At 69.7% G+C, this 55,929-nt stretch carries 64 protein-coding genes (2 of these 64 cut by a window edge); 10 read left to right on the top strand and 54 right to left on the bottom strand.

Annotated elements, in window-relative coordinates:
* A protein-coding gene (locus tag IE294_RS06115) for a hypothetical protein (RefSeq protein ID WP_189883030.1) crosses the window boundary here: on the bottom strand, positions 1-534 show its 5' portion. 249 nt of this gene lie to the left of the window's left edge; only the first 534 of its 783 coding nucleotides appear in the window; it begins with the start codon at positions 532-534; its stop codon lies beyond the left edge, outside the window.
* A gap of 770 nt (positions 535-1,304) precedes the next feature.
* Here IE294_RS06115 and IE294_RS06110 point away from each other — a divergent pair.
* On the top strand, positions 1,305-1,520 hold the full coding sequence (locus IE294_RS06110) for a type II toxin-antitoxin system VapB family antitoxin (RefSeq protein WP_189883028.1): 216 nt from the start codon (positions 1,305-1,307) through the stop codon (positions 1,518-1,520).
* The gene (locus IE294_RS06105) at positions 1,517-1,930 is read left to right on the top strand and encodes a PIN domain nuclease (RefSeq protein ID WP_189883027.1); all 414 of its coding nucleotides are present in this window, start codon (positions 1,517-1,519) and stop codon (positions 1,928-1,930) included. The genes IE294_RS06110 and IE294_RS06105 overlap by 4 nt, the downstream gene beginning before the upstream one ends.
* Before the next feature lie 1,120 nt (positions 1,931-3,050).
* Here IE294_RS06105 and IE294_RS06100 read toward each other — a convergent pair.
* Positions 3,051-4,676 (bottom strand): site-specific integrase, encoded by a 1,626-nt coding sequence (locus tag IE294_RS06100; RefSeq protein ID WP_189883025.1) that lies wholly within the window; start codon positions 4,674-4,676, stop codon positions 3,051-3,053.
* A 211-nt stretch (positions 4,677-4,887) separates the two neighbouring features.
* Between IE294_RS06100 and IE294_RS06095 the strand changes: the two genes are divergently transcribed.
* Complete coding sequence (locus IE294_RS06095; RefSeq protein WP_229917030.1) at positions 4,888-5,142, top strand: helix-turn-helix domain-containing protein; 255 nt, start codon at positions 4,888-4,890, stop codon at positions 5,140-5,142.
* A gap of 145 nt (positions 5,143-5,287) precedes the next feature.
* On the opposite strand, the gene IE294_RS06090 is transcribed toward IE294_RS06095, so the two are convergent.
* The 12 genes from IE294_RS06090 to IE294_RS06035 form a co-directional block, all read right to left on the bottom strand.
* A complete protein-coding gene (locus IE294_RS06090) occupies positions 5,288-5,731 on the bottom strand; it encodes an NUDIX hydrolase (protein ID WP_189883023.1) in 444 nt (147 codons plus the stop codon).
* A complete protein-coding gene (locus IE294_RS06085; protein ID WP_189883021.1) occupies positions 5,728-6,384 on the bottom strand; it encodes a dTMP kinase in 657 nt (218 codons plus the stop codon). The genes IE294_RS06090 and IE294_RS06085 overlap by 4 nt, the downstream gene beginning before the upstream one ends.
* On the bottom strand, positions 6,381-7,925 hold the full coding sequence (locus IE294_RS06080) for a B12-binding domain-containing radical SAM protein (RefSeq protein WP_189883019.1): 1,545 nt from the start codon (positions 7,923-7,925) through the stop codon (positions 6,381-6,383). The genes IE294_RS06085 and IE294_RS06080 overlap by 4 nt, the downstream gene beginning before the upstream one ends.
* Positions 7,913-8,743: a DNA glycosylase family protein gene (locus IE294_RS06075; RefSeq protein ID WP_189883017.1), complete on the bottom strand. Its 831-nt coding sequence runs from the start codon at positions 8,741-8,743 to the stop codon at positions 7,913-7,915. Before IE294_RS06075 ends, IE294_RS06080 begins: the two co-directional genes overlap by 13 nt.
* 88 nt (positions 8,744-8,831) lie before the next feature.
* Positions 8,832-9,497 carry a hypothetical protein gene (locus IE294_RS06070; protein ID WP_189883015.1) on the bottom strand — a complete coding sequence of 222 codons (666 nt, stop codon included), beginning with the start codon at positions 9,495-9,497 and terminating at the stop codon, positions 8,832-8,834.
* Positions 9,491-10,105, bottom strand: a complete 615-nt coding sequence (locus IE294_RS06065) for a hypothetical protein (RefSeq protein WP_189883013.1) — start codon at positions 10,103-10,105, stop codon at positions 9,491-9,493. The genes IE294_RS06070 and IE294_RS06065 overlap by 7 nt, the downstream gene beginning before the upstream one ends.
* Before the next feature lie 88 nt (positions 10,106-10,193).
* Positions 10,194-10,532, bottom strand: coding sequence for a hypothetical protein (locus IE294_RS06060; protein WP_189883011.1), 339 nt, complete (start codon positions 10,530-10,532; stop codon positions 10,194-10,196).
* Between the two features lie 198 nt (positions 10,533-10,730).
* Positions 10,731-11,171 (bottom strand): DUF6082 family protein, encoded by a 441-nt coding sequence (locus IE294_RS06055; RefSeq protein WP_189883008.1) that lies wholly within the window; start codon positions 11,169-11,171, stop codon positions 10,731-10,733.
* 181 nt (positions 11,172-11,352) lie between these two features.
* The gene (locus IE294_RS06050) at positions 11,353-11,787 is read right to left on the bottom strand and encodes a hypothetical protein (RefSeq protein ID WP_189883006.1); all 435 of its coding nucleotides are present in this window, start codon (positions 11,785-11,787) and stop codon (positions 11,353-11,355) included.
* Positions 11,788-11,940: 153 nt separating this feature from the next.
* Positions 11,941-12,678: a hypothetical protein gene (locus tag IE294_RS06045; protein ID WP_189883004.1), complete on the bottom strand. Its 738-nt coding sequence runs from the start codon at positions 12,676-12,678 to the stop codon at positions 11,941-11,943.
* A 476-nt stretch (positions 12,679-13,154) separates the two neighbouring features.
* On the bottom strand, positions 13,155-13,568 hold the full coding sequence (locus IE294_RS06040) for a hypothetical protein (protein ID WP_189883002.1): 414 nt from the start codon (positions 13,566-13,568) through the stop codon (positions 13,155-13,157).
* Positions 13,558-14,151: a hypothetical protein gene (locus IE294_RS06035; protein WP_229917028.1), complete on the bottom strand. Its 594-nt coding sequence runs from the start codon at positions 14,149-14,151 to the stop codon at positions 13,558-13,560. The genes IE294_RS06040 and IE294_RS06035 overlap by 11 nt, the downstream gene beginning before the upstream one ends.
* A gap of 431 nt (positions 14,152-14,582) precedes the next feature.
* Here IE294_RS06035 and IE294_RS06030 point away from each other — a divergent pair, with 431 nt between their 5' ends.
* From IE294_RS06030 to IE294_RS06020, 3 genes are read left to right on the top strand one after another with little or no spacing between them, the layout of a single operon-like run.
* Positions 14,583-15,809, top strand: coding sequence for a hypothetical protein (locus tag IE294_RS06030; protein WP_229917027.1), 1,227 nt, complete (start codon positions 14,583-14,585; stop codon positions 15,807-15,809).
* A gap of 11 nt (positions 15,810-15,820) precedes the next feature.
* On the top strand, positions 15,821-16,375 hold the full coding sequence (locus IE294_RS06025; RefSeq protein WP_189883000.1) for a GNAT family N-acetyltransferase: 555 nt from the start codon (positions 15,821-15,823) through the stop codon (positions 16,373-16,375).
* 27 nt (positions 16,376-16,402) lie between these two features.
* Entirely contained in the window at positions 16,403-16,975 is a 573-nt protein-coding gene (locus tag IE294_RS06020; RefSeq protein WP_189882998.1) for a GNAT family N-acetyltransferase, read from the top strand.
* On the opposite strand, the gene IE294_RS06015 is transcribed toward IE294_RS06020, so the two are convergent.
* Positions 16,963-17,160: a hypothetical protein gene (locus IE294_RS06015; RefSeq protein WP_189882996.1), complete on the bottom strand. Its 198-nt coding sequence runs from the start codon at positions 17,158-17,160 to the stop codon at positions 16,963-16,965. The genes IE294_RS06020 and IE294_RS06015 overlap by 13 nt on opposite strands.
* 106 nt (positions 17,161-17,266) lie before the next feature.
* Between IE294_RS06015 and IE294_RS06010 the strand changes: the two genes are divergently transcribed.
* Together IE294_RS06010 and IE294_RS06005 are read left to right on the top strand one after the other, a co-directional pair.
* Entirely contained in the window at positions 17,267-17,452 is a 186-nt protein-coding gene (locus IE294_RS06010; RefSeq protein ID WP_189882994.1) for a hypothetical protein, read from the top strand.
* Between the two features lie 352 nt (positions 17,453-17,804).
* Positions 17,805-18,215 carry a YndA family protein gene (locus tag IE294_RS06005; protein ID WP_189882992.1) on the top strand — a complete coding sequence of 137 codons (411 nt, stop codon included), beginning with the start codon at positions 17,805-17,807 and terminating at the stop codon, positions 18,213-18,215.
* Positions 18,216-18,452: 237 nt separating this feature from the next.
* Here the strand turns inward: IE294_RS06005 and IE294_RS06000 are convergent, their stop codons facing one another.
* The 35 genes from IE294_RS06000 to IE294_RS05830 form a co-directional block, all read right to left on the bottom strand.
* Positions 18,453-18,776 carry a hypothetical protein gene (locus tag IE294_RS06000; RefSeq protein WP_189882990.1) on the bottom strand — a complete coding sequence of 108 codons (324 nt, stop codon included), beginning with the start codon at positions 18,774-18,776 and terminating at the stop codon, positions 18,453-18,455.
* Positions 18,773-19,066 (bottom strand): hypothetical protein, encoded by a 294-nt coding sequence (locus IE294_RS05995; protein ID WP_189882988.1) that lies wholly within the window; start codon positions 19,064-19,066, stop codon positions 18,773-18,775. The genes IE294_RS06000 and IE294_RS05995 overlap by 4 nt, the downstream gene beginning before the upstream one ends.
* Before the next feature lies 1 nt (position 19,067).
* Complete coding sequence (locus IE294_RS05990; RefSeq protein WP_189882986.1) at positions 19,068-20,039, bottom strand: N-acetylmuramoyl-L-alanine amidase; 972 nt, start codon at positions 20,037-20,039, stop codon at positions 19,068-19,070.
* The gene (locus IE294_RS05985) at positions 20,039-20,335 is read right to left on the bottom strand and encodes a hypothetical protein (RefSeq protein ID WP_189882984.1); all 297 of its coding nucleotides are present in this window, start codon (positions 20,333-20,335) and stop codon (positions 20,039-20,041) included. Before IE294_RS05985 ends, IE294_RS05990 begins: the two co-directional genes overlap by 1 nt.
* A gap of 9 nt (positions 20,336-20,344) precedes the next feature.
* On the bottom strand, positions 20,345-21,175 hold the full coding sequence (locus IE294_RS05980; protein ID WP_189882982.1) for a hypothetical protein: 831 nt from the start codon (positions 21,173-21,175) through the stop codon (positions 20,345-20,347).
* Positions 21,176-21,271: 96 nt separating this feature from the next.
* Positions 21,272-22,036: a glycine-rich domain-containing protein gene (locus IE294_RS05975; protein ID WP_229917047.1), complete on the bottom strand. Its 765-nt coding sequence runs from the start codon at positions 22,034-22,036 to the stop codon at positions 21,272-21,274.
* Between the two features lie 39 nt (positions 22,037-22,075).
* On the bottom strand, positions 22,076-22,201 hold the full coding sequence (locus IE294_RS48985; RefSeq protein WP_268252772.1) for a hypothetical protein: 126 nt from the start codon (positions 22,199-22,201) through the stop codon (positions 22,076-22,078).
* A gap of 422 nt (positions 22,202-22,623) precedes the next feature.
* Positions 22,624-23,649 (bottom strand): hypothetical protein, encoded by a 1,026-nt coding sequence (locus IE294_RS05965; protein ID WP_189882978.1) that lies wholly within the window; start codon positions 23,647-23,649, stop codon positions 22,624-22,626.
* Positions 23,649-24,977, bottom strand: coding sequence for a hypothetical protein (locus tag IE294_RS05960; RefSeq protein WP_189882976.1), 1,329 nt, complete (start codon positions 24,975-24,977; stop codon positions 23,649-23,651). The genes IE294_RS05965 and IE294_RS05960 overlap by 1 nt, the downstream gene beginning before the upstream one ends.
* Positions 24,978-24,990: 13 nt before the next feature.
* Positions 24,991-28,947: a phage tail protein gene (locus tag IE294_RS05955; RefSeq protein ID WP_189882973.1), complete on the bottom strand. Its 3,957-nt coding sequence runs from the start codon at positions 28,945-28,947 to the stop codon at positions 24,991-24,993.
* A 91-nt stretch (positions 28,948-29,038) separates the two neighbouring features.
* Positions 29,039-29,251, bottom strand: coding sequence for a hypothetical protein (locus IE294_RS05950; protein WP_189882970.1), 213 nt, complete (start codon positions 29,249-29,251; stop codon positions 29,039-29,041).
* Between the two features lie 5 nt (positions 29,252-29,256).
* Positions 29,257-29,799 carry a hypothetical protein gene (locus IE294_RS05945; RefSeq protein ID WP_189882968.1) on the bottom strand — a complete coding sequence of 181 codons (543 nt, stop codon included), beginning with the start codon at positions 29,797-29,799 and terminating at the stop codon, positions 29,257-29,259.
* A gap of 126 nt (positions 29,800-29,925) precedes the next feature.
* Positions 29,926-30,306: a hypothetical protein gene (locus tag IE294_RS05940; RefSeq protein ID WP_189882966.1), complete on the bottom strand. Its 381-nt coding sequence runs from the start codon at positions 30,304-30,306 to the stop codon at positions 29,926-29,928.
* Entirely contained in the window at positions 30,303-30,896 is a 594-nt protein-coding gene (locus IE294_RS05935; RefSeq protein ID WP_189882964.1) for a hypothetical protein, read from the bottom strand. The genes IE294_RS05940 and IE294_RS05935 overlap by 4 nt, the downstream gene beginning before the upstream one ends.
* A gap of 11 nt (positions 30,897-30,907) precedes the next feature.
* Positions 30,908-31,714: a hypothetical protein gene (locus IE294_RS05930; RefSeq protein ID WP_229917026.1), complete on the bottom strand. Its 807-nt coding sequence runs from the start codon at positions 31,712-31,714 to the stop codon at positions 30,908-30,910.
* Positions 31,714-32,421 carry a hypothetical protein gene (locus tag IE294_RS05925; protein ID WP_189883352.1) on the bottom strand — a complete coding sequence of 236 codons (708 nt, stop codon included), beginning with the start codon at positions 32,419-32,421 and terminating at the stop codon, positions 31,714-31,716. The genes IE294_RS05930 and IE294_RS05925 overlap by 1 nt, the downstream gene beginning before the upstream one ends.
* Positions 32,421-33,113, bottom strand: coding sequence for a hypothetical protein (locus IE294_RS05920; protein WP_189882962.1), 693 nt, complete (start codon positions 33,111-33,113; stop codon positions 32,421-32,423). Before IE294_RS05920 ends, IE294_RS05925 begins: the two co-directional genes overlap by 1 nt.
* A 56-nt stretch (positions 33,114-33,169) precedes the next feature.
* Entirely contained in the window at positions 33,170-34,579 is a 1,410-nt protein-coding gene (locus tag IE294_RS05915) for a glycosyltransferase family 4 protein (protein ID WP_189882960.1), read from the bottom strand.
* 61 nt (positions 34,580-34,640) lie between these two features.
* The gene (locus IE294_RS05910; RefSeq protein ID WP_189882958.1) at positions 34,641-35,108 is read right to left on the bottom strand and encodes a hypothetical protein; all 468 of its coding nucleotides are present in this window, start codon (positions 35,106-35,108) and stop codon (positions 34,641-34,643) included.
* Positions 35,108-36,049: a hypothetical protein gene (locus IE294_RS05905; protein ID WP_189882957.1), complete on the bottom strand. Its 942-nt coding sequence runs from the start codon at positions 36,047-36,049 to the stop codon at positions 35,108-35,110. Before IE294_RS05905 ends, IE294_RS05910 begins: the two co-directional genes overlap by 1 nt.
* Before the next feature lie 2 nt (positions 36,050-36,051).
* Positions 36,052-36,237, bottom strand: a complete 186-nt coding sequence (locus IE294_RS05900) for a hypothetical protein (RefSeq protein WP_189882955.1) — start codon at positions 36,235-36,237, stop codon at positions 36,052-36,054.
* Between the two features lie 262 nt (positions 36,238-36,499).
* A complete protein-coding gene (locus IE294_RS05895) occupies positions 36,500-36,991 on the bottom strand; it encodes a hypothetical protein (protein ID WP_189882953.1) in 492 nt (163 codons plus the stop codon).
* A gap of 255 nt (positions 36,992-37,246) precedes the next feature.
* Positions 37,247-39,166: a hypothetical protein gene (locus tag IE294_RS05890; protein ID WP_189882951.1), complete on the bottom strand. Its 1,920-nt coding sequence runs from the start codon at positions 39,164-39,166 to the stop codon at positions 37,247-37,249.
* Positions 39,167-39,231: 65 nt separating this feature from the next.
* Positions 39,232-42,645, bottom strand: a complete 3,414-nt coding sequence (locus IE294_RS05885) for a hypothetical protein (RefSeq protein ID WP_189882949.1) — start codon at positions 42,643-42,645, stop codon at positions 39,232-39,234.
* Between the two features lie 16 nt (positions 42,646-42,661).
* The gene (locus IE294_RS05880) at positions 42,662-43,393 is read right to left on the bottom strand and encodes a hypothetical protein (RefSeq protein WP_189882947.1); all 732 of its coding nucleotides are present in this window, start codon (positions 43,391-43,393) and stop codon (positions 42,662-42,664) included.
* Complete coding sequence (locus IE294_RS05875; RefSeq protein ID WP_189882945.1) at positions 43,393-43,845, bottom strand: hypothetical protein; 453 nt, start codon at positions 43,843-43,845, stop codon at positions 43,393-43,395. Before IE294_RS05875 ends, IE294_RS05880 begins: the two co-directional genes overlap by 1 nt.
* A complete protein-coding gene (locus IE294_RS05870; protein ID WP_189882943.1) occupies positions 43,833-44,666 on the bottom strand; it encodes a cupin in 834 nt (277 codons plus the stop codon). The genes IE294_RS05875 and IE294_RS05870 overlap by 13 nt, the downstream gene beginning before the upstream one ends.
* 70 nt (positions 44,667-44,736) lie before the next feature.
* Positions 44,737-46,389, bottom strand: a complete 1,653-nt coding sequence (locus IE294_RS05865; protein WP_189882941.1) for a major capsid protein — start codon at positions 46,387-46,389, stop codon at positions 44,737-44,739.
* A gap of 116 nt (positions 46,390-46,505) precedes the next feature.
* Positions 46,506-46,691 (bottom strand): hypothetical protein, encoded by a 186-nt coding sequence (locus IE294_RS05860; protein WP_189882939.1) that lies wholly within the window; start codon positions 46,689-46,691, stop codon positions 46,506-46,508.
* Between the two features lie 44 nt (positions 46,692-46,735).
* Positions 46,736-46,894, bottom strand: a complete 159-nt coding sequence (locus tag IE294_RS05855) for a hypothetical protein (RefSeq protein ID WP_189882937.1) — start codon at positions 46,892-46,894, stop codon at positions 46,736-46,738.
* 3 nt (positions 46,895-46,897) lie between these two features.
* On the bottom strand, positions 46,898-50,362 hold the full coding sequence (locus IE294_RS05850) for a phage minor head protein (RefSeq protein WP_189882935.1): 3,465 nt from the start codon (positions 50,360-50,362) through the stop codon (positions 46,898-46,900).
* The gene (locus tag IE294_RS05845) at positions 50,355-50,549 is read right to left on the bottom strand and encodes a hypothetical protein (protein WP_189882933.1); all 195 of its coding nucleotides are present in this window, start codon (positions 50,547-50,549) and stop codon (positions 50,355-50,357) included. The genes IE294_RS05850 and IE294_RS05845 overlap by 8 nt, the downstream gene beginning before the upstream one ends.
* Positions 50,542-50,736, bottom strand: coding sequence for a hypothetical protein (locus tag IE294_RS05840; RefSeq protein ID WP_189882931.1), 195 nt, complete (start codon positions 50,734-50,736; stop codon positions 50,542-50,544). Before IE294_RS05840 ends, IE294_RS05845 begins: the two co-directional genes overlap by 8 nt.
* Positions 50,733-52,466, bottom strand: a complete 1,734-nt coding sequence (locus tag IE294_RS05835) for a hypothetical protein (RefSeq protein WP_189882929.1) — start codon at positions 52,464-52,466, stop codon at positions 50,733-50,735. Before IE294_RS05835 ends, IE294_RS05840 begins: the two co-directional genes overlap by 4 nt.
* A gap of 3 nt (positions 52,467-52,469) precedes the next feature.
* Positions 52,470-52,802: a DUF1360 domain-containing protein gene (locus IE294_RS05830; protein WP_189882927.1), complete on the bottom strand. Its 333-nt coding sequence runs from the start codon at positions 52,800-52,802 to the stop codon at positions 52,470-52,472.
* A 498-nt stretch (positions 52,803-53,300) separates the two neighbouring features.
* On the opposite strand from IE294_RS05830, the gene IE294_RS05825 reads away from it, so the two are divergent.
* Positions 53,301-53,552, top strand: a complete 252-nt coding sequence (locus IE294_RS05825) for a hypothetical protein (RefSeq protein WP_189882925.1) — start codon at positions 53,301-53,303, stop codon at positions 53,550-53,552.
* A gap of 153 nt (positions 53,553-53,705) precedes the next feature.
* Here the strand turns inward: IE294_RS05825 and IE294_RS05820 are convergent, their stop codons facing one another.
* Positions 53,706-54,029: a hypothetical protein gene (locus tag IE294_RS05820; RefSeq protein ID WP_189882923.1), complete on the bottom strand. Its 324-nt coding sequence runs from the start codon at positions 54,027-54,029 to the stop codon at positions 53,706-53,708.
* A 36-nt stretch (positions 54,030-54,065) separates the two neighbouring features.
* Positions 54,066-54,320, bottom strand: coding sequence for a hypothetical protein (locus tag IE294_RS05815; protein WP_189882921.1), 255 nt, complete (start codon positions 54,318-54,320; stop codon positions 54,066-54,068).
* A 170-nt stretch (positions 54,321-54,490) separates the two neighbouring features.
* On the opposite strand from IE294_RS05815, the gene IE294_RS05810 reads away from it, so the two are divergent.
* On the top strand, positions 54,491-55,165 hold the full coding sequence (locus IE294_RS05810) for a hypothetical protein (RefSeq protein ID WP_189882919.1): 675 nt from the start codon (positions 54,491-54,493) through the stop codon (positions 55,163-55,165).
* A gap of 195 nt (positions 55,166-55,360) precedes the next feature.
* On the opposite strand, the gene IE294_RS05805 is transcribed toward IE294_RS05810, so the two are convergent.
* Positions 55,361-55,513 carry a hypothetical protein gene (locus IE294_RS05805; protein ID WP_189882917.1) on the bottom strand — a complete coding sequence of 51 codons (153 nt, stop codon included), beginning with the start codon at positions 55,511-55,513 and terminating at the stop codon, positions 55,361-55,363.
* Between the two features lie 192 nt (positions 55,514-55,705).
* Positions 55,706-55,929: the 3' portion of a hypothetical protein gene (locus tag IE294_RS05800; protein WP_189882915.1), read on the bottom strand. The gene runs 193 nt beyond the window's last position; only the last 224 of its 417 coding nucleotides appear in the window; its start codon lies off the right edge, out of view — the gene reads right to left on this strand; it ends in the stop codon at positions 55,706-55,708.

The raw sequence follows: 55,929 nt of genomic DNA, 5'->3' as shown, positions 1-55,929 counted from the left end.
GATCCTGTGTGTCCGCTGCCGGGCTGTTGCAGCCAGATGTGCCATGAACCGGAGCTGCGGCGGACTTTGAGCGAACTCGTAGTCCACCGCTTCCAGGAAGACTGAAGCCGTGAGGCTGGGATGTTCCTGCGTCGCCGCTATCGCGATGGTGCTCCCCGCGCTTCCGTCTCGGCGGTAGTCAGGGTCGGAGTAGCCGACGTCCTCCAGGGCCTTGGTGACGCACGCACGCAGGGCCCGGCGACGTTTCACCTCCACCACAGCGGGTGACTCCCAGGCCACGCGCATGGCGAGGATAGGCGCATCATTGGGCACGTGGTCCTCGCCGGGACCGGGTAAAGGATGTTGCTGTGCCGCCGGTTGCTCCGGTTCAGACGCTGAAGCAGCAAGCCAGAGAGCATGCAGCCGCGCTTCCTCGGCCTTCAGGTCGGCGCCCGGTGCCGTCTCAACGAGGGCTTCTACCAGGACCTGCAGGAGACCCCATGCTGGCACTCGGGTACTGGCGAAGACATCGTGCACGCGGCTCTTGCTGGCCACTCCTGGTCCCAGACTTCGCACGAGGTCGCGAGTCGACGGCAGTCCCGCTCGCTGGTGCAGGTTGTGGAGGGCTGTGTTCAGCTCCCTCAGCGGCCCATGTGGCAGGTCCGGTCTTCTTAGGCGCGCCAACTCGCCCTTCCCCCACGTCGCGTCGTCCGAATCTGTCCGATGCTGTCCGACGGCGCCATAGGACGTCCAGTCCCGTCTGAGCCCCGGATCGACGAATAACGCTGGTTCGGTACGACGTCTTCTGCAACGGGAGGTTCGGTGTCGGTCCTGGCTCAGTCCTGGCAGGCTTTGGGCGAGAACGTGCTGACGGAGGCGCTGGGGTCGGTGCTCGCGGTGGCTGTGACAGCTGCTGTGGGCCGGCTGATGCGGCGATGGCGTCAGCGCGGCAGTCGAAATGCGGGGATCGACCTCCGGCAGGTCGACGACGTTGGCCGGGTTCAGGAGTAGCTTCTCAAGACATGGCTGGCTGAAGCGGACAGGGGGTGGGCCCGCCTCCGCCTCAGGCGGTCACACCGCGGAGTCGTCGGGATTACGCCGAGTGATTCTTGCAGCGCGATGCGGAAAACCTCCAGGACTTCCTCCCCGTCGGCTCCGCGGTTGATGGCTCGTGGAGAGGGTTGGCCATGCGCCAGGGACTTGCGGACCTGCACTCGCCTTCCGGCTATGAAGCCCGCTGATCCGGACCAGACCGGAGCCCGCCGACTCCTTATACAAGGCATCAGGTATACTGATATACGCCGTCATATACAAAGGGAGTCGCCGTGAGCCGAACTGTCATCGACCTCGACGACGAGGCGCTGGAAGCCGCCGCCAGGGAACTCGGCACCACTACCAAGCGCGACACGATCAACACCGCCCTGCGCGAGGTCACCGCTCGCTACCGGCGCCTGCGCGCACTCGAAGACGCCCGGCAACTGGTGGCCGACGGGGCCCTGGACATCGACATCCTCCTGGACAAGAGCCAGTACCGGCCGTGACCGTCGCCGACTACCTCATCGACACCTCCGCCCTGGCCCGCGTCCTTCTCGCCCAGAACACGGCCGAGTGGGACGACAGGATCGCTGCCGGCCTCGTCGCGATCTGCGACATCACGGAACTCGAGGTCCTCTACTCCGCCCGCTCTTCCACGGACCGCGCACGACTGAAGGCGGCACTCGACGCCCACTACGTGTGGTGTCCGATGCCGGACAGCATCTATCGCCGCTCCCGCGTGGTTCAGGAGCAGCTCACAGCGAAGGGCGAACACCGCAGCGCGGGCCCGGTCGACCTCCTAGTCGCAGCCGCCGCCGAAGAAGCGGGCCTCACCCTGCTCCACTACGACCGCGACTTCGAAACCATCGCCCGGAGCACGGGACAGCCGGTACGCACGATCGACCTCAGGCAGTGATCCTTTTCCAACCTCACATTGAGGCGTGTAAGGGACGAGGACGGCCTCGACGATCGCGGTGACGCGGTTGGTTCTGCGGCAAACTCTTCGCAGCAGGCGCCAGCCCTTGAGGGTGGCGCCTGCTCGCCAACACAGTGAATCTTGCCGCGAGCGCCGCCGCCCGAGCCATCGCTCGCGGAAAGGGGCGCGGATCGGGCGGCCCGCTCCTTGGTGCGCCTTGTCCGCCCAGCATCTGATCCCGGTATCGGCCAGGGCCTTCACGATGCCGTGCTCGCGGCCGGCAGCCAGGTCGTGGGTGATACCAGGCAGGGTGGGCGAGGCACGGCAGGCGACCGAGCCGAATCCGCCGCCAAGCGTGTAGGCATGGCCCCGGCACAGATGGGCCGGGGCCCACAGAGCCTGGCGTCCCCGGCGCGAGGCGCCGCCAGCGGGAGCCGATCTGCAGCCGGTGCGTCGGCGGGCGGGGCGGCGCAGGTGCACGGTGGACAGATCGATCCCCGACGCCTGCACGCCGCCGGGCCCCAACCAGCCTGGCCCGTCAGCAGGTTGGAAAGAGCTCAGAAGGCCGAGCACAAGTCTCAGTTCTGCCATCGGACAGGCACCCATGCCACTTCCAGCCCCACCCCAGGTTCCTCATGTCCACTGAGCGCCCACTGGATCTTGCCATTCGGCTCCGCTGTGCAACCTCCAGCAGATGACCTCGTCCTACATTACTGCAGGTCAGGCGACTGGTAGGGGTACCTGCACACCCGTCGCGATCCCCGCGAGCAGCGGATTCACCCCCGTGGGACCCGAGGTGTTACTCAGGGCCACCGACGCTACGTTTCCGCAGGTCAGGGCGCGTTACTGGTGGGGCGGGTGGGACTCGAACCCACGGCCGACGGATTATGAGACTGGTAATGGGCGAACCGCCGTCGTACTGCCCTGTGCTGCCTCGTTATGCCCTGTGCTGAACAGTGCAGGTCAGCGACCCAATGCCCCTTCTCGCCGTGCAGTCATCATGCGGTCCTGTGATGCTCCGTACGGCCCCGTTATGAAGCGTTCGGGCGAGCACCGGGCGAGCAGAAAGCCCCCGCCACCTGCGGTGACGAGGGCCCTCACACTCTGCTCGCCCGACAGCCTACGCCGCCTCGCTCGGCTCGTCGCCGTCCCCGGACACGTCCTCATCCTGGTTGGGCGGCACCTGCTCGGCGCTGCGGCGGGCCCGCGGGACCAGGCGGGCCGCCTTCTCCGCGATGTCCCGGTCGACTTCCTGCAACAGCTCCGTGTACGTCTCCGCAGCGAGCTGTCCCGACGTGTGCCGCAGCACCTTCTGCACCGCGAAAATATCGCCACCGCCGGCGTGCACGAGCGTCGCGGCGACGTGCCGCAAGTCGCGGAGGTTGATCGGTGGCAGCCCAGCCCGCTTACAGATCCGCCGGAACTCGTCGCTGGCCTTCTCCGGGTGCAGCCACGTCCCGTCGGGCTCGGTCCACACCTTCCCCGTGTCGACCCAGTCAGCGACGTCTTTCCCCTGCGCCCGCCGCTCGGCCGCGTAGCGGTTCCACTCGTCGCGCTCTGCGAGCTGCTGCCGCCGACGCTCCCGCAGCGCGGCGACGTTCAGGGAGTCGAGCCCGATCGTCGCCGCCGACTCCTCCGTCTTCGGGTCGTCCTCGTACACCTCCCAGCGGTCGACCACGAGGGTCTTCGCCGGCGTGATGAGCCCCGCGTCCAGGTCGACGTGCCGCCACGCGAGCCCGACGCCCTCACCTCGACGCAGGCCCCGGAACGCGATCAACTGGAAGAACGAGTACAGGCGGTTCGACTCCGCTTCGTCGAGGAACTCGCCGAGCTGCTCGGGCGTCCACACCATCACCGGGCTCGGCTTCTCACCGGTGCGCTCCCAGTGCTCGACGTGCTGCGGCGTCCAGAGCTTCGCCTTGGGTCGCTTGCCCGACTCCAGCTCGACCCACTCAGCCGCGTTGAACGTGATCAGTTGCTTGCGGATAGCCGAGTTCAGCGCGGCCCGTAGCGTCGCCCGGATCCGCACTTTCGTCGCCGGTCCCGTGGTCAGCCTGTACGGCGGCATCGCGGCGAGCTTCTCCCGCTCGGCCGCGAGGTGCTTCGAGACCTCGGCCGGCGGCGCCCCGGGCTTCCCCCACTTGCAGCGCGCTTCCTGCTCACGCCGCCGCGCATTCTCCGCGCGGACCACCTCGTTCTGATCGTCGATTGAGTCGAAGAAGCTCTGCACGTGCCCGATGTTCAGCCGGTCGAGCCGGTAACGCCCCAGGCCCGGCCGCAGGTGCACGCGGATGTGCGACTCGTAGCTGGATGTCGTGCGGCGCTTCGTCTTCTTCGCCGCGAGCCACGCATCGAGCCACTCTCCGACCGTCATATCGCTGTTGAGTGCGACGCCGCCGACCAGGCGCCGCTTCACCTCGGCCGCGTCGGGGATGTCCGCGCGGTCACTCTGCACCTTGGCGAGCAGGTCGCTGACCTGGTGGCCGTAGTGCTCGTCGTCGCTGATCAGGTCGAGGATCGCGCGCAGCTTGTCGAGGTCGGACTGCGCGTCACCGACCGAGGTGTAGCCGGTGCGGCGGAAGATGCGGCGCGTACCGTCAGCGGCGGCCGGGAGTTCCTGCCGTAGCTGGTAGGTGCCGTGCGACCGCTTGCGTAAATCCGGGCAGTTCTGCCCCAGCCGCTTCCCGTCCTCGTCGCGGCACTCGCAGCGCCGCGTGATACTGCCGGCCCGTCTGGCTCCGGCCATGGCCCCTCCCCTACCAGCCCGGAGTGATCGCCGCTACCGGGCTGTTCTGCGTCCACGCCGGCGAACGGCCGGTCGACCCGGCCGCGCGATCAACGTCGGTGAGCTGACCGTACTTCGCGTGTTGTGCCGTGACAACCGATCCCGTACTGTGCGAAGTGATGCTGCGCAGTTATGCGCAGTGTGCGCAGTAGTCGGAAGAGGAAGGCGCGCGATGACCAACCACGAGGTCCCCGACGTGACGGCCCTGCGAACGGCCGACCTGATGGATCTTCCGCCCACCATAGGCGTCGAACTCGCCGGTCGAGCCTTCGGCATCGGCCGCGACAACGCCTACAAGCTGGCCCGCGCCGGCGAGTTCCCGTGCAAGGTCATCAGGGCAGGGCGTAAGTACCGCGTCATCACCGCAGATCTTCAGCGCGTACTGAACGTCACGCCGGCGAGCAGTGACCAGAGCGCCGCCGCCTGACCCGCACAACGACGACCCCGGCCGTTGCGGCGGAGAGGTCGGCGGCTCCACGCGCGAGCGCCCACTCCGAGCGCTTCGGCACTTGCCGGTATGGGCTCTCCCGGCCAGGCATCATGCCGGGCCGGAAGGGGTTCCGCGGTGTCTGTTACTGCCAGCCGTGCAGCGTCAGTGCGCCGACCTGACCGAGGCAGCCGCGCAGGCCAGCCCACGGGTATTCGATGATGTCCTCGGGGAGGTCATGGTCTGCGAACCACTGGAGGGCGAGGCACTTCTCGGGCTCTTTGTTGCGGGGCGTTCCCTCCCACTGGGTGGCCTCGAAGAAGAAGCCGATGCGGTCGGAGCCGTCTTCTTGTCGGTGGTGCACGACGTGCCGGAGTTCCAGGTGTTCGGGGTCGGCCTTGACGTCGGTCTCCTCGAACAGTTCGCGGGCTGCCCCGGCGGTGAGGGTTTCGCCATGGTCGAGCTTGCCGGAAGGCAGGTGCCATCGGCGGTAGCCGTAGGGGCCGCCTCTCTGCGAGAGAAGGATCTTGTCACCGTCGCGGAGAAGGACGTGGGTGTCGATGATGGGCTGTGCCGGCTGTCCGCTCATGATTCCTGGGTGGTTGGGGTGGCTGGAGCATCTGACGGTAGTGGGAGGTTGGCAAGCTCGTCGGCGATTCGGCGCGCTACCTCCGATGAGGGGATGTCGGTGCTGTCGATCATGAGCACCTTGGAGCCGAGGTCTTCGAGGATGTTCGCGGCGTTGCGGTACAGCTCGACTTCCCTAGTGGGCGCTGTGGGGTCTGCCCGGAAGCGGTGGGTGATACCAGCCTGGGCGATTCGGTCGGCGATCGTGCCCGGGGAGGCGGTCAGGATCACCGCCAGGTCCGGCTGTGGCGCGTAGTCGTTGAGCAGCAGCAGGAAGTCCATCGGGACACCGTCGAGCCGCTGGAGAACGAGCGTCGAAGCCAGGTACCGGTCGGAGATCAGCAGCTCTCCGCGTTTGAGGGCGGGGTCGATGGTCGTTTCGACGTGTCGGTACCGGGCGGCTGCGACGAGGCAAGCCAGGGCCAGGCCGTGAAGCTGGCCGCCGTGCGTGCGGGTGAAGTCTCCGAGGAAGTCCCCGCGGGGTGGTTCGACAGTCCATTGCGCGGCGATCCCCCGGGCGGCGAGGATCGTGCGGAGTTCCCGGATGGTGGTGGACTTCCCCACGCCGCTCGGACCGTCGATGCTGACGAACCGCCCCGTACGCGGCCGGGTCATGCGGCGACTCCCAGCCCGCCGGCCTGGTTCCGCTCGTGCTGCTCGCGGGTGAGCATGGCGAGCGTGGACCGGATCTCATGCAGGGGGACGTCCCCGAACTGGATACCGACGCTGAAGTTGAACTCGTCGCGCTGTCGCATGGACTCGTGGGCGCCGTCCTGGGTGAGGTCGACGTCGCCGTAGGCCAGGAGGGCATCCGGGTCATGCCCGGCGTCGGTGAGGGTCTTCCACACGGGCGTTCCGGGGTAGGGGCGGAACTCGAAGACGCTGGCGCGGATGCCGCCGGGGTTGTGGTCGGCGATGTCCCACAGGTTTCGGATGTGCCGCACGGTGGCGTCGAGGTCTTCGCGGGTCTCGCCGGGGTAGCCGAGGATGAAGTAGCCCTTCACGCCGATGCCGCGCTCAAGGAGTCGGCGGGTGACGCGTTCGGTCATGTCGGCGTTGATCCGCTTGTCCATCGCCTTCAGCATGCGGTCGCTGCCGGACTCGATGCCGAGGGCGACTTCCCGCAGGCCGTTGGCGACCAGGATGTCGAGGTCTTCGTCCCTCAGCCGGTCGAGGATGTTGATGCGGCCGGTGGCGTCCCACACATACCGGTCGCCGATGCGGTGGTCGGTGAACGCCTGCATGTGCTCGTAGATCACCTCTCGCACGCCGAGGAACAGATCGTCCACGAACCGGAAGGCGGTCACCCCGTGGGCGGCGTGCAGCGCGTCGAGTTCCCCGATGATGTTCTCCGGGCTGCGCACGCGGATCTTCACGTCCGGGTTCGCGGACCAGGCCGCCCCGCAGAACCCGCAGTTGTAGGGGCAGCCGCGGCTTCCGACGATGTTCGCCTCCACGTGGCCGTGCCTGGCCGCGTCGGTGAGCCATGCGGCGCAGCGGGAGGCGGCCAGACGCCGGTCGGTGACCGACGGCGCGGCCCGGTAGGGGTCCTGCGGGAGGAAGACGCGGTCGATGTAGGGCAGGGCGTTGATGTCGGGGCCGAGCATGAGGGCTTGCGTTTTCGCGTCCGCTACGCCGGTCCCGGTGGTGCCGAGCAGCGGATCCCGCCACATCACTTGCGGGAGTTCCCGGCGGCGCTGCTCGTCTTCCAGCAGGGCCGCCACGCGGAGTTCGCCTTCGCCGATGACCAGTGCGCGGACGTTGCGCATCCGGGGGTCGGCGAGGATGCGGGTGGGCAGGGCCTTGGCGTGGTGCCCGCCGACCATCACCGCGATGCCGGGATCGAGCTGGGCGGCGATCCGCGCGGACATCTCATAGGTGGGGGCGAGCAGGTTCATCCCGACCCAGCGGGGCCGGACGTCGTTGACGATCTTCGCTGTCTCGGCGATGCCCAGGCCGTACGCCTCGGCGTCCAAGACGGCGACGTTGAATCCGGCATGCTTGGCGTAGGTGGCGATGTAGGCCATGCCGAGGACGGGGAGCGTGTAGTCGTTCGTGCGGGGCCGCTCGGTGTAGTCCCGAAGGGGGGCGTTGACGAACAGGGCGTCGAGCGGGTGGGCGGGGTCGACGCCGGAGAGCAGCGTTAAGTGCCGCATGGGTCCTCCAGATCAGCGGGGGCGTGGGAGCCCCAGGTGAGGGTCGAGAGGGTCAGGGTGTGCAGGGCGGTGCGGTTGGAGGCGGCCCAGCCGGTCCACAGCGGCCCGAACGTCTTGTCCTTCTTGTCAGGCCAGGGGTAGGCGGGGGCGATCCGAGCGGCCCAGGTGCGCACGGCGAGGTCGTCGTGCGGATAGGTGCTGAAGTCGCCGGTGAAGTCCGTGGCGGCGGCCGCAGCGGTCCATGGGCCGATGCGGGGGATGCGTGTGAGCGCGAGTGCCAGGGCGTCGGCGTCCAGGCAGTCCCAGTCGGTGTGATGCCGCGCGTAGTGCTCTGCGGCCGACAGCAGGGCAGTGCGGTGGAACTTCGCCCCCACGGTGGCGAACTGGTCGTCGGCCAGGTCGAGAACTGCGGCCGGCGTGGGCGCCACGGCGAGTGGACCGTGCGGGCCTTCCACCGTGGTGCCGTACGCACTGCACCAGGCGCGGTACAGCTTCCGGGCCTGATCGGCGCGGACGACCTGCCGCAGGATCGCCGTGGTGATCGCGTCCCACAGCCACGGGTTCGCGAGCCGCTGGGTGACGCCGAGCTCGATGAGGCCTTCGCGGAGGGTAGCCGGGGCAGCGGGCGGGAGGTGCGCGGGGTCGGTGGTGACGAACTCGGGCTTGACGTCCTCGGCGCCGTCCACGCACACGAGGTGCAGGCCGTTCCGGTCGTGGGACACGGTCCAGATACCGGAGGCCGTGCGGACCGCACGCGCCCGGGTGCCGTCCTCGTAGGCGTGCCAGGCCGGGTGGTCGGTTGTCAGGACGGTGCTCATAGGTGCTCCTCGTGGTGTGCCGGTTGTGCTTGCCGTAGCCTCTCGCGTCACAGCCGTACGACGCGCCGCGGCCACGGAATTGGAGGCATCAGCCGATGAGGTCGCGTTCGATGAGATAGGTGCGCATGCGCTGGTACTCAGTGAGCGTGCACGGCCGGGACTCCTCCGGCGCGTCTCCCGGGATGGCGGCTGCCGGCCAGCTCTCCCGCAGCGGCATCAGATCCTCAGCCGCGTGTGACAGCCTCTTCCGACGCGGGCCGCGCAGAAACAGGGTGACCGTATGTGGCTCCATCACGGCCTGGTGCACGATCGAGTCGCCGAGGGTGTACGCGCTGCCGGGCCGCTCGACGGTCACGATGGCCGGCTCCAGGTCTGCCCCGGTGAACGGGCCCGTCCAGCCGTCGGTGCGGCGTCGTACGACGTGGACGTAGCCACCGGTGAGGATGCGCGTTGCGAAGGCGTAGCAGTGGTCGTGTGGGACGCGCTGGTTGTCTGGCCGGGGGTTCATGTTCAGCCGAATCTCGAAGCCGCGGTCCGGGGCCTGATACAGCGACAGCCGGTTCAGGAGCAGGGTGATGCGGCTGGCGGCCAGGCGGTCCGGGTCGTGCAGGACGTCGTTGACGAGCTGGGTGAGGAGCTTCCGGTCGCCGGCGAGTCGGTCGAGCACCATGCGACTGATTCGCTCGAACGTGCGCAGATTGTCCATGTCTATTGGCGGGACTACATCCAGCCACGAGACTTCCGAGGTCAGCACGATGCACCCACCTGTGCACGCGAGGCCTGTTCGAGGTAACGGCGGGCCTGCCGGGCGAAGCCGGAGTACGCCTCTCCGTACAGGGGCCCGTCGCGGTCGATCACGGGTTTCGTGGTGGCAAGAACCTGCACCGTGGACCCCGTCGTCCGAGTCGCGTACAGCGCGCCCGGGTGTGCCGCGAAGAACTCACCGGCGCCGAATGTGCGCGCGTACTGCGGTCGGCCGCTCTGCGCGTCTTCCGGATTGAGGTACATCTCCAGCGCGGTGGCGCCGGCCACGGTGAGGACCGTCGTGGGTACATGCACGTTCCAGCGCGCGATGGCACGCGTGTCCGAGACGCGCAGGTAGATCGTGTAGGCGTCCGGTGTCTGGAGCGGCAGATACGCGAACCCGTGAGCGAGGAACGCCCCCGCTGCCCGGTAGGTGCCGGTGTCGAGGAGGGGAAGGACGCGAGACGCGAGCGGCTGAAGCCATTCAGCGGCGGCCGACACGACGATTTCCGGGATCCGGCTCGGGCCTCGGCCTTGCCTCAGTAATTGGCCGACGAAGCTAGGCAGTACATCATCCACCGGGCGGCCCCCTGGACAGTTGTTGATGTGATGGGTCATGGGCGGGATCCGGCGCGGCTGGCAGCGGGCGCCTCGGCGGCCCAAGCGGTGACGTAGGGGACGCGCTTGCCGCCCCAGAAGTGTTGTTTCACAGGTCCACGGATCCCGGGCTGAGTACGGCGCGGACGGTCTTGCCAGCTTCGTGCGGCAGGAAGCAGGTGACCTGCGCGCCCAGGCGAGCTACCTGCCACAGGCCCCGGCCCTTCTCTCCGCGTACTGCGGCCTCGAAGTCCGGGAAGACCGACTCCATGTCGGCCACGTCGATGAGCAGTGACCCAGACTCGGTGATCGCAACGGTCAAGGTGAGCTGCCTCTTGAACACGGGCACGGTGTCGGGTATCCCGTGCTTCACGCCGTTGTCCACGAGTCGGCTGACCACTTCAACAGCCGACTGAACGTTGGCGTGCCAGCCCAGAATGGTGACCATGCGCCGAGTCCATGTGCGCGAGGCATGCAGGGCCCAATGGGCGCCGGGAAGGTGGGTGGTGAAGCTGCTGACGATAGGCGAGGTCGCCGAATCGTCAGTGCTCGCTGGCGCGAGTGGCCATGTCTCAACGGTCATCGAGCGATCTCCAGGAGACGGGTCGTCGTGGGCAGGGGAATAGGGGTGTGCGGGATTGAGCGGTCAGGCCGCGGCGGTCTCCCGAGACTCGATGAGATGGAACTCGCCGCTCATGATCTCGTTGAACTTCCGGTCGGTCCGGTCCTTGGCCTCCATCTCACGGAAGGAGCCGAACTTCCCCCAGTACTCCCGGATGGAGTCGCGCGCCATCGCCGAGCGGGCTTGAACGCGAAGGGTGTGGTCGTTGAGGAGACCCACCCTGTACTTGACGCTCAGGAAGGAGAGCAACCGGTTGGCGTGGATGTACTTGGCTGCCTGCTCGGCCGTCACGTCGGCATCCGCCCACTCCCCGCTCAGCGCTTGATCGGCAGCGGTGTCCCGGCAGTACGCCTGGTGCAACTCGGCGGCCTTGAGTGCCAACTGCCGCTTGCTGTGCCGTTCGGCCTGGAGGAGGCGCAGGGTTCCGACAGCAGCAGCAACGAGGATGGCGGACGAAGCTCTCATCTCAGGGTGACCTTTCGGTGCAGAAGGTTCGACTGTTGTGTAGGCGGCGCTGAGGCACGTCGGGGGTTCGTGACCTCAGCGCCGCTCTCCACCCGTGCCGACTGCCTTGCCGAAAACGGGCGGAGCTTGGGCCTGCCTGATGGCCAGGGGGGGGAGGCCAGCCTGGCCACCCGGCAGGGGACTACGGGGTCGTGGGGGCGTCGACCGTGGGGAGGTAGGCGAGGAACACGTCGCGGTCGTGCAGGTGCTCCAGGACAAGCGAGTACGTCTCGTTGTCGGTCGTGATGGCCGGCCGGGCGATGGCGAGAATGCCGTCTGCGAAGCCCTGCGCCGCGTACCGGCAGGCAGCCCCGAACCCGGGCCGCTGGGTGAGAGGGAGCGGCTGACTCATGTCGGCGAATGTGCTGCTCGTTACCTTCCAGCCCCTTGCCGTTGCGTACTCGGCGATCTGTTCAAGGTCCGCATGCTGCTCGGCGCCCGGCTGCGCAAGCGCGTAGGGGGCGACACGCAGCGGACGGCCCTGTCGGGCTGCGATGGCGACGATCTGGCCCATGTACTCCCTGCGCAGCGCTTCGAGCCTGGCGGCACGGACGTCGGTTCTGAGAGGTGTGGACACGTCGTTTCCTTGGGGTCGTGACCTGCCACTGAGGGAGAGCTGGTCTCAACGGCAGGGACTACGGGTCGGCCAGCCGCTCCCGGTACCAGGACAGCTCCCCCTCGTCCCGCCGGTCGGGCTCCCGTACCTCAACGCACAAGCTGGGGCGATGCCTCACGAGCCCTCCCCCGCGCGGATAACGAGCCGTCTCGCATCGGCCGACACGGAGCCGTCGAGGACGTCGCGGGACAGACGCTGGAGGAGTCGGCCCGCCTGGTCCACGGACAGGTACAGGGTCAGACTCTCCTCTTCGTGGGCGCATCCCGGCTCGAAGACGGCGTCGACGAGGGAGCCCACGACCCCCGTGACGAGGTACCGGAAGCGCTCGGCGAGACGTCGCTGACCGCGGGGCCGCCCCAGCTCCAGGCCCTCAGCGATGCGGGGGGCGCCGAGCTGTTCCGCGAGTGCTACCGCTGAGCCCAGTTCGTCACCGCCGAGTCGCAGGTCGATGACTTCCCGGCTCGCGCCCGTCACGCTGTCCACGCCGAGTTCCCTCAGCACGCGCCTGAGCCCAGCGGCGGTGGCGTTCGCGCGGATCTGAGGCTCCAGCAACGCAATGAACCGGTGCACCGCTGCCGCCTCATGCAGATGGAGGACGACGATGCCCCCGCCATCCCACCTGGCCTCACCCGACACATCGACCGTCCGCATCCACTCCTGGGCGGCCTCAGCCGTCGTCGGATGCCACGGCACCCTGATGGTGATCACAGACACGAGCAGGGAATCAGCGTCGACGGCGACGTCCGCCGCGAAGTCGGCCTCCTCCAGGGCGCGCTTCAGAATCGGCTGCAAGGGAGCGGCCGGCCGGGGCGGGACCGGCGGCACAACATCGGTGCTGTGCGGCGCGTTCACGAAAGATCTCTCCTGAGTAGCAGAACGAAGGGGAAGTGCCCGTGTCCGGGGTCGGACCGGATAGGCAGCCGATGCGGGCCGTAGATATTCGCGACTCGGCTTCGCCGCACGGGCCCTCTGCCGGCCATTGGCTCGTCCCCCCCACGTGAGGATCGCCCAACCAGAGAGCGACACCAGCAGAGCCGGCGGCCCCGGCCCATCCGCCTCGGGGGTTTCGCGGACGGGCCGGGCCGCCGTCCCGCACGGAACTGGTCACTGCCAAGCCCCGTGCGGGGGTCTTCAACTCGCCGCCCCGATACGCGGCCGGCTGAGCCAGTAAGCGCTGGCCTGTGCCATGAGCCGGGCCAGGCACGACGCACACGACATGAACGGCGCGCTGTACCCGTCCCATTGCACCGGTCCCAGCCAGAGCACCCGGACTCCGGTCCGCTCACAACCGAGCCAGCAGTCCCCGATGACCCACGACCGCTCCACGGTCAGGCCCCCGCTCCGGCGGCGAGCCAGCCACTCGGATCAGCCGGCTCGTCAACGCTGTCGGCCGGCCGCCGCTCCCCGCGCACCCGCCGACGCCCCAGCGCGCGCAGTTCACACAAGGCGCGCGCGAGAACAGCGAGATCGTGCAGCCGCAACTGCCAGTCCGCCGACGGCGCGTCCGGGTACAGCACCCGGTCGACGTTGCGCAGCACGACGAAAGCCGTCTCGCGTGTCTCGCCGGCCAGTTCCGGCACGAGCGCGGTCACCTGCGGGCTGAGCGCTCGCACGTGCTCGTCCAGCTCCGCCAGCAGCTCCCGCGTCTCGTCGGCGTCGAAGGTCCGCACGTCCCACAGCACCCGGTGACACGCCGCCTTCACGGCCTGCTCGCCACCCGGCTCGGCCTTCTCAGCGCCCACTGACGGCCTCCCGCGTCGTGAGCCGGTGCCGCCCGTGAGCGACGAGCTGCGAGACAGCGGCCGGGTCGCACAGGTCCGCAGGGCCGTGCATCGGCACGCACCAGTAGCTGAAGCGGCCGGGGTGCGGCTCGTCCAGTCCGGGCCGGGGTACGCCGACGTAGCTGTCGCGCCCGCGGATCTCTGCATGCGGCGCGTGCCTCCGCTCGCGCCACTCGGCCCGGTTCGCGGTGCTCGCTGGAACCAGTGCGTAGTACCGGCCACTGTGCGTGTCGACGAAGACGGGGCCGCCGAACAGCGCGGCCGTGAGGACGTCGCGCACCTTCTCGGGCTCGTTGGAGCCGGCCGCCGCTTCGACCAGCTCGGCGGACATGCGAACAGTGGAGAAGAGGGCGCCGCAGCGCAGCAGGGCAATACCGTTCTCGTCCCAGTCGGTACGCGAGGTGTCGGCGCCGGCGGCCGACAGCAGCAGCCACGACCGGACCGCTGCCTCGCGCTCTATGCGGGTGACGACTCGCGGCTCCTCACGCCAGCTGCGTGCGAGCGTATTGGTCGTCGGCTCGGCTGTGGCTCGTACGTCTCTCACCGGATCCTCCGAGTCGGTCGTCCGCCGCCGATCACCGAACGTCGCTCACACGCAAGTGAGGGACGAGACCGGCTGTCGGCGGCATGCTCGCTGGGTCCTGTGCTCGTTCGTGCACTCTCAGCGAGGATCGATATGAGCGTTGCAAGAGCGCGCGGACGGCTCTACCCCCAAACCGACCTCTGGTTCCGCCCCTCAAGTTGACGACTTCCTCAAACCTTCCCCGGACCATCCTCGGGTTCGGTAAGTACCGTCTGGAAGGGGCAACTTCACCGAGACAGCGTTCTACCGTCAGAGCATTGACGTGCTAGGCGGACGGAGTGGGAGGCGTCGTGCTGTTCTTCCGGCAACTCTGCGAGGCACAAGGCATGCGGCATCCCGACGACTTCCTGCCGAAGTACCGGGAAGCAGCTGCACGCTTAGGCCTCCAGAGCGTGGATGAGCCGGCCCCGAAGACGATCGAAGGATGGCTCTACTGGGGCAGGAAACCGCAGAGAGTCTTCCGCCAGGTCCTGGCCGAGATGTTCGGCCACAGCATCGACGTTCTGTGGTCGCAGGTGCCCGAGGGCGCCGCTCCACACGTCGCGCCCCTGGCCAGTGCGTCACCTGTGTTCCCTGCCGACGCCGGCATGGACCCCAACGAGATGAAGAGGATGGGCGCGATGGCTGTACGCCGCGCGAAGGAGTTCCTTCTGGGCGCTGACCGTGAGCGGGTAGGTGACGACACACTCGACCTGCTGGACGACGAGGTGCAGCGCCTGGTGGCCGCATACCCGCGTGAACCGCTGGCAGTGCTCTGGACCGATCTGCTGGAAACCCACGACCAGGTCTTCCGCCTGCTGGAAGGCGGTCGCGTGCGGCCCTCTCAGCTGCGCGACCTGTACGCCAAGGGCGCGATCCTGTCGTTCCTGGTCGCCAAAGGGTTCAACGACATGCAGGACCCTCACCAGGCCATGACGATGACCCGGGTCGCTGCGGCCTGCGCCCGCGACGCCGAGCACCCCGGCCTGATCGCCCTCACGGACGGTCTCAAGAGTCTGATCGCGTACTGGGCGAACAGGCCCGAGGACGCCCAGCACTACGCCAGCCGGGGCGCCGAAACGGCCGCGAACCTCCGTGGAACCGTCGCCCTCTGGCTCCTCGGTCTCAAGGCCCGGTCCGCTGCCGTGCTCGGTGACGAGGAGACCGTACGACTCGTCAACCAGCAGGCAGCCGAACGCCGCGAGCAGGTCGTGCCCGACGACCTGGACCAGCTCGGCGGGCTGTTCACCTACGCCTGGGAGAAGCAGCTCTACTACTCGGTGGAGGCCGAAGCCCTGCTCGGGCACGGGGACGCCGGCCTGATCACCCAGGCCGAAGCGGCTGTCACCGGTTTCAGCGACCCCAGCTCCCCGAACTGGGCGTTCGGAGACTTGGCGGGAGCGCAGTGCGACCTGTCCCTGATCCGGCTCCACAGCGGAGACCCGGACGGCGCGGCAGCCGCCATCCGACCGGTCCTCGACCTCCCCGCCTCGCACCGCAACAACGGCATCGTCGTCTCAGCGATGCGAGTCCGCGGCGCCCTGATGAGCAGTCCCGCCCACAACGCGGTCACCGTGAAGGACCTGCGTGCGGAGATCGAAGCGTTCTCCACCAGCCGGCCCGCGCTGCCCCGCGGGTAGCATCCAGGGCCATGTACCCGATCAGTCGATCCAGCGCGCGCCTCAACCTCAGGGAACTGACGATCGAGGACGTGGACGCCGTACTCGCCATCTACGGCAGCCCTGAAGCGACGGAGCACCTGAGCTTCGAGCCACGGACCCGCGAGCAGGTCGAACAGATCGTGGCCCGGTCCGTCGCCGCCGCAACCGACCTGCCCCGCACGGAGTTCGCGTTCGCCGTCGTGGAGCGGGAGACGGACCAGCTGATCGGATTCGCCCGACTCGCCCTCGACCCACACCAGCAGCGCGGAGCCACCATCGGCTTCGCGCTGCGTCCAGACGTGTGGGGCGTGGGGTACGGCGTGGGCACAGTCCGGCTTCTGCTCAGCGTCGGCTTTGGCGACCTCAACCTCCACCGCATCTGGGGTGCCCGTTCCCCTCACAACGAGGCCTCCGCCAAGACCATGACGTCGGTGGGCATGGTCGAAGAAGGAACGATCCGCGAGCACGTGCTCAAGGCAGGAAAGTGGCGAGACTCGGTGGTCCACGCCATCCTCGACCGCGAATGGACGGGCGGCCTGGACTGAGCACGTAGCTGCTTGGAGGGCTTCAGCATGACCACAGCACCGAATGTCGAACTGCGCTCGTCCGCCGACCTGGACGAGGTTCGGGCGGACCTGATCGACGTCTACGCCGAGGTGCGCGCCCCGCTGCTCCACCTACCGAACTACCAGGTGACCGCGTTCGGCGAGCGCCTGGACCGCCACGGCGGAGAACCCGGCTTCGAGGCCGTACTGGCGTACGCGGACGGGCACGCCATCGGCTACGCATACGGCAACACCATCGGGCACGGAGACCGGTACTGGCAGCGCACCAGCCCCACGCCCGCCGAGGGGTACACCTCACGTCCGGCCTTCGCCTTGAAGGAGATCGGCGTACGCCCGGCCTGGCGCGGCACGGGCACCGCACGGCGTATCCACGACGCGCTCCTGGCCACGCGCGACGAGCCGTACATCACGCTCATGGTCAACCCCGCAGCCGGCGACGGCAAAGTCCACGCGCTCTACCGGTCGTGGGGGTACGAGGACATCGGTCGTAGCCAGCCTTCCGCCGCCTCACCCGTCCTCACGGTCATGATTCGCGCCAACTCCGAGCCAGTGGACCGGCCGGAGCGTCAGGCGTTGTAGCTCTTCTGCCGCACGCCCGGACCCCACTTCGCGGCGACGGAGGCGAAGCACTCCCGACACAGCGGGTTGCCGCCGCTGCCGTAGCGCTTGCACTTCGCCTGGCAGCGCGAGCAAGAGCCCGCTTCGGCCTCGGTCCAGATCGGCGCCGGGTAGCCGCTCAGCTCGATCTCTGGTGATGTCGCCATCGGGTGTGTGTCCTGTTCCGCTCCCTGCGGCCGAAAGCGGTCGCTCGAACAGAATAGAACAGCCCCGCTGGAACCGAATGTCGGTAGCCACCCCTACGGTGCGACCATGCCCACCACCTCCCGGCCCTGCGGCCAGCTGCGCACTGCCCTCGATGGCGCCCTCGCCGACGTCAACGACCGCATACGCCGCCTGATGGGCCAGCCGGCGAGCAAGGACCGGACCCAGGCGTACCAGGAGCTGCTCACCGAGTGGGGCGACCGGGCCCGGGCCGACGTCGAGCCAGCCGCGTGAAACGGGCCGCGCCCCCGCCTGGTCTTCAGGGCGGGGGCGCTCCGTATCCGACGAGCACGCAGCCAGCAGCTTTACGGACAGAACACAAGCACGGTAGCCCCGCAGGCGCGGACATCCCCCGCGCCGGGGCCGCATGCTGATGAACTCCTGACCGCCAGCGCCGGAAGTAGACGCACAGCTAAGAAACTGTGGAGCCTACGCTAACGACTCCTCAGCGCTGACCATGGAACCTAGAGGTGCCTAGCACAGGGCATGCACCGCAGGGGGGAGGTCCGCGCAGCCGCGTGTAGTACCCGATCACCACCGCGGCGCGCGACTCCAGTGAGACGGAAAAGAAAGAAATGGAGGGATAATGAAACTGCGCAAATGGATCGCAGTATCCAGTGCGACGGCAGCCCTTTCGCTGTTCGCAGCTCCACACGCCCAAGCCGGGCCGGGCGAATGGGACGATCTCGGGTACCGGCACTTCTACGACGATGGCGCCGACTACTACCCTTACCGAACCTCCGCAGTCAAATCAGGTGGCGGTAACTTCAAAGTCTGCATCAACACGGCTTCAACAGGCGACGGACCCCAGGACATCTACATTCTTGAGGAAGACGATCCTGGATACCCCGACACCCCGGTGGGGGAATACCTCTATGAGCCAGGGTGCTGGGTATTCCGGAATATCGGCTCCTTCGTCGATGGCAGCAACCATCGAGCGGAGTTCTACATCCGGACCAATGACCCGTCGGCCATGAGCGTTCATTACTACGACTGAGTAGCCGCGCTTCAGTCGTGTGCCAACGACCGGGAGGCGCGCGGGCTCGTCTCGTCGACGCAGTGCAGGGCTACGGTGCGGCTTACGTCGGCCTTGACCAAGACCTGCGCCCCGGTGCTGACCGGTGATTTAGACAGGCAGACCACTCCTCCGAGTCTGGCGCGTGGTCCATTCCCGCCCACATGGCAGAGCCCCGCCCCCCGGAGCGGGTGGGGGCGGGGCTCGGTCCCGGGACGGTCAGCGCATGAACAGGGCGGCGACGCCGGTCGCGACGCCGGCGAGACCAGTCAGGGCGCCGAGCGCCGGTAGCGGCCACCGGCCGGACTCCAGCGAGGCGAGCCGGACCTCGTCCCGCTGCTGCCGTGGCGTCTCGCCGAGCTCCAGGGCGCGCAGCCGGGCCTCGTGGTCGGACACGTCTCCCTTGATCTCCCGGTTGTCAGCGAGGATGCCGTCGAGCTTGCCGTCCACCCGCGAGACGAGCCGCGACACGTGCTGCACCTCCTGGTACATCTGCACGGGCGAGATGTAGACGCCGGACTCGGGCGGTGGCTGCGCGGTCATGACCGGCTCTGGCGCAGCAGGTCGGCGACGTCGTCCGTCGAACGGTACTTCGGCGGCCGGGCGTAGCCGAGCAGCGCACCCGCCGCGCCCTTGATCCACACGGGCCATGCGACCCTCTCAGCGACCCGCTCGACGAGCCGGAACACCAGGTAGTACGCGCCCGCGACGGCGAGCGTCACGGCCGCCTGCGCCGTGTTGCTGTCGAGGCCGAAGCCCAGATGCGTGACGGCGACGATGATCCAGCCGGCGACGAGCGGCACGACCGTACGAAGGAGGGAAGGCAGCAGCACGTCAGGACTCCTTGAAGACGAGCGCCGTCAGGACGGCGCTGGTGACGGTGACCGGCTTGGCGGACTGGTTCAGCAGCTGCACCCGCATGCCCCTTCCGGCGCCCAGGCGCTTCGTGAGAGACACGACGCCGTACGAGTCGCCGGGCGTACCGATGACCTCGTGGATGGGGTGGTCGATCTTGTGGGTGTCGCCCTGGTACTCGGACATACGGGCCTGCACGACATCCCCGACGAGCAGGCCGCTGAACGCCAGGGAGACGCTGCCGGTGAAGCGGGCGGGACCCTTGGCGAACACGCTGCTGCCTGCCACGTGCTGGCTGGCGGTGTCGTTCCACTCGGTGGTGAACTCGATCGAGTCCCACTGGCCGGGCTTGAGCGTGAACGGCTTCGCGATGCCGAGGTTCAGGTAGTCGGGCATGTCGTCCTCCTTCGGGGGCTGTGTCTGGCCGTTGGCGCGCGCCACGATCCCGGGGAAGACGACCTCGCGGAACTGGCGCACGCGGGCGTCGCCGGGGCACGTGTGGCCGTCCGGGTTCCACGCGGAGAACTGGCGGTGATAGCCGAAGCCCGGGTCGTCTGCCGACCGGCACAGCCGCAGCGGGATGCCGTGCTCCTGGTGCACCCAGACGCCGAGCCGGATCAGCGTCTCGACCTGCTCGCCGGTCCACGGGTCCGAGGCTTCCAGGTTGGACGCGGACTCCAGCGAGATCGCGCCCGTGCCGTCCGGGCGCCGGTTGGCCGCCGCGTTCGCATCGGCGCGGGTCTGCGTGCCGATGAACTGCCCCAGGCTGCCGTTGTAGCCGAGCCCGAAGTGCGACTCCAAGTTGGTGGAGTCGCGCCAGTACTCGTAGGTGCGCTCGGGCGTCCACGGCGCGACGATGCTGTGCACGATGAACTGCGTGGGCCGGATCGCCGGCTGCGCGTCGCTCTCGGGCTGGAGCTCCAGCTTCTTCGCGAATGGGCACCAGGACATCAGTGACCCCCGTCCAGCTCGTGGTCCGCCGGCCGGTAGCCCGTCAGCCGCTGCACGACAGACGCCGGCAGGCCCAGCTGTGCCAGCGCGTCGTGCGCGGCCTTCGCCTCGGCCTGTTCCGCCGCCTGCGCGGCGGCCCTCTCCTGGTCGCGCGCGGCCTTGGCTGCCGCCTGCGCGGCCTCGTAGGAGGCATGGTCGAGCGGTGTCGCGTCCTCCGGGGCCTCCAGGTGGACGCCGTCGCTCGCCTCCTCTTGTACGAGGCTGCCGCCCGCGGTGCGGTAGTAGATCGTGGGCACACCGACTCCTTAGAGGATGATCCCGAAGGCCCTGATGAAGGACTGGACCTTGTTGTACTGAGCGCCGCCGAAGCCGGTACCGGCCTGCACGTAGAGGTGCTGGGTGAAGGTCTGACCAGGGCCGACCGTGAGGCGGAAGACCTTCGTCAGCTGCGCGTGCACGTCGAACTGCGTCGAGCTGCCCGTGTTCGACAAACGGCCCTGCTCGTCCCCGACGATGCCCCATGCCGCTCCAGACCCCGGCGGCAGGTCGAAGTCGATATCGAGTTCCGTTTCGCAGATCACGTACATCTCGCGACAGCTGTCGGGGTTCGTGAACGTCAGCGAGTGGTCGGCGATCTGCGTCGGATACACCGCCGGAACCGGGGTGTTGGGGTTGTTGTCGGTGGTCGACTGCTGTTGGAAGAAGGTGCGGCCTCTCGGCTCGGACCGCAGCACGCCCGATGAGTCGCAAAACACCCGGCCGGCGTTGGCGTCCAGGTCACACGGGAAGTCCCACGTGCCCGTCCGCGCCCGCACCGGAGCGCTCGCCGAACCGTCGCCGGTAAGACCACAGCCCGTCGAGACCGTCGCCGCACCGGTCGGCACGTACAGGCCACCGCTCGGGTCCAGGACGAGGTTGTTGCCCGCGTCCGTCGACACGTGCGCGCCGACGACGCCCGTGGCCGGGTCGTACGTCGCGCCCGGCCCCGCCGAGATGCAGGGCCGCACGTCCGAGCAGTCGACCTGCGCGCTGACGACGTACGGATTGGCGGTGCTGCCGCCGCCCGTGACCGTCGTGTTCTCGCCGGCGACGATGACGCAGTTGCAGCCGCCGCCCCCGCATTGACACCTGGCCAAGATGCTTCCCGCCTCTCGGGGATCCTGGCCCGGCCCACAACCAGCGGCTCGCAGAAGTTTAGCCCGCACGCATGTACGAGCAGGCGCCCGCGAGGGCTACCCGTACAGTTCGATCACCACCAAGCCGCCACCGCCGTCCGCGCCGCTCTCGGCGGCACCGTAGGAGACCGGGCCGCCCGCGCCGCCGCCCCAGCCCCGCGGCGTCGTACCGGGCCCCTCGGTGGCCCTGGCCAGCCCGCCGAACCCCAGTCGGCTGTCGCCTCCAGCGCCGCCCAGGCCTTGGGTGGCGCTGAGCCGGATCGCTCCCCCGCCGGCTCCGCCACCCGATGCGATCTGCCCCCGGTTCGCGACCGGCCCGGTCACACCGGACACCGCGTCCAGGCCGGTCGCACTGTTCTGGAAGGCCGTGCCACCGTCGCCGCCGTTGGCGATGGCGAAACCGCCGAAGCTGCTGCTGCCGCCCGCGCTGCCGGCCGCATTCCCTGTGCCGCCCGCACCGCCGGCGCCAACCACGATCGTCTCCGCCGCCCCGAGCGCCGACGCCTCGATCAGCGATTCCGCGTACCCGCCGCCCGCACCGCCCGGCCTGACGATGCACTGCCCGGAAGCCGCGTTCGCCCCGGCTGAGCCGCCACCCGCGCCTTGCACGATCACCCGCACACGAGCCAGCCATGGGTAGTCGTTCTTCTTGAAGGTGAAGGTGCCGGACTGACCGTAGGTGAGGATCTTCCGCAGGCCCAGCGAACCGGGGACCATCGTCAGCTCACCGTCGTCGTTGATCTCGAAGTACTGTCCGTCTGCGCAGGCTCTCGACACGGAACGACCCCACATGTCCGATTCCGTAGCCTGGCCCTCAACCAACGACTTCCGGCTTCAGCGTAGCGATCCGCCCGTGAGGCTCTACACCGGAACGCCCGCCGCCATCGTGTGGACCTTCACCCCGGCCCCGGCCGGTACCGCCGTCTGCCCGCCGAGCAGGACGCCGGTCGACTGCCACACCCGCACGGTGACCTGAGAGGCGGTCACCGCTTCCAGGGTGACGAACAGGCCGCGCGCGTCGGCTGGGTCGGGGTCAACAGCAACTGCGGTGACGACCGGCGTCTGTGCGAAGGGGCGCGCGTACACCCAGGTTGCCCGCCCGTCGGACGCGGTGGTGATGACGGCCGCAGCTGGCGGCGCGCCCTGCGGTCCTGTGGGACCGGCAGGGCCGGCAGGGCCGGGAGGACCGGGCGCGCCTTGTGAGCCTGCGGGACCGATGGGACCGGGCTCGCCTTGTAGGCCTGCGGGACCGACGGGACCGGGATCGCCGGTTGGCCCGGCGGGGCCAACCGGCCCCTGGTCGCCGCGCCGCCCGCGCGGCCCCGGCTGCCTCGTCGCACGCTGCGCGTCCCGGAGCACCCCCGCCATCGGGTTGTCCGGGATGAGTCTCGTCGCCGGCCGGTACGCCATCAGCCCTCCGCACTGCTCACAGGCCCGAACTGGACCTTCACTTGCTCGCCCGCGCCGTCCGCAGACACAGCCACACCGGTGATCTTCATTCGCTGTGAGATGTTCCGGCACGTCGCTGTCGTCGTGACGTCCACGCACCAGCCCGGCACGAGACGGGCGATGTCGACGCCGGCGTCCGGTGACAGCGTGACCTCCTGCGAGTCCAGGTAGACCGGCACCGGCAGCGACGCGTTCAGCCGCGACCGAGCAGCCGCGTCAGCGCTCGCCTGGTCCTTGATGCTGGTGTCCTGGATGCTCCGCTCGATCAGCCCGTAGTACGGGTGCGTCCCGCCCGCGGTTCCCACGACGCCTGACTCATCGTCGCCGTAGACGACCCACCGCGTTGCCAGAGCCGTACCGTCCTCGGAGACGCGCAGCCCGTCCGGCAAGTCCGCATCGGTGAGCCGGCCGACGCTGGCGCTCCAGTCGTCAGGCATGAGGAGCAGCGTCTCCCCGAAAGCCGTGAAGTCCAGGCCCGAGTTCGCCAGGTCGCGCAGGTGGTCCCCGCTCTGCCCGATGCTCGCCCGGTACTCCCGGGAGCCAAGGACGCCGGACTCTTGGAGCACCGTCACGCTGTGCCCCGGGTCGTCCGGGGACATGGCGTCCTCGATCACCCACTCGGCGATCTGAGTCAGGTCCGTGCTCGCGAACGCCCGGGTCTCATGCGGCGTGCGCCGGTTGAGGACGGACACGATGTCGGCCGCCGCGATCTGCACCGTGCCGACACCCCACGTCGGCTGGATGATCTGCCCGCCCCACACGTAGACGTCGTTCCGGTACACGTGGAGCCAGTGCCTCATCGCGCGCGTCTTCCCCAGGGCGCCGCAGCAGTCCCCATCCGGTTCGATCGTCACCTGCGCCGTGGAGGCGTCGTTCAGAATCCTGTTCCAGTCCAACTTCGTGATGGTCTGCGCCTGGGCCAGCAGCGCGCCCCCACGGTCGGAGATGTAGGCGGTGTACTCGGCCGCGCACCCGAGGCCGGCCATTACAGAGCCCTACCCGACACGGCGAGCAGCAGCCGGGCATCGACTGCGGGGGGCTCAAAGCTGTCCGTCTCCAGCAGCAGGCAGTACTCGGCGCAGTCCAGGACCGGCCACGCCGGCGGGGCCCCGTCCCGGCCGAACACCGTCGTCGCCGCAGTGCACTCCCCGCCGCAGTAGACCGCCGCCCGGCCCGTCTGCCCATCGAGGAGGAGTTCCGACCCGGCCGCGAGGTAGGACACCGTCCACTGGGCGTACGGCTCACACCGCTTCTTCTCGGCGACCTCCTCACACGTCAGGCCCTCGTCCGCTTCCGTCCTCTGGAACAGGGAGATCGTCAGCCGCCGCAAATCGGTGCTGCCCGCGTACACCGTGATCTGGGCGACATCGTCCATCCACCCGGGCCGGCCGGACAGGTCGATCTCGTACGCCGCCTCGTTGACGGCGAGCGCGTTGCAGAAGCACGTCACCGGCGCCGACGGCACCGGAGGGGCCGCGGACGCGCACGACGGGTCAGTGCAGCCGTCTTCCGCGTCCACGCACGCCGCGAGACGACACCCCGTGCAGGCGGCCCCTCCCGGCGGATGGATGCACCACTGGATGCACTCGCCGTCGGTATCGGTCGGCAGCGCCACGTCGAGCAGCTCCACCTGGTCCGTGTACGCGAACGGGCTCGCCGCCGTCATCGTCCACTCCACCTGGATGATGTCGGCCCCCATGGAGCAGGTGCCGCCCGCGCACGAACCGTCCCCATTCCGGCCAGTCACCTTCGGCCCGGACGTCAACGCCACCCGCCGGAAGGTACGCCGGTGCGCCGCGTTGAACTCGTCCCGGGTCATCTCCTCCCCCGGGCAGCACGCGTACATCTCCACGCAGTCACCGCCGCACTGCGAGCCGGTGCAGCCCTGCAACGCGGCCTTCAGGAACTGCAACCCATACTCGACGCCGCAGCACGTGGAGCCGAGCAGGATCGCCGTGAACGTCATCTGCCTCGGCTGCACCCGGGCCGGCCCGATCGACCCGCCGCCGGTCACCGCGGTGCTCACCGACCGCTCCACGGGGAAGTCGTCGATGCCGTCGATGCTGAGCAGCAGGACGCCGGCGAACTCCACGCTCTCCGGGGCGTCCGGGTCGTACCACTCGGCCGGGGTGAGCGGATCGTCGGGCGTGGTGTACGGCAGCCCGTCCGGGTCGAGGACATCCGAGGTGAGCGTCTCGCAGGAGCAGATCTCCGCCCCGCTCGTCAGCGGCGAGCCGACCGTGTGGAGGTACTGGCGGAGCCGGGCGTGGTTGACCACCTCCACGCCGCCCAAAGTCACATAATCGACCAGCAACGGGACACCTCTCTCAGGTCAGGTTCGCCAGCGCGATGCGCCGCATCACCGCGCGCGCTGTCTGCTCGGGGTCGTCGGCGGCCTGCACGGTGATGTTGTTCGTGATCTGCGCGCCGATCGGGCTGCGCACCGTGCCGAGGCCGCTCGCGGCGCGCTGCGCGGGCACCGGCACGACGAGACCGGCCGCGGTGAGGTCGCCGAGCGACGGCTGAACCACCGGCCCGGACACCACGTTCGTGAGGCCGGCCAGTGGCTGGCTGACCGCGTCGGTGAGCCGGCGGGCCGACGTCTTCGCCGAATTGGCCAAGTCGCCCAGGCGGCCGAGGAAACCCTGCTGAAGACCGAGGCCAGTGAGGTCGCCGATCTTCATGAATACCCGCGACGGCGACTTGATCCCGAGGGCCTTCCGGATGCTCTTCTGCATGGACAGCGCGATCTTCAGCATCAGATCGTCGATGTCTTTTTCCTGCGCCTTCAACCCGGCCAAGAAGCCCTTGCTGGCCTGCTTCCCCGCGTCGAACAGGTCGTCGGCGGCGGACTTGCCGAGGCTGTTCGTCGCGTCGACGAGCTGCTTCTGAAGCGAGTTGATCTGCTTCAGGCTGGCCGTGGACTGGGTCGACAGGAACGCTGCGAGCTGCGCGCCCTGCTGTGGGCCGAGCGCGATGATCTGCTGCAACAGGTCCTTCCGCAGGCCGCGCTTGGACAGGTCGTTGATCTGCTTGGTGAAGTTCTTCACCTGGGTGATGGCCTGGTCCAGGCCCTCCGTGATGTTGAACTTGCTGATCCCGCCCTGGGTGAGGTTCTGGAGGCTGAACCCTTGCAACGCGGACGCCGCGGTGTCCGTCGCGAACTTGCGCGCGTCGGCGATTTGCTTGGCGATGGCGTCGCGCTGGTTCGCCAGCTTGGTCAGCTTCTTGTTGCCGTCCGACACCAGCCTCAGCAGCTGGTCGTCCAGCTTGGTGTTCTTGCCCTTGAAGGCGTCCCGGATGTCCTGCGCGATCTTCTCGGTGGTCTGCTTGATCTCCGTCGCCGAACCGGTGAGACCGATCACGAAGCCCTTGCCGGTGTCCTTACCGATCTGGATGAACACCTTCGACGGCGATCCGATCTTCAGCACGTTCTTCGCCGCGCTGATCGCCGAGTTGACGACTTCCTTCGCCGCCGAAGCCGCTGCCCCGGCCATGGCCCTGATGCCGCCGATGAGACCGCGGACCAGGTCGCGGCCGACACCGGCGAGCGTGGACGCGGCACCCGACAGGGCGCCCCGGATCCTCCCCGGCAGACCGGAAAAGTACGACACGACCGACGAGCCGGCCGACCGAGCCGCGCCGAGCATGGACGAGCCGGCCGAGCGCAGCACCGACGCCGCCCGGCCCGGCAGCGACGAGATCGCGGAGACCGCGCGGCCAGGCAGCTGAGAGAAGAAGCTGACAACAGACGAGATGCCCGAGCTGGTCGCCGAGCGCGCCGAGGCCCATGCGGACGTGAACAAGCTGGCCAGCGTCGACCCGAGCCGGGACAGGGCGTTCAGGATCATGCCGGGCACCCGCGTGAACAGCAGGATGACCACGCCGATGCCGGTGCCGATGACCGTGCCGACGGCCTGTAGCGCGCCGTGGAACAGCGTCGACAGCAGGCCAGGCAGTGCCGAGAGCGCTGACATGATCATCGACGGCAGGTTCTGGAAGAACGTGACGATCGCGCCGAACGCGGTCGAGATCATCGAGCCGAGCGTCGATAGCCCGGACATGATCATCGAAGGCAGGTTCGTGATGAAGGTGACGACCGAGGTGATCGCGGTGATCAGGCCCGTCAGCATGCCGACGACGCCCTGAATCAGAGGAACGACGGCCTGGAGGATCAGCCAGCTGGCAAAGGCGGCCCCGGCCTGGATCAGCGGCGTGACGAGCTGCAACAGCATCCCCGCGAGCGGGGCGACAGCGACGACGAGATCAGTGATCGGCTGCACCAGCGGCAGCACGGCTTCGACGATCGCCATGAAGGCGTCGACCAGGCTCGGAAGGATCGGCAGCAGGGCGGCCGTGATCTGGTCGATCAGCGGGACGAACGCCGCGACGATCTGCCCCACGGCCTCCGCGAGCGGCGGCAGCAGCGGCGCGAGCTGCGCGAAGACATCAGCAACGGCTTGGCCGATGCCCACGGCGAGCGGCGTCAGGGCCTGGACGAGCTGAACGAAGGCGTCCGCGAGCGGCGGCAGGACCGGCATCAGCGCGGCGACAACCTCCTCAATGATCGGCTCGAACGCCTGCGCCAACGCCGACAGCACCGGAGCGAGAGCTGTCGCGAGAACGGACACAATCTGGCCGACGAGCGGCAGCAGCGGCGCCAGCGCCTCGATGACCTGGCCGATCGCCTGCCCGAGCGGGCCGAGGCTGGGACCGATCACCTCGAACGCGCCGGCCAGCCCTGTCGCAATGGCTTGGAGGCTCGGCGCGATCCCCGCCAGCGCGGGCCCCAAGGCGTTGATCAGGCCCGTGAGCGCCGGGCCGAGCACCTGGAAGATCGGCATGAGGGCGGGCGCGATCTGCCCGACCTGCGTGACCAGCGCGGCCAGGATCGGCCCCAGCTGCTGTGCGATCGTCGCGATGGTCGCGAAGAGGTTCCCGACCGCCGACTGCCCGGACGCGGTCTTCAGGAACTGGGCGATCTGCCCGGTGATCGTCTGAATGTTCGCCAGGAGTCCGCCACCGACGTCGCCGGCCGCCGAGAAGACGCTGCTCAGGATCGAGCCGACGTTCTCGGCGATCCCACCGAGCTGCCGGAAGACGGTCAGCGCGCCCTGGATCCACTTCAGGCCGTCGCCCGCCCTGGTGGCGTTCTCCAGGAACGCGGCGACCTTGTTGACCACCCCGTCGAGGACGCCGCCCAGCCCCCGGAACGCTGGCAGCGTCGAGGCCGTGAACTGGGCGATGGCCGTGAGCAGCCGGTCGACGCTGTCGGACTTGATCCCCGCGATCTCGGTCCTCAACCCGGCGAAGACGCCCTTGACGAGGTCGACCGCCGCCGATGACTTCGCGAACCCGGCCGCGGACGACGCCAGCCGCCCGAACTCGGCTGACACGCCGGTCATCCCCGTCTTCAAGGGGCCGCCGAGAGCCTTCGCTGCCGCCTCGATGTCCCCCCGCAGCGGCTTGAAGAATGCTCCCTGGACGCTCGACTTCAGCGAGTCGAACGCGGGCTTGAGCGCCCGGACTTCCTTGGCCGCTGCCTGCGCGGCAGGGGACAGCCCCTCCAGGGACTTCTCGAAGGCCTTCGCATCGCCTGTCAGCGCCGCCTTGAACGCATCCCCCACACCCGCGAGGGCGAGCTTCAGCGTGCCCAGAGCTGCCTGGACACCGAGGAACGCGGCCGGGGCCGCCGCGACGATCCCCACCGCCGGGGCGAGCGCACCGGCCAGCGCGGCCACGCCCTGCGCGGCGCCCGCTGCCGCAATACCGATCGCACCGAACTGGAGACCGGCCGCCAGGGTCCGACCGATGCCGCCCGCGATCCCGGCCAGCCCCGCCAGCGAGCGCGTGAACCGGTTCGTGTCGACGTCCGCGTTCACCCGGACATCGGGCGGGTTGTGCCGGCGTATCCGGTCGTCGAAGTCGTCCAGGTCGGGCACGACCCGGATGGAGACCTCTTCGTTCGCGAGAGCGGCCCGCAGCCGCTCCATGAAGAAGCTGACGTCCGGCGCCACCGGGATGTTCAGCGAGTCGATCCCGGACAGCCCGGCCAGGAGCCGCGCATCGAACCCGGACAGGTCCGGGTCCACCCGGATCTGCACCGAGAGGTTCCGCAGGCTGTTCTGAAGGTTCCGCTGGATCTGCCGCGCGATACCGTTCGTCGCCCGGTTCAGAGCTGCCTGGATCCGCTGCCCAAGCTGCTGCGCATCAGCGACGACCCTGGTGTCATCGAGGTCGATCGTGATGCGTGCTGACCCGTAGTCCTCGTCCTCGCCGGCCACGGCAACCCGCTTTCGCGTGTGGTTGCCCGGCCCTGAACCAGTCAGCTTCGGCCGCCCCGGCAGGCGGGGCGGCCGATCTTCAGATTATCCGCTATCGGCCCATCAGCCGTGCGTCCTCACTCGCCATCGCGGCCATCAGCGCCTGCGCATCGGAGGCGTTCATCGCGGTCCGTCTCGGCCGCCCCGACGCCCCCGCGCGAGGCCGGTAGCCCTTCGGCGGGGCGTACAGCTCGGCCCGCTTCCGGGCCCGCTCATTGTCGTCCTTCGCACCGGCCTCGATCTGCGCCTCGGCCGCGTTCAGCATCCGCTTCAGCGGCCACTTGTGGGGGTCGATGCCCTGGAGGGCGAGGGCCCCGTCCCACGAGTCCCACCAGGCCGCGACCTGGGCGCAGAGCCGGAAGACGGCCCAGTAGGGCGGTTCCCACTCCCCGCGCCGTACATCTCGACGACGACTTCGAGCATCTCGGCGACCGCGCGGGTCGGCAGACGTAGCGCATCCCGGACCTGGGCACCCGGGTGCTCGGCGGCGAAGGCGTGCGCCTCGTCGGCGCCCTGGAAGGACTCCAGGACTTGGCCGTCTTTGATGACGTCCAGGCGCAGGAAGAACTCCGCCGAGTCGGGGAGCATCTGCCGCGCCAGGAAGACACGCACCGCGCGCATCGTCTTCCGCAGCGCCTCGGGGTCGGTGCCGTCGAGGTTCTCCAGGTCGACGCCCTTCGCCTTCTGCGCCTCTTGCAACTCGACGTAGGCATCCACGAACTCGTCCCCGTACACCTCGGGCTGGAACTCCAGCTCGTGGGGGCCGACCGCGATGACGTGAGGCTCAGTGTTGAGCGCGATGGTCTTCCGCACGGGTCATGTCCTTGTCTCCCGCTCCCTGCCCGGCCCTCAACCAGTCGGCACCCATGAGGGTATCCGCACACCACAACGGCCCCGTACACCCGTACGAGGCCGCCCCAGTCGTTCACCTGAGCGGGGTCAGCGGCCCAGCCGCAGGGCGCGGCCCATGAAGTCGTTTGCCCTGCTGCCGGGATGTCGCACCAGCCGGGTGAACACCACGTGCCCGTCGACCTCGAACCGCAGCACGCCGTTGCGCCGTCGCGGCCTGATGAGGTGCGGCCTGGTCCCGTTCAGCACGTAGTGGACCGCCGGGTGCGAACAGATGATGACGCCTTCCAGGCCGCGGGGCCCCTCCTCGATGTGCCAGTCGATGTAGCGGCCCATCGACCCGGGCGCCTCCTGCTGGGCGATCCGGGCCACCCTGGCCGTGCGCTCCCGCAGCTTGCGTTCGACCCGCCCGCCGCGCAGCCGCAGGAACCTCGCGATCCGCCCGGGTTCGATCCTCACCTGGACGCTCACACCGTCACCTCCGTGCAGGGCTGGCACGGCGGCAGCGCCACCGTGACGGTCTGCTCGATGCCGACGCAGCCGCCCTGCGGGCCGACGGTGCGTTGCTGCCCGAGGACGAACCGCCGGCCTCGCCGTCCCTGGGGCGCGGTGTGAGGCAGGCAGCACAGCAGCGCGTTGTAGACGGTCAGCGAGTCGACGTGCAGGATCCGCGCCGCCTCCCGCAGCTCCGCGCATCCGGGCGGGCAGCCTTCCTCGGTGGGGCCCGGCGCGCACCGCAGCACTGTGATGACCAGCTCTACCGCGGTGACCGGCGGAGGCTGGCAGTTCCGGGCGTCGCGCACGGTCTGGTCCTGCTGAGGGAAGCCCGTCGTCGTCGACGGGTAGACGCGAGTCACGTTGACCGACAGCTGCCCGCCTGCCTGCCCGGTGCACGGGTCTTCACAGCCGTCCCATGCGGGCAGGCCCGGGACGACGCAGCGCCGGCAGTCCGGGCAGCCTGGATGCCCCTCCACCTCGGTGGCCGCCTCATCGAGGGCAGCGCACACGCACGCCAGGACGGTCTCGGCGAGTTCGTCGATCGCCAGCGGGCTCAGTGCCATGCGTGCCTGCCTTAGGGGTGGGTGGTGGTTCGGGGCCGCCGGTAGTCCACGGAGAACACACGGCTCTGCGACGTCTGCCGGTAGGGGTTCACGGCCATGAGCCACGAGTCGACCTCCGGCAGCCCGGTCAGCCGCTCGGTGTACATGGCGATCGGGTCGCCGAACTCAAGGTCGACGCCCTGCCGGGACACCCTGGTCAGGTTCCGGTTCCGCTGGAGGTTGCAGCCGCACGAGCCACCGCACCCCTTGACCAGGTGACAGACCAGCGCCGAGAACGCGGCGAGCGCCGCATCATCGAGGGGCAGACCGACCCGGTACGTCACGCAGAACGTGTTCGGTGCCCCACAGGGAGCGGCCATGTCCTGGCAGTCCGGCCAGCATTCACCATCGGTGCGGACGAGCAGGTTCGACGCATCCACCCGGTAGGCGGACGGATCGAGGGTCACGCCGTCGACCTCGACGGACACGATGTCGTGGACGGGACCCTCCAGCCGCACTTCGCACAGCTCCCCGCACGAACAGTCGCTCGCGCACCCGCACACGGACGCGTTCCGCCACTGCCCGTCCCGGCCCAAGTACGGCACCCACGGGCCAGCCGTCGCCCATCGCACACCGAGCGGGTAGCCGTCCAGGCAGCTGCGGCGGCACGGCCTGACCGTGAACGGGCACAGCGGGCCCCAACGCCGCCCGGACAGGGCCCACAGCAGGTTGGTGGCGACGCGCCGCCACCTGTCGACCGTTTCCTCGCTGGTCCCCTCGGGCAGCGAGCAGCAGTCCGGTACGAACGGCCACGGCGCGCAGGGGTAGGGCTGAAGCATCAGCGTCTCCTCCCCGTCTCGTACGCGCAGGGCTCCGGGAACGCCGCGCGAATGAGCCGGCCGACCGCGCCGTTCGCGAAGCTGTCCGGCATCGTCGACAGGAACGGCGAGCCGGCGTCGAACTGGGGTCCCCGATGCTGCACCTTGACGTCGGCCATGGCCGTGCCGCCGATGCCGTTGAGGACCCCGAACACGGTGCGCTTGTGGGCGTCGTGGCCCGGCGCGGTGTCGAGGGCCAGCAGCATCCCGGTCTTCTCCACGGGCAGCGGCACGTGCAGGTCGTACGAGACCGGGTCGTCGTGCCCGAGGCCGACGAGGAAGTCCCGCGTCCTGCGCATCTCGGCCAGGTAGGCGGTCGAGCGGGGCCCGAACTGCGCCTCCAGCTCCCGCACAGGCCCTCGGTGGTACACCGGCAGCTGCTCCGGTTGTGGGCGCATCACGAAGAAGTCGTCGTTGCACCAGATGAACGGGTCCGACACCTCGGGGTGCTCGCACGCCGCGCGCATCGCGGACGTGGTGTTGGCGTACCTCGAATTGCCGCGCTGGTGGGTGGGGATGTGCCGGGCGCCGGCCGCCCACCACGGGCGGAAGCCGACGATCCACACGTGCCGGTGCGGGAGGTTCGCCGCCCACGACCGCAGTGCGTACCGCAGCGGCTCGTTGTTGGCGCCCTCCCGCACCGGCACGACCAGATCCGCGAGTTCCATCACGCCGACATGGAGCCGCACAGGACCGGCTGGTAGTCGCACGTCGGGGTGGGCGGCGGCGTGGTCGTGAGGAAGATCCGGCGGTGGCAGTCGGGGCCGAGCGGGGTGAGCATCGGGCCCGGCGTGCCGGCCGCGTCGACCGGCATCACGTCGTACGGGCCGACGCCCCACGAGCCGCCCGCCCTGGTCGAGCCGGTGATCTGGAGGGTCACCGCCTCCGAGCCGACCTCCAGATCGCCGAGGAGCCCGTTGCTGACCCACGGCATCACGAAGTACAGCCACTGGCCCTGGGCGCCCTCCGCGCACTCCTCACCCATCACCTCGGCCCACAGCTCCAGCGCGAAGCCCGTCTTGCAGGCCACGCCGCAGGTGTCGATACCGATGGGGGTCCCGTCGAAGCCGAGAACGACCGGCTGGCCCGTCAGCAGCTCCAAAATCTCCGGAGAGACGCTGTAGATGTTGAGCTCCAGATCGAAGCCACGGAACGTGGGGCAGCCCTTGCGGTAGCCGCAGACCTTCCCGTTGGCGGCCTTGTACTCAATGTCTTCGCCGTCATCCACGTTGTTGTTCATCGCGATGCTGCTGAAGCACTCCGCGACGAACGCGTTGTCGTCACCGCAGACCGGGTTACCGCACTGGTCGACACGCGTGATCCGGATGACGTCCGCGTTCGCGATCAGGGGACAGGACATGGGCCGTAGCTCCCTCACAGCAGAGAGCCAGGCCCTGAACCATCGGCAGTGAAAGTCTAGCCAGCCGTCGTGGCGGCGAGGGCGCCACGCTGCTCTGCCACGCTCCCGGCCAGGCCGTTCACGGCGTCCGTCCACGCCGCCAGGTCGGTGCGTGCCTGGGCGGCGAGGAATGCGCTGCGGGTCAGCGCCGCAGCGGTCGCCTCCGCGCGGCGCGGGCCGTCCGCGTACAGGTGCGTGACCGCGTCCGCCCACGCCCGGTGGTCGTCGCGGTCGATGAACGTGCCGGCCTCACCGAGGGCCTCACGCAGGCCCGGCGTGGGGTGGGCGATGACGGGGATTGCGGAGGCGAGGGCTTCGACGGCGGCCATGCCGTAGCTCTCGTACACGCTGGGCATGAGCAGCACCCTGGTGTGCGCCCACACGTCGCCGCGCATGTCGGAGGTCTGCGGCAGGACGCGCATGTTCGCCAGGACCGGCCCGGTCACCTGCTGGCCGTGCGCGCCCGTCACACCAAGGAACGGCAGCTGGGGCAGAGCCTGGGCGACGGCCCGCCACGTGTACACACCCTTGTCGGAGCTGAGGTTGACGAGAGTGACCCGGTCCCCCGTGGCCGGCGCCCGGTGCTCACCAGGGATGACGGGCGGGCGCACGACCAGGGACGGCGTCCGGCCGACTTCCAGATACCGGGTGGCGAGTGACGCCCTCACCCACTCCGTGTTGTAGACGATCAGGTCGGGGCCTGCCCACAGGGAGCGAGCCGAGAAGTCGTGGTCGGAGTGCATCAGCAGCACCGATCGCGCCCCGATGTCCCGCGCCAGACTGGTGGCGCGCGCCGCGTAGTTGTGGTGCGTCACCATCACCTGCGGTCGCATGGACTGGAACAGCAGCTCGGCCGCGTGCGGCGGGAGGTGCAGGTAGGGGACGCCGTCCGCCTCCCACGACGGCGGCGCTTCCGGCATCGACGAGCAGACGACGAGGACGCCCAGGCCCGCGTCGCGCAGGGCGCGCATCATCGTCTGAAGCATCGTCTCCGAGCCCGCGCGCCGGTAGGGCACCCCATAGTGGATCCACGCCACCACCTTCGTGCGCTCCCCGGCGAGCGGATCTTCCGGCACCGTCACCCGGGCCACCGCTTGCCGGTGCGCGGGCAGGAGCCGGATACATGCCTCCTCGAACTCACCGAAGTCCGCGTCGACGTGGGGCAGCACCAGCCGCGGCACCCTCTTCAGGTTCGGTTCCAGGCGCTCCGCCTGACGATCGCCAGCCACCCTCACCATGACGTCGGGGCGAGCCGCCTGCTTGGCCCGCCACCAGTAGCCGAGTGGCCACACCCGCACGCCGTCCACGTTCCGCGGGTTCTCCCGCCGGCGGATCGTAGTGACGACGTGCACCTCATGCCCGGCCGCCGCCATAGCACGCAGGTAGGCGGGGGGCTCGTGCGTCGGTAGGAGAGACAGGATGCGCATGGGGGCCTTCCTAGTCAGTGATCTCGCGCAGGGCTGCGCAAGGTGGTGGGCAGCGGGGCGGTCAGGCGATCCGCTCGTACCGCAGCGTCGTACGCCCGTTGCCATCCGAGATCACCGATGCGCTGTCGGTGATGCCGGTCTGAGTGACCCGGGCTGCTTCCAGCCGGATCGTGCGGGCGCCCGGGATCGTGTACCGAACCTGAATGGGCGCTGACCGATTCCAGGCGAGGAGCGTCGCAGAAGTGCCAGCTGCCACGGTGATCTGATGCGCCAGCACCTCGCTGTTGGGGACGACGGCCTTCGCGGTCACGTCGTACAGGCGGGCGGTGATGAACGCGCCCTCGCCGGTCGTCATGGTGCCGAGGACAGTGCGAACGGTGGCGTCGAGATGGTACGTGCCAGCGCTCGGCAGAGTAAGCACCAGGCCGGTGGCAACGAATGTGCCCGACGCGACCGTGTTCAGGTCGACGTTCGCGGCGAGGACTGCGAAGCTCTCCTCGTCGATTCGGATGCTGCTTGAGGTGGCCATCAGTCGGAGTCCGTGTAGATGTGCTCGGTCCAGTGGACGATGAAGTCCGCGCCTGCGGCGGTGCCGGTGAACAGCAGGGCGCCGTCCAGGGCGAGGTCGGTGGTGTCGCCGTCCACGGACCAGGTGAGGGTGACCCCGGCGGGCACGGTGACATCGTCGGCGTAGGTGGTCGGGCCGCCGTTGGTGCTCGTCGATCCGGAGCCTGCGGCTTGAACGCGGACGGCGCCGGCGAGGACGGTCAGGGTGACGGACTGAGGGTCGGCTCCGTAGTTGTCGAAGTTCTGCGAACTCTGCGTGCCGGTGTACCGCTGGATGCGCGGTCGTACCCGCTGGGTCGGGGTGGGCCGGGCCCCGGGAGTGCTCTGCACCGAGCACTCGACGATCTGCGCCGGGTCCGGCGCGGCCACGGTGGTGCCCGCGTCGTTCACCCACCGCACGGACGAGGCCCCGGAGCAGTCGACCTCCGTGATCCGGCGGAAGAACTGGTCGGCCACCACGGTATCGACCGGGGTGAACGTCAACTTCTCACCGGTATCGATGTCCACGGCCGTCAGGACGCCGTACTTCGTACCCGTGGGAGGCAGCGCCCGCGAGCGGATGAAGTAGGCGCAGGAGTCCGAGACAGCGACGGTCCACCCACCGGCGAACGGATCCCACGTGTTCAGGGTGGATGCCAGGTCGGACAGGAACGGCACACCGCAGGCGTCCCAGCCGTCCGTGAACGGGTCGCCGATCACGTTGCGGCCGTTGATGATCCACGACGTGATGCGGACGTTCGGGCGCCCGCAGATCCCGGCATCCGTGCCGTTGATCTTTGAGATGCCGCACGGGGTGGCCGCGCTGTTGTCATAGCTGACGTACCGGTAGCCGGGGATCTTCCAGCACTCGTTAGCGAGGGTGGTCGGGCAATCCAGGGAGACCCCTGCGTTGGTTCCGCTCACGCTCACAGCTCCCGCGTACTCAGGACCACGAAGTCCGAGCCGGCAGCGCCGGTGGACGCGAAGGCATCGTGCAGCTTCTCGCCGTTCTTGCCGCCCTCGCTGCTGCCGTCCACCTGGACGTCACATAGGGTCTCGCACTCGGCATCCGCGCTGGCCGCGGTCGAGACGCTGCCGCTGGTTCCGGACATGAGGAGCCTCCAAGGGGGTTAGGCGATGCGCTCGTAGCGCAGCGTGGTGCAGCCGGAGATCGTGTCGCTGCCGATACCGGCGGCGATCGAGGTTCGGTAGCAGGGCAGGCGCCTGCCGCGGGGGCCGTGACAGCGAGGCCAGGGCCCGCTTGGAGCGTCGTGGACGGGACGAGGCGGCCACTCGCAGTCTCAGTAAGCGCATTACAGGGGGCCGGATCGAGGCGCGGATCCACTCGGTACTCGCGGCCACAGGCTCCTGCCATCAGTCGCTCACCTTTCGGAAGCGGAAGTTTTGCGCCCAGACGACCTTCTGCGAGGTCGTTCCCGAGTCAGTACGCCAGGCGCCCTCAACGCGGATCGTTGTCGGACCTGTCACCTGGTACAGCGCCGCCGCCGAGGCGTTGGCCTGGATGCCGTTCGTTCCCTCGGCGGCCTGATCGGTGAAGAGGATCACTCGCCGCGCTGTCAGCGGGACCTCGGCGCCGGCGGTGAGATCGAAGATACGGGCGTCGATGATCGCGTTGGTGACACCGACTCCCCACGCGATGGACCCCTGAACGTCCGCGACCACCTCGTAGACGCCGGCCTCCGGAAGCACCAGCTGCGCCCCGGTGACGGCAACCCACGTACTGGCGGGCGCGGCGTCAAGGGCCACTACTCCGGCTGTCTGCCCAGAGGCGGGTGTGAGCCGGGCTCCGATCGTCCACTTCTCCGGGCACGCGCCGGCGACCGGGGCTTGGACGTCGATGTCCACAGACCGGGCCTCCCCCACCGCCGTCCCGGGGGCGATGCCCTCCAGGACGGTGCGCGGCACCAGGAGCCCGGACGCCGTTCGCGTGAGCGCGTTGCACGCTGTCGGGTCGATCCTGGGCAGGATCCGGACGTTCCCGCAGCAGCTACCAGCCATCACGCACCGTCCGGGGCTGGCTTTGTGAAGTAGCGCGGGCTTCGGACCTCAACCTCAGACTCGGGGGCCTGCAAGGTTTCGTCGCTCATGGCGTCCGTCTCCTTACCGGTAGGTGTAGTTCAGGAGGTACTGGGAGGTCGCGGACCCCCCGGTGAACTCGGCGGCGGCGAGGGCGCTGTCCTCGTCCTTGGTGACGGACCAGGTGAGCGTGACCCCGGCCGGGACGGGAACGTTGGAGCCGTCGGTCATCGTCACGTTCACCGCACCCGCGAGAACGGTGAGGCTGACACTCTGGAGGCCCGGGTACATGCCGCCCAGGTCTTGCGCCGCGGTACCGGTCACGTTCCGCACGCCGGTGCTCAGCGACCCGGGAAGCTGGTCCGCCGCGGTGCACTCGATCGGCGCGACCGGCGTGTACGGCTTCGTCAGGTCACCGTCCAGGTACGTGCCGAGCAGCTCGGGAGCAGCCCCACCGCAGGGGTCGACGGCCCACAGCTCCGTGTACGTCACCTCGCCGTACCCGTCACCGTTGGGGTCGTCGCAGGCACAGCGTTCGATGACCTGCCGTGTGCAGGACTCGCAGGCGCCGACGTTCCCGGCCGGCGCGTAGGCGGTGGTCCCGTCGAGGCCGGTGTCACCAGCGGCCGTCAGCGCGCCGGTGGTGTTGTTGACCGTCCAGTGCCGCAGGAACTGCGTCACGGTGCCGTCCGCCGCCGTGTCGCACAGCACCAGCTGAAGGTGGTCGATCTCCTCGGCGGAGGCGTCGCACACCCCAACCGTCCCCGTCGGCGTGTACGCGGCCCCGGCGAGCGTGTAGTCGGAGAAGCCGACGATGGCGCCGGCCTCGTCGCGTCGGAAGTCCCGGGTGAACGCGGTGACGGTGCCGTTGGCCGCGACGTCGCACAGGACGACCAAGTCCTGCTCGGGCTGCTCGGTCCCGGCCGGGCACACGGTGATCGTGCCCTGCGGGGTGTACGTCTGCCCCGTGGTGGCGTCGACGAGCCGCACCGACTCGATCGAGCCGTCGGTGGCGTACTTGTACTCGACGAGCACAAGCCCGACGACATCACCGGCCTGGTCCACGTCACAGAAGGTCCCCGAGACCTGAATGGAACGGGAGTCACCGCACGCGATGGCCCCGGCCGGTGGGGCGCCGGCGGAGAAGGCGCCGGTGGTGAGGTTGATCCACCCTTCGGAGGTGACAGCGCCGTTGCAGTCCCGCACGACGGTCACGGCGATCGGTGTTCCGTCCGCGAGGCACAGCCCGACCGTGGTCGTCGGAGTGGTCGGCGAGGCGCAGTCGTTGACGGGGAGGCACGCGCCCACGGTGCCGGTCGGGGTGTAGGCGGTGACACCGTCGAGACGAGTGTCGGCCGTGCTGGTCGTCGTTCCGTCGCTGGTGAACGTGCGCAGGAACGGCACGCTGCTGCCGTCCGCCTGGACGTCGCACAGGAGCTGCGTCGAGCGGTCCGCCGCTGCGGGGCAGGGGACGATCGTGGGCGCGGTCAGTGTCGCGCCGGTCTCCGCGTCGAGGTAGGTGATGTCCGGGGCGCCACAGGCCGCGCACTTCAGGACGGCGGCGGTGCGCGTCGCTCCGCCGCCGGCGTCGTAGCAGACGGTTCCGAGGACGATCGGGGTGTCCGCAGTGGCGTCCGGGCAGTCCGCTGGGGCGGTAGGGGTGTACGGCTGCGCGAAGTCCCCGTCACGGTAGGTGCCCAGGAGCTGCGGGGTACCGCCGGCGCAGGGGTCCAGCGCCCAGACCTCGACGTAGGTGACGTCGCCGGTGCCGTCGGCGTTGGTGTCGTCGCAGCGGGTACGGGTGCTGATCTGCCGGGCGCACTGGTCGCTGTGGGATCCGCAGACGCCGAGCGTGCCGGTAGGCGTGTAGGTGGCGCCGGTGGTCGGGTCCACGATTCGCGTGCCGACCCGGGCGCCGCTGCCCGTGTCGTAGATCGGCTCGACGAGGGCGAGGCCGGCCACGGTGCCGTCCGCGAGGATGTCGCACAGGAGCAGCGTTTCCACGTCCACTCGGGCGGCGGCTGGGGTGCTGCTCAGGATGATGGGGGTCTGGCCGCAGCCGCAACCGCTCACAGGTCTACTCCCTCTGTCCAGTTGACGACGACCTCACCCGTCGCTGCGGTGATCGTCAGTGGCCCGATGAGCCGCACGTCCGTGTCCCGGGTGATGGACCACTGCGCGGTCTCGCCGTCGAAGAGCGTGCTCGCGCCGTCAGCGGTGGTGATGGCGCCGGTACCGCCGTGGGCGGTCGCCTGCACGGTACGCAGCGTGCCGTACTGGGTTGCGTTCCACGATTGGCCCGGGGCGAGCTGTACGCGGTGCGCCTGGACGCCCGTAGGACGCTCGACGACCGAATTCGGGGAGTCGCAGTCGACCGGCGAGACCGGCACGTACGGCGCCGACAGGTCGCAGGTGTACGTGCCGAGCGAAGTGGGCGTGCCCTGGCAGTCGAAGCCGAGCAGCTCGATGTACCAGGCGTCGGCGATGCCGTCGCCGTCCGTGTCGTCGCACCGCTCGGCCTCCACGATGCTCTGTGCGGGGCACGGCGGTTCGGGGCAGCACGACCCGCTACCACCGGCCGGTGTGCATTGGCCGGGGGCGCCGGTGGTGGTGTAGGGCTGGCCGTCCAGGGTGGTGTCCTGCACGGAGGTGACAGCACCCGTCTGGCAGTCGGTGATCACGTTCCGGAGGAACTGGACGGCGCATCCGGTCTGGTCATACGCCACTGCCGTCGTGAACGCGGACAGCTGCCACCCGGTGCGGCGCGGGCTCGGCGAGCACGAGCCGGAACTGTCGTCGTAAGCGTCCAGGGCCAGCGCGACGGCGATGTTGCCTGCCGCAAGGTCGGCGGCCGGGACGTCAGCCTCCACGGTCACGGTGCCGAACCAGCCGACCGGGGTATTCGCTGGCAGGACGGTCAGGGCGGCCTGTGTCGTCCCGTTGAACAGGCGCAAATGCCCGGTCGGCCCGCACCCGTCGTCCGGGCCCATCTGCTGGATGCTGACGGACACGGTGACGTGGGCGGTGCCGGTGTCGCACGCCGGGCGGGGCGCCTGGATCGTCGCGGCGAGCGTGTTGACGCTACCGGTGGTGCCCGGCTGCGGTGCCGTCCCGGCTGGAAGGTCGAGCGTGCCGCCGTCCCAGAGGGTCTGCCCGCCGGTGACCGGTGCGCCGGTCGGATACGGGTAGTAGGGCGTCGGGTTGGTGTCGGCAACGGTCGGTGCGGGCGTGCCGTCCGTGGGCGCGTCACACAGGAGGAGCGTGCTGCTGTTCCGGCACTGCTCGGCCGCGTCCTCGCAGACGCCGACTGTGCCGGCCGGGCTGTAGGGCGTGACACCGTCCAGCTCCGTGTCCACAGTGTCGGCGACCTCGCCGGTGCAGTCGAACGTCAGACGCCGCAGGAAGGACCGACGGGTGCCGTCCTCCGCGGTGTCGCACAGGACCAGCGTCTCGGTGTCGCCGCACGGCGCAGACGAGCCGCCGGACCCGCCGCCGCAGGCCATGTACCCGTCAGGAAGGCCGCCTTCGTACCGGTTGCCGTCCGGGTCGATGAACGTGGTCGCGCCGCAGTCGCGGTGCTCGACCGTCCAGTACTCCGGTGCGCCCGGCACACGATAGGTGAGGGTGACGTCGAGCAGGACTCCGCCGTTACTCCCGGGGCCGGCCTCGGTGACACGGATGGCGAGGAGGTTCGTTCCCCGCGCAGCGCCGACGATGCGGTGCTCCGGCTCGCGGTAGGGCGGCTGGTTGAACCACGTCGCCCGCGAGTTGGTCAGCGTCTCCGCCGCACGATTGAGGGCGTAGCCCAGCACCGCATTGTCCGCGTTGAGCGTGTCGATCTTGATCGTGGTGGCGTCCAAGACCGCATCGTCCGGCAACTCGAACGCGGTGACCATGTAGTAGTCGACCGGGGCGCCCGGGGGGAGCGGCGTGGTCGCCGTGCTCGGGGTCAGGGACACCCAGCCGCCACCGGCGGGTCGCGGGGTCGTCCACGCTGCTGGCCCGGCGACGTCGTAGACGGTGCGACCTCCGGCCGGGGTCAGTCCCCAGGTCCAGGCCGGGTCTACGCGCCCGCTGGTGTTGTTGCCGGGGTTGGACACCACCCGCTTGGAGGTCGGCAGCAGCGGGATGACACACACGGCTTCCCGTGTGGTCTCGCAGCACTCTCCGAGGCGTGTGCCCGCCGGAAGCGTGTACGGGGCGCCGGTCATCGCATCGACGAGCCGCGTCGTCACCGCCTTGCCGCTGCCGTCGTAGACCGTCTCACGGCGGACCCGGGCGACCGTGACGCCAGTGGCGGCGTTCACGACGCACAGGGGCCAGGACTCCACGTCCGCCGTGTCGGGCTCGAAGCAGACGCCGACGGTCCCGAGCGCCGTGTACGGGGTGCCGTCCAGCAGGTAGTCCGAGTGCCCGGTGAGCTGCCCGTTCTCGTCACGGGCGTAGTCCCGGATGAAGGGGGTGGCCGCGCCGTCCGCGTCGGTGTCGCAGAGCAGCACCAGGTCCCGCTCGGGCTGCTCTGCGACACCGGCGGGGCAGTGCCGCAGCTCGCCCTTGAGGGTGTACGTGTTGCCGGTAGCCGGGTCGACCAGACGCACGGAGGCCAGGCTGCCGTCCTGGTTGTACTCGTACTCGACGAGGACCAGGCCGAGGACGTCCCCGGTGTTCGGGTCGACGTCGCAGAGCAGCCCGGCGAGCTCGAACGCGCGGCTGTCGCCGCACGCCATGGCGCCCGCGGGGGGCGCTCCGGTGCTGTAGGCCCCGGTGGTGAGGTTGAGCCATCCGTCCTGGGTGACGCTGCCAGCGCAGTCCCGGGTGACGAGGACAGCGATCGGCGTCCCGTCCGGCAGGCACAAGCCGAGCGTGGCGGCCGGCGTCGTCTGCGCCTCGCATGGCGTGTCCGGGCTGCCGTCCCCGGCGCAGGTGCGGACGGTACCGGTCACCACATGCGCGGTGACGCCGTCCAGCTCGAAGTCCTCGAACCCGGCCGTGCCGTTCAGCCACGTGTAGCGGCGCAGGAAGGGGCCGCTGTCGTCGCACAGGGGCAGGGTCTCGGTTGCGGGACACCCGTACTCGCAGTCCACCGGGGAGGCCGGCGAGTACGGCACCGACGGGTCGTCCTGGTAGGTGAGGACGAGCGTGGCGGTGCCGTCCGCGCGGACACACCACAGCTCGCTGTAAGTCTGGTCGGCGGCACCGTCGCCGTTGGTGTCGTCGCAGCGCTGCACGCACACGGTGTCGACACATCCGGTGTCACAGGCCGCCGTTCCTGCCGGTGGAGGCCCGGCCGTGTAGAGGCCCGTGGTGAGGTCGATCCAGCCCTCTTGGGTGACTGTTCCGGCGCAGTCCCGCACCACGGTGACAGCGATGGGGGTTCCGTCCGTGAGGCACAGGCCCACCGTGGCAACCGGCTCCGTCGGGTTCGCGCACGCGGGCACGTCCGGCCCGCAGTTGCAGTTCGTGAAGTTGCCACTGACCGCCATCAGTCCGCCTTTCCGTTCATGACTCGTCACCGCATCCCGCCGACAGCCACGAGACGTAGACGGCGCTGCCCTCCGGCACTTCGATGCGGAAGGAGTCGCACAGCACGCCCGGCCGGCATTCCGTGCCCGGAGCGACCCACTGGAGGCTGACCCCGCACTCGTTGATCTGCACGCCGTCCGTCGCCCCGGCGCAGGGGTAGACGGTGACCGGCCCGCACGCCACGGAGAGGCTGACGCTCTCGGTGGCGGCCGGGATGGTCCACGTCTCCGGGCCCGTGAGGCCGGCGAAGCCGGGGCACATCGGCTCCGGGTCGCACCGTTGGCAGTCCGCGCAGTCCCCGACCGTCCCGGCCGGCGTGTACGGGGTGACGCCGTCGGGGGTGGTGTCCATGCTGCTGATGACGGCGCCGGTGCAGTCGTGGACCAGGTGCCGCAGGAACGGCACACAGTCCTGGTCGCACAGGCGCAGCATCGTGACGGAGGCGCAGTCCTCCGTGCCGCACGGGCCGGCGTCCTCGGGCGCCGGGCCGGGCGTGAACTCGCCGTTCGCCGGATCGAGCAAGCCGACCAGTTCCGGCTCGGCTGGCGGGCTACCGCAGGCGGTGCAGCCGGACCGCGCCAGCAGCAGCACGGTGGTGCCGTCCGGGCGGCACAGCAGGGTTGAGGTGATGGAGGGGGCGCAGCATGCCTCCCCGGGCTCGCCGCTACCGCCGCCACCGCAGGCACACGGGGTGGGCGTTACTGCCATCAGTCCGCCTCCGGGTGGGCCTGTCGGCGGTGCGTGTCACGGCCGCGCGCGGTGGTGAACGGCCGCGAGCAGACGTCACAGGTGATGGCCGCGCCGTCCCCCTCTGAGGGCGCGGCCTCAGCCGGGGCCGGCCTGTGCTCCGGTCCCGGCAGCTGAACGGCGTCCGGGGCGTACGCCGCGTCGGGCACCTCTGGTAGAGGCTCACCGGGGACCGCTGTGCGCCACTGGGAGGCTGCGGCGAGCGCCGCGTCTTCCTCGGGGGACCGGTAGGGGTGCCCGTCGACGGTCGACCCGATGAGCAGTGCTTCGGGCATGTGCGTGAACAGGCCGGGCGGGACCGCGAACGCGCTCGGCGAGCAGGTGCGGACCTTCGGCGTCTGCCGGACGGCCCACTTGGCGAACTCCACGCGCATGGCGCGCGCCGGCTCCACGGTGATCATCAGCACGGGCACAGCGACACCCTTATGGCTGCTGCCTCGCAGCACGCGACTTCGACGACGAAGGAGCGCTCGGCGAGGACGAAACGGTCGTTGGTCGTGATGCGGAAGCTCTCCGCGTCGGTGCCGGGCACGATCTCGGGCGCCTCCCGGCGGACCCGGATAGGGCCGGTGATGTAGAGCCAGGCTTCGCCGTCCGGGGCCTGCGTGCAGTCCTGGCCGCCCACGTTCAGGGCGTAGCCGGCGCCGAAGATGACGCCGTTGCCCATGAGGGTCTCCGGGCAGCGGTCGTCTCGGGTGCGGGTGACCACGTTGCAGCAGCCCATCAGCGCCGCTGCGGCGGCCGGGACGTGGAGGAGTCCCTGCCCGCCATAGGTCTCGGCGAGCCATCCTTCGAGTGCGGCCACGCCCTGGGCGACGGGGACGGCGGCGCCGGGAGTGAGGTCCACGGCCATGTCGCAGAGGACATCCCGCATGAACCACTCTTCCAGCGCGCGCTGTTCGCCCATGCGCAGGGTCTCGCGGGCGTGCTGCACGGCCTCGTCGTACGGCCAGCCGATCGTGCCGCACGTGATGCCGGCGTAGATCGTGATGGGTGCGGCAGTGCACACCCCGGGCCGCTCGAACGTCTTCGTCGCCGGGCCGGGAGTGGTGCTGTTGTCGGGGCACCACTCCCAGTCGTGCGCGGCGGCGCACGACAGCGGCATCCACTCGGTGCCGAGAAGCTCGTGCACGTCGGGCACGTCGACGATGTCGACGCAGCCGCCGAGGATGCCGTAGGGCGACGGGTTGCCCGGGATCGGGTCGACGCGCTTACGGAGTCCGGCTGCTGGCATCTGCCTCACCTCCGCTCATCCGGGCAGCCCCGGCCGGGCAGAGGGCCGGGGCTGCGGATGGGGAAACGGGTCAGCTGCTGCCTGCGGCGCAGACCAGTTCGAGCTGGGCACCGGTGGCGCCGTCCGGGCAGACCGGGACGGTGACGACGCGGGTGTCCACCGAGCGGTCGACCAAGGCCACGCACTCCTCCGCGAACAACGCGGTGTAATCATTCGTGACAAACTTGGTCGAATCGTGCACGACGCCGAGGTTGACCTCCTCGCCGCGACCGATCTGGATCGAACCCGACGGGTACACCAGGAAGTTGACCTCGGACGGCCACTCGGTGGCCGCGTTCACGCCGCCGATGTCGGTGGGGACGGCCGGGGACAGGCCGCGCGCGAACTGCACCCGCACACCCAGCGTCGAGAACACGTCCTGGATGCAGGTCGGCGACAGGTCACAGATGTTGACGCCGTTCTGCCGCGCCAGGTCGGTCAGGAACAGGTTCCGCGACCACCAGGGGAAGACGACCTCCAGCGCGATCGTCTCGCACAGCGAGTGCCGCTCGATCATGTCGGCGGCTTGGAGCGCGACGGCCGCATAGATCGCCGACAGCGCACCGAAGGTCGGGGCCATGACGACCGGGGTGGCCGTGTTCAGGGCCTGCTGGAACAGGACCTGCTTGATGCGGATCTCGTGCGCCACCATGGCATTACGGAGGTACCAGCTCACCAGCTCCGGAAAATGCCTCTGGGTGAGAATGCCCGCCTCCAGGCACACGCCGACCGCGTCGCAGCGCACCTCGACCGGGTCCGGGCACGGAATCGTGTAACAGGGCTTCGTCGCACCGGAGATGTCATCGGCCTCGGTGTGGACCCACGTCATGCTGGAAACGTCGAGGCTGAGCGGCTTGTAGTACCTCAGCCCTCCGCGCGCGAGCTGGATCTCCGGGGCGTCCCACAGCATGTCCGGGCAGGCCACGCCGGTGATGTCGTACAGCGTTTCCGAGGGCGCACACCAGCCGCCGCTCGCGACGAGGTCTCCCTGCGGCAGCCGCCCCTGGTTCTGCGCTGCGATCGCCACGGTGGTGCCCTCGGGCGCCGAACTGGAGTCGGTGACGACCAGGTCCTGCGCGAACGGATGCCGGTACGAAATGACCTGCCCCACCCCGCCACCAGCGGTTTTAAGCGCGTTCGCGCGGCTGATGATGCCGCTGACGACCTGCCCGAAATCCAACGGCGCACCCGGGGTGTAGCCGGGGACGTCGACGGCGGCGGTGATGGTCGTACCCGGCGCCGGCGGCTCCGGGAGAACGCGCGGCTGGGAGGCGCGGACGTTGGCGAGGTTGAGGACCGTGCGCCTCGCCAAGGACGCCGACGCGGACACCTCCGGCTCCGGTTCGGCCGGGGCGACGGGCTCGGCCGGGGTGTTCTCGGCGGTCGGGGCGGCGGGTTCGGCCGACGGCTCCGGGGCCGCCGTCGGGTCCTCGCCACGGACCTTCGCGGCGAGCTGCTCGATCTCCGCAGCGGTGGCCTTCGCGGCGTCGATGCGGTCCTTCTGCTCCTGCCGCATCGCCTCGATACCGGTGGTGAGGGCGCGCAGGGCCGTGACGTCGTCGGGGGTGACGAGGTTGGACTTGGCCTTGGCGTCGAATGCCTGGACTGCGCCCTCAAGGGCGGCGGCAAGCTGCTCGTCGTCCAGAGCGCTGAGGTCTTCGGGGAGCTCGAACGGCTCGGGCATGTCAGGACTCCTGAATGCTTCGCAGGAGTCAGGCCCTAAACCATCGACTGGAAGGTCATAGTAGCTGTACGGGCGGCCCGCGGTGGTCGTCACCGCAGGCCGCACGCACGGGGGTGTCAGGCCCCGCCCGCGGTGCCGGGTGCCGGGCTCTGCCCGGCGGCAGCCGCCTCGGGGTCGGGGTCGATGAGGCTGCCCGGGTAGTTCTTGGAGACAGCCTGTGCCGTGGCCAGGCTGTGGGTCTGGAAGGCGACCTTGCCGTTACCGCCGTCGAGAACGACGCGGTACAGGGTCCGGTCCGGCACCGGGGCAGCGGTACGGGCCCGGCCCTTGTTGCAGCCGCACCCCATCAGGCGCCGCCCTTGCTGATCTCCTGGACCTTGCGGCCCGTACCGCGCGCGGCCATGGCGTCGGCGGTCGTCTTGTACGGGGTGGGCCCGAACACCCTCTTCCCGGCGGCGTCGACGACCTCGTACTGCGTCTTGTTCTTCTGGCAGGAGCACGGCATGGGTCAGTTCCCTTCGTGGGGGCGGGCGGCGGTGGCGGCGAGCTCGGCGCGCAGGGGTGCGAGTCGCGCGGTGAGTTCTTCGAGTTCGGCGCGCGCGGCGGCGGCGCGCTCGGCTTCCCGGGCCTTGAGAGCATCGGCGAACTGGTCGAGGAACGCGGGCTGGAGAAGCGCGGCGGTGACCTCGCCGGCCACGCTCGCGGCCGGGGCCTGGTCGCGGGTGTGGGTGTGCTCGGGTTCTGGTTCCAGGACCGGCGCCGTGGCCGGCTCTTCGGTGGTGGTCTCGTCGATGACTGCCGCGGCAGCGGTGAGGGCGAGGTTCGCCCGGTCGACGACCGCGGCGGCGCTGAGCGGCGAGGAGTGGCCCGGTACCGGCACGGACAGGACAGCGCGGAGCTGCCAGCGGCCGTCGTCGCCCTGCGTCATGTGGTACGAGGGCTGGCACGCGGCGAACACGGTGCGGTCCCACGGAGACAGCCAGGGAGCGGCAGCACCGGAGAACCACATGCCGCCCTCGTTCACGCCGACCGTGATCACCGCCGCGACGGTGCGCGTGTCGTCGAACTGGCACACGGCGGTCTCGCACTCGTAGCCGTCGCGGTGATGGCCCACGTTCATCGTCATCGCGCCCGCGCGGACCTCGGTGCCGTCGTCCAGGCGGAACTTCGCCCGTAGGAAGTGCGACAGGTCCAGGCCCCGCGCGGCGAGCTTCTCGATGGTGACCTTCCGGCCGTGCACGGCGTGCGCTACGCCGGCCTGCGCCACCCAGCCGTAGGCGCGGCCGTCGACGATGTGGACACCGCCGCTGCCCGGCGGGAGTTCCTCGGGGGTGGGCTCACGGAACCATGCGGCGGGGAGGGGCTTCTCCGACTGCATCACCTGCCACGCGGAAGCGACGATCTGCGCGCCGCGCTCGTCGTACAGCGCGTCGAGAGCTGCGGAGGCCGTCGCTTCGTCGCCTTCGCCGTCGGTGGCCCAGGCGAGGATCCGCGACTCGGCCTTGCTGCCGTCCCAGGTGGCTTCCCGGTCGGCGTGCACGGGCAGGCCGGTGTCGTCGGACGCGGCGGCCGTGACGTCGCCCTCGGGCAGCGTGGACGCGCCGACGTACAGGCCGCGGGCGATCCGTACGACCGTGCCGGCCGCCAGGGCGCGGGCGAGGTGGCTGTGCACCGTTTCAAGGGACATGCCGAGCTTCTCGGCCAGGTGACGCGGCCGGACCGGTGTCGGGGAGCTGCGCACGTACGTGACGAGCCGCTCGTGGCTGTCGCCGGACGAGGCCACCACCGCGGATGCGGTCTGTTCGCCGGGCGGGTCGAGGACGATGCGGGCCTTGTCGTAGGCGGGCATCGCCACGAGCGTCGCGCCGCGCAGCCGGGCGCGGGTGATCCGCACGAGGTAGTCCCCGGACCTCTCCTCGTGAAAGACGACGCCCCCGTCCGGGTCGGAGTCGCCGGCGGCTGCGGTGAGCTGAGTGCCGAAGACACGGCGGGCGGTCGCGGCGGAGATCCGGCCGCCGGGGCTGGTGAACAGCATCACCGAGCGGGAGCTGTGCGCCATGTCGGTCCCGGACGCCGCCCACTCGGTGCGTTCCCGGCCGGTGAGCATCCATGTGCCGTCATCGAGGCGCATGACACTCGCGGACGCGAACGACGCGGCCAGCGCCGGACCCGCCTCCTGGTCGGGGCTGGTGGTGGTGTCGACGAGCTGCACGTCCACGTCGTCCAGGTCGACGGACACCCCGAGCGGCGCCTGCTGCTCCAGCAGCGTGACGGCGTCGTAGCCGGCGGGCTGGGTCAGGTACAGCACGCCGCTGCCGGTGATGCGGTCGCCGACCCGGCCGAGCTTCTGGATCGCCCCGGCCAGTTCGGCACCCTCGTGGCCCTGCCCCATCGCTTCCGCGTACTGAAGCGGCCACGGCCCGGTGCCGTCCCAGTACAGGGCGCCCGGCGCGAAGACTCTGCCGTCGCCGGTCTGCTGGCCCTCGAACGCGAGCGCCGCGCCGTCGACGTCAGGGGTGGACCAGGAACGGACGGGCGGTGGCGGGGTGTCCGCCTCGGCCTGGACGGGGGTGGCCATGGGTGGGTCCTCCTCTGCGGGGCGGAGCGGGATGTCGAAGTGCTCGCCGGCGAACGCGACACGCAGCCTGTCGAAGGTCACCGGGCCGACGTTCTCGACCAGGTCGTGGAACCGGTCGGGGTCGGCGCTGTAGACGGCGGTGACGTGCGGGTGCCAGGGCGTGTGCTGGGCGGGGATCTCGGGCAGTACGTAGGCCTCGTGGGTGTCCTCCACGGCGTAGACCGCCGCAACGCGCGCGTCTTGCAGGTCGGGGGCTTGCGGGTCGCGGTCTTCGCGGTTGTCGCCGATGCTCCACACCCACACCGGTTCGTCGCCGTGCGGGTTCCAGTGGGCGGCGCCGAAGGCGCGTGCCGAGATGGGCAGGGTGGGGGCGTACTCGCGCATCGTCGTGACGAGAGCGGCGCGCTGATCGGCCGTCCAGTCGGCGCCGTTGCCGAGGAACATCAGCGTGCAGTGCAGCTCGTCTGCGGGTTCACCGTCGGCGAGGGCCAGGCGCTGCGCGTCCTCCTCGGCAGGGAGCAGGGCGATCATCGCGCCGGTGTGCTGCACGGCCGCCGCGGTGCGGTCCTTCGATCCGAAGACACTGGCGCGCGGGCTGTCCTTCGACACTGCGGACGCCGCGCGGGTTTCTGGCGCCAATCGCAGGTAGCAGCGGCAGTTCACGGTGAGCGAGGCGGGCGCCATCGGGTCCCCCGGGTACTGCATGGGGATGCCGGCCACGGTGAACGCCTCATCGATGAGCCGCAGCGCCCCGTCGACGGCGTCGTGGGCGTGCCGGACCCGGGCGTCGTGCTGCGTGATCCACTGCTTGACCAGGGGCCGGTCGGGGCCGGTCAGGTCTCGTGCTGCTGCGAGGGTGGCGGCGTTCCACGCCCGGGTGGACTCGGTCCGCGCGATCCGCGCCTCGCGGGTGACGCCGAGCTGCTCCCCTTCGCGGGAGAACAGCTGCCGCAGCCTGGCCCGGAGCTGGGCGACGTCTTCCCCGGCGTCGAGGCCGGCGGCGAGTTCGGCCACGGCGGCGGCGGTGAGCCGGCCCCCGACGGCGCGTAGCAGGTGCCAGGTGTCGTTGACGTAGGCGCCCAGCGACGGGGGAAGGCTGTCGCCGCGCTCGTACCGTCCGGGAAGGTCGTCCCACCCGTCCGGGAGGCCGGTGCCGGTGTCGGCCGCAGCCTGCTCGGCGGCGGTCTCGACAACGCCGAGGAGACGCCGCAGGATGCGCGGCATCCGGGCACGCCACATGCGGCCGATACCGGCGAGGGAGAACCGGGCGGCGACGATCTCAGTGGCGTCACGCAGCTCGCTGCTGATCTCGGCCGCTACCTCGTCCAGGACAGCGGCGACCTCTTCGGCAATCGCCTGCTCTGCCACCGCCAACTGCTGTTCGACGTCAGCCACGGGTCACCTCCGCGCCCGTATTGGGGCAGTCGTCCGACAGGGGGGTCAACCACACCGTGGCCTTGCCTCGGAAGCTGAAGGGGCCTGCGTCCAGGTCGATGCTCACGCCGTCCAGCCGAGTCGCAGACAGCACCCGCAGCCCGTCGCAGTGGGGGCACAGGTCGAGCTGGTGGAAGTGCTCAGCCACGGGTCACCTCCGGCCCGTCGAGGTCGCATATCTCGCACAGGGCGTAGACCTGGGCCCGGGTGACACCGGCGGGCGTGAGGAGATACAGGGGCGCGCACGCCACCGTGTATGCCTTGCAGCGCGGGCACCACTGCGCGTGGGCGTCGCCCATGACCGGGGTGACGAGCGGGTGCACGCCGGCACTCATGCTGCCTCCGTGAGGCATGCCGACAGGCGCAGCACCTTCTCGGTCTCGGTGTAGTTGTGCGCCATCCGCGCGGCAATGAGGGCCCGCGCGTAGTCATCGAGGGCGTCCTTCAGGCAGTCCGGGCTGAGGCCGTACCGGTCGGCGACCTCGGGGACACGAACCCATGCCCCGTCGAGGAGGTGCCAGGCGTCGATCATCGCGGTGTCCACCGGGAACACCGTGTGCACCTCGCCGGGGCGGATCTCCCGGGCGCGGGCGCGTTCGCTGCGCGGGCAGGCCGGCTTGTTCCGGATGCGTTCCCCTGCGGTCGCCAGCGCCGCCCAGATCAGCACGTCGACGGCGGCTATGAGGCCCTCAGCGATGCGGGGGGCCGAGGAGGCGGGCAGGGTGTCAGGGATGCTGGTCGTCTCTCCTACGGGCAGCGTCGTCACGTTGCTCTGCGTCTCCTCGTCCTGGCCGGGGTCGGTGTCGCTGGGGGTGGTCTCGCCGGGGCTGGGGGCGTCGGACTCGTCGAAGCCGGTCTCGCGGCGGGCTGCGGCAGCGGAGATCAGACCGGCTTGGTACGCCTCCAGGGCGGTCTGGGCGCGGTTGGCCTGGACGCGGAGCTGGCTGGTGTCGTACCAGACGAGCCACTCGTCCGGGTTCTCCACGGCCTGGTCCTCAAGGAGGGGGCGCAGCCACTGGGTGGTCAGGGCGTAGCAGACGATCGCCAGGCGGGGCTCTACGCCGAGACGGACTGCCTCGGCGCTGATGGCCCATGCCGACCAGTGGTTCGCGTCGGACAGGCCCAACAAGATCTCTGCGGGGACTTCGAGGCCGTTGGCGAAGCGCCTGATTGCCTCGTCGCGGAGTCGTAGCGCCAGCTCGTCGAAGTTCGACTCGAACGACAGCCACTTGATGTCTGAGATGACCTCGGAGGGCACTTCGAGGATGATCGGCACGGTCGCGGCGGCGCTGTCGGGTTCGCGGATCGCGGTGGAGGCGACGTCGAGGAACACCTCCAGCAGGTCGTCCTCTGCGTCGGCGCCCTGCCCGGGTTGGGTGGGGAATCTCGTGCCCTTGGGGACGAGGAGCACACCGCGCCCGGTGATCCGGGAACGGGCAACGGCGGCGACGGCCGCATTCAGCAGCTGGAGTTCTTCCAGCAGGGTGAGGCTGGAGCGCACGGGGCTGTCGGCCTCGATGTGCCGATCCGGGGACGGCTCCCACACCCGTATCGCGATCGGTGCCAGCGGATCAGGTTCGGCGTCCGGGTTGAACGGCGGGATCGCGACGTCCTCGCCATCGATCTCAGCGGTCAGCTTCCCGCCGCCCTGCTGCTTGACCTCGCGGGTGGACAGCACCCGCCAGTCGTAGCCGTCGACCGTGTTCGTCTTGTCGACGGTGGGGCGGACGACGATCCAGCCCTCGCCGGCGACGACGAGGTGCGGGCCGAAGTCGCCGAGCAGCGTGGATTGCCCGTCGGGGCCGCCCGCGATCTCCCGGACGATGTCCGCCGCGGGGTGGTTGTCGGGGGCGCGTTCGATCGTGCCGTCAGCGGCACGCCGGCCCGCGAACAGGGTCGCGCCGGACATGGCGTTGCCCACCCATGTGCCGGCGAAGCGGACCTCGGGGACGTCCTTGAAGAACCGCCACGCCTCTTCCTGCCATCCGGAGTTGGTGCCGCCCTTGCGGAGGTTGGCCGTCTTGACGCTGTAGCGGGCTGCCGCCGCGGTGAGCTGCCGGGGCATGGCTCAGCCGTCCATGGTGTCGTCGCGCCGGTTCAGCAGGGCCTGGACGCCGGCGACGGCGAACCACTCGATGCCGTGGACGAGCCACGGAGCGTCGCTCCAGCTGTCGGTGGCGAGCAGGTAGGCGAGGAGCGTCACGCCGGACAGCCAGTAGCCGAGACAGTAGATGCAGCTGACGAGCTGGACGACGAACGCGCGCGTCTTGGAGTCGATCTTGTCGGCGTGCCAGGCGCCGAGGCGCTGCCGGGCTCCGTTCAGGATCGAGTCGTGGACGCCGAGCTGCGTTGCGCGGTACGCGGCGAAGCCGAGCACTGCGAGCACGGACAGAGAGATCACAGGCCGCCTCCGGTGAAGATCCCCAGGTCAAGAACGGCGGCAATGGTACTGCGCAGCAGTGCGCACGCAGTGCGCGCACTGTCGGGAGGCATGCGGCCGCAGCGGGCCAGACACCGATTGCGGGTCCCACCGGTCGGCGGCGGTGACACTCAAGGGCGGACTCAATCACTCCACTTAAAGCAAAAGCAAAATCTCGTCGACTGCACCCGGATAAACCCCAGAAATCGATCACCCACAGCGATACCTACTGACCTGCGCAACCTTAAAAAGCCTGCGATTAAATCGCAGATTTCTGCGATGCAATCGCACAGCGTCTGCGCAGGTCAGCGGCCTATATCTCCCCTACCACGCTTCGCCATGCCTTAGGCTCGAAGCGTCACCGCGAATCCGTAGGAGCGGCAAAGGGAAGCGCTCGGTGGCACCGTCACGCACCTTTTACCGAGAGCTTCCCCGCCGTGCCACGGTCGCACCCGTTCGAGAAACGAGAGGAACACAAGCGTGGCCACTTCCGAAGGTACCCCACCACGGGTGCCCGAACCGACGACACCGGAGCCTGGGCATCCGCCTGAGACTGCGAGGTCTACCCGGGCTTCCTCCGCTCTGGCCTGGGCGCAGCTCGCCCTGTGCACCGCCTGCGTCATCTGCGGCGTCATCATCGGCCTCAAGCACTCGGAAGACTTGGGGAAGACCTTGGTGGGCGCCGGCATCGGTGGCGCCGGCATCCGCATCATCATCAACGTCCGCCGGTAACGGCACAGCCTGACGGCTCGGTACCGAGGGAATCCGGTACCGAGCCGCATGACGGCCGAGGTCCGGGCGGGCGGCCGGCTTCAGCTGCCTGACGGGGGCGGCATGTCCACGCTGGTTCGTGTTCAGGACCGGAGGGCGCCACCATCGGGACGGCTACTCCAGCGCGTCTACATACACCGTGATCTTGGCGTGAGGTCGCTGGACGCCGTCAGGGCGGGCGGCTTGCAGAAGCCCGTAGTGGGACTCGATGCCCACCACCCGGAGAGGTACCTGCTCGGTCCACAGGGTGATGGTCTCGCCGATGTTCGGGACGCGAACGGGGCCTTCCACGAGCGCCAGGCCGAACGCGGGACCGTTGGGGCGGCGGTACGCGAACCAGATGCTCTGGTCGAAGGGGCCGAGGCGGCTGCCGGGCTCGTCGGCGTTCATTCCGGCGGCGTGCACGACCGCGATGGGTTCGGGCAGGTCGATAGTCATGGTGAGCATCGTCTCCCCAGAACCGTCCAAGGCGGGTCAGAACAGCGGCACGGTGTCGATGCCATCCGGGTCCAGCTCGCTCGGCTCGGCGGGCAGCTCCAACTGCCGGGCGGGGTGCGGCAGGTCCACGATGGTCAGCGAGCCAGGGCAGGACACCAGGGCGCTGCCGGGCTCGCGGACCTTATCGGGCGGGTCGTGCCGCCAGACACGGCCCTTTGTGAGGCGCCCGGCGACCGGGCCGGCGGCTATCGGCCGGCCGCAGTCCTGGCACTCGACGCGTGGCATTTTCACGCCCATCAGTGTGCCGGGCCAGGTACGGTGCGGGAGGCCGTCGGCGGTTATGCCGCTACAGCGTCCGGACGGTAGGGGTCGCACAACCCGAGCCGCCGACAGCCGCGCTCTCGTGAACGGTTGGGCAGATCAGCCCGTGCGGCGCCCACGCCGTCGGCAAGATTGCCCTCATGGATCCAGCAGTCACGGCCGCACTCATCACCACCCCCACCGCCGTCCTCGCTGCCGCAGCCGCGTACGCCGCTGGACGTGCCCAAGCACGAAGCGCGCACCGCGGACCGGTCGACGCGGTACGCCGCCAGCACCAACGCGACGCATACGCCGAACTCGCCCGAGCCACCTTGTCCTACCTGTCGAGCACCGGGAACGTGCAGCACCTGGTGGGGCACGTGTATGCGGTCCGCCTCGACTACGACCTCGCACCGGACGCCGCATCCCAACTGTCTGAGGCCCTCGCCCGCCCGGGCATCCGCAGCAGCGAACTGGCCGACGCCCTGGCCCCCCACAACGTTCCGGTAAGCCTCAGCATGGCCATGGGGGAGCTGGAGCAACTGTCGCCGACCTGGCGACAGGACATCGAAGGAGCCCTCCAGGTCGACGATGTCATGCGCGCCATGTCCGTGGTCACACTTGAAGGTCCCGACCATCTCGCAGAGCTGGCCGAACAACTCGGGGACCGGGCCAACTCCGTAAGAATCTGCTGGGCCAGGGCTGCGGCGTTGACGCCGTTCTACCCTTTCACGCGAATGACGACGGAGTGGGAGCCGATTGAGGTTCACAGTCGCCTACGTGACGCCCTCGAAGAGTTCACCCGGGCCGCGCGAGCCCACCTCAACGCTCACTAGCAAGCAGCCGGGATGCCAGAGCGGCGGTCGCCGATGGAGGGGTTAGCCGCCTACGGCGCTCTTGGTCGGTTCCGAGCCACTCCTGCGCGCGACGCGCAGTCCAGGCTGCGGCCACTGATAGGTGACGATCCGAGTGGTCGTGTCCCCCAGCAGGTCGACTTCCACCTGGTACCGAACCGTGCCGTCGCGCCAGTTCTACCGCGCGAGGACCGGGGCGTGCCGCCACGTCCCGCCCGACATCACCTTCACTGCCGGCCGGTCGGTCCTGGGCCAGGTCCAGACCTCGGGCCGGGGGCCGTCCTCCTCGCGCCACGGGCGGGCTGGCTGCGCGTCCGGAATCGTGCTCATACCTCCGAGGGTAGACACCCGGCGATGGTCACCTAGGAGGGGCTGTGCGGCTCGGGGAGCGGCTTGCCGTGTCGAGCGACGTCGAGCCCCCGGTGTCGGGTCGGCGGGGCCGGCGTGGGTGGTTCGAGGAGGTCTGCGGGTCGACGGTACGGGAAAGGGCCCGGAAGGCGGTGCCTTCCGGGCCCGTTGGGGTTACTTCTTCTTGCAGGGGCAGTAGCCGAGCTTCGTGCAGTCCCCGAACTTGGCGTGGAAGCGCTTGACGTAGGCGTCGAAGTCTTCGCGCCAGTAGCGGCCGAGGGCGTCGTCAGGTTCGAGGTCTTCGAGCATGGAGCGGATACCCCAGACGAAGTAGTCGGTCTGGCCGTATTCCTTGCTGTCCTTGATCCCGGGGAGCTTTGCCGATTCTTCCCAGGCGA

Source organism: Streptomyces canarius, assembly GCF_014650735.1.
Taxonomy (GTDB): Bacteria; Actinomycetota; Actinomycetes; order Streptomycetales; family Streptomycetaceae; genus Streptomyces; species Streptomyces olivaceoviridis.
The sequence above is the reverse complement of the archived record's forward strand: the minus strand, read 5'-3'. Positions and strand labels throughout refer to the sequence as shown.

Coding starts and splice junctions, on each gene's coding strand:
- IE294_RS05805 (WP_189882917.1), bottom strand. CDS start 55,513: ATGAGCACGATTCCGGACGCGCAGCCAGCCCGCCCGTGGCGCGAGGAG.
- IE294_RS06005 (WP_189882992.1), top strand. CDS start 17,805: ATGAAACTGCGCAAATGGATCGCAGTATCCAGTGCGACGGCAGCCCTT.
- IE294_RS05900 (WP_189882955.1), bottom strand. CDS start 36,237: ATGTCCGGAACCAGCGGCAGCGTCTCGACCGCGGCCAGCGCGGATGCC.
- IE294_RS06065 (WP_189883013.1), bottom strand. CDS start 10,105: ATGACCCATCACATCAACAACTGTCCAGGGGGCCGCCCGGTGGATGAT.
- IE294_RS05920 (WP_189882962.1), bottom strand. CDS start 33,113: ATGTCCTGTCCCCTGATCGCGAACGCGGACGTCATCCGGATCACGCGT.
- IE294_RS05865 (WP_189882941.1), bottom strand. CDS start 46,389: ATGCCCGAGCCGTTCGAGCTCCCCGAAGACCTCAGCGCTCTGGACGAC.
- IE294_RS05990 (WP_189882986.1), bottom strand. CDS start 20,039: ATGTCCTGGTGCCCATTCGCGAAGAAGCTGGAGCTCCAGCCCGAGAGC.
- IE294_RS06100 (WP_189883025.1), bottom strand. CDS start 4,676: ATGGCCGGAGCCAGACGGGCCGGCAGTATCACGCGGCGCTGCGAGTGC.
- IE294_RS06090 (WP_189883023.1), bottom strand. CDS start 5,731: ATGAGCGGACAGCCGGCACAGCCCATCATCGACACCCACGTCCTTCTC.
- IE294_RS05910 (WP_189882958.1), bottom strand. CDS start 35,108: ATGGCCACCTCAAGCAGCATCCGAATCGACGAGGAGAGCTTCGCAGTC.
- IE294_RS06020 (WP_189882998.1), top strand. CDS start 16,403: ATGACCACAGCACCGAATGTCGAACTGCGCTCGTCCGCCGACCTGGAC.
- IE294_RS05965 (WP_189882978.1), bottom strand. CDS start 23,649: ATGGCCGGCCTCGGGTGCGCGGCCGAGTACACCGCCTACATCTCCGAC.
- IE294_RS05855 (WP_189882937.1), bottom strand. CDS start 46,894: ATGCCGTGCTCCTGCCAGAAGAACAAGACGCAGTACGAGGTCGTCGAC.
- IE294_RS05925 (WP_189883352.1), bottom strand. CDS start 32,421: ATGGAACTCGCGGATCTGGTCGTGCCGGTGCGGGAGGGCGCCAACAAC.
- IE294_RS05840 (WP_189882931.1), bottom strand. CDS start 50,736: ATGAGTGCCGGCGTGCACCCGCTCGTCACCCCGGTCATGGGCGACGCC.
- IE294_RS05880 (WP_189882947.1), bottom strand. CDS start 43,393: ATGGCAGTAACGCCCACCCCGTGTGCCTGCGGTGGCGGCGGTAGCGGC.
- IE294_RS06025 (WP_189883000.1), top strand. CDS start 15,821: ATGTACCCGATCAGTCGATCCAGCGCGCGCCTCAACCTCAGGGAACTG.
- IE294_RS06080 (WP_189883019.1), bottom strand. CDS start 7,925: ATGCGGCACTTAACGCTGCTCTCCGGCGTCGACCCCGCCCACCCGCTC.
- IE294_RS05935 (WP_189882964.1), bottom strand. CDS start 30,896: ATGGCACTGAGCCCGCTGGCGATCGACGAACTCGCCGAGACCGTCCTG.
- IE294_RS05820 (WP_189882923.1), bottom strand. CDS start 54,029: ATGACTATCGACCTGCCCGAACCCATCGCGGTCGTGCACGCCGCCGGA.
- IE294_RS05870 (WP_189882943.1), bottom strand. CDS start 44,666: ATGCCAGCAGCCGGACTCCGTAAGCGCGTCGACCCGATCCCGGGCAAC.
- IE294_RS06085 (WP_189883021.1), bottom strand. CDS start 6,384: ATGACCCGGCCGCGTACGGGGCGGTTCGTCAGCATCGACGGTCCGAGC.
- IE294_RS05930 (WP_229917026.1), bottom strand. CDS start 31,714: ATGCTTCAGCCCTACCCCTGCGCGCCGTGGCCGTTCGTACCGGACTGC.
- IE294_RS06060 (WP_189883011.1), bottom strand. CDS start 10,532: ATGGTCACCATTCTGGGCTGGCACGCCAACGTTCAGTCGGCTGTTGAA.
- IE294_RS06015 (WP_189882996.1), bottom strand. CDS start 17,160: ATGGCGACATCACCAGAGATCGAGCTGAGCGGCTACCCGGCGCCGATC.
- IE294_RS05885 (WP_189882949.1), bottom strand. CDS start 42,645: ATGGCGGTCAGTGGCAACTTCACGAACTGCAACTGCGGGCCGGACGTG.
- IE294_RS05810 (WP_189882919.1), top strand. CDS start 54,491: ATGGATCCAGCAGTCACGGCCGCACTCATCACCACCCCCACCGCCGTC.
- IE294_RS05835 (WP_189882929.1), bottom strand. CDS start 52,466: ATGCCCCGGCAGCTCACCGCGGCGGCAGCCCGCTACAGCGTCAAGACG.
- IE294_RS06000 (WP_189882990.1), bottom strand. CDS start 18,776: ATGACCGCGCAGCCACCGCCCGAGTCCGGCGTCTACATCTCGCCCGTG.
- IE294_RS06010 (WP_189882994.1), top strand. CDS start 17,267: ATGCCCACCACCTCCCGGCCCTGCGGCCAGCTGCGCACTGCCCTCGAT.
- IE294_RS06095 (WP_229917030.1), top strand. CDS start 4,888: ATGACCAACCACGAGGTCCCCGACGTGACGGCCCTGCGAACGGCCGAC.
- IE294_RS05915 (WP_189882960.1), bottom strand. CDS start 34,579: ATGCGCATCCTGTCTCTCCTACCGACGCACGAGCCCCCCGCCTACCTG.
- IE294_RS05950 (WP_189882970.1), bottom strand. CDS start 29,251: ATGCTGAACGCGGCCGAGGCGCAGATCGAGGCCGGTGCGAAGGACGAC.
- IE294_RS06055 (WP_189883008.1), bottom strand. CDS start 11,171: ATGAGAGCTTCGTCCGCCATCCTCGTTGCTGCTGCTGTCGGAACCCTG.
- IE294_RS06075 (WP_189883017.1), bottom strand. CDS start 8,743: ATGAGCACCGTCCTGACAACCGACCACCCGGCCTGGCACGCCTACGAG.